General features: G+C 35.7%; 34 protein-coding genes, 1 tRNA gene and 1 pseudogene. 24 read left to right on the top strand and 12 right to left on the bottom strand.

Annotation, left to right across the window (positions count from 1 at the left end):
- Window positions 1–414: 414 nt before the first annotated feature.
- Window positions 415–3,009, bottom strand: coding sequence for a putative PEP-binding protein (locus ACP6PM_RS15095; RefSeq protein WP_426585944.1), 2,595 nt, complete (start codon window positions 3,007–3,009; stop codon window positions 415–417).
- Window positions 3,010–3,540: 531 nt separating this feature from the next.
- Between ACP6PM_RS15095 and ACP6PM_RS15090 the strand changes: the two genes are divergently transcribed.
- On the top strand, window positions 3,541–4,281 hold the full coding sequence (locus ACP6PM_RS15090; protein WP_426585942.1) for a ComF family protein: 741 nt from the start codon (window positions 3,541–3,543) through the stop codon (window positions 4,279–4,281).
- 99 nt (window positions 4,282–4,380) lie between these two features.
- Window positions 4,381–4,632, top strand: a complete 252-nt coding sequence (locus tag ACP6PM_RS15085) for a UPF0175 family protein (protein ID WP_426585940.1) — start codon at window positions 4,381–4,383, stop codon at window positions 4,630–4,632.
- A 329-nt stretch (window positions 4,633–4,961) separates the two neighbouring features.
- Here the strand turns inward: ACP6PM_RS15085 and ACP6PM_RS15080 are convergent, their stop codons facing one another.
- From ACP6PM_RS15080 to ACP6PM_RS15060, 5 genes are all read right to left on the bottom strand, one after another.
- Window positions 4,962–5,327: an REP-associated tyrosine transposase gene (locus ACP6PM_RS15080; RefSeq protein ID WP_426585938.1), complete on the bottom strand. Its 366-nt coding sequence runs from the start codon at window positions 5,325–5,327 to the stop codon at window positions 4,962–4,964.
- Window positions 5,328–5,525: 198 nt separating this feature from the next.
- A complete protein-coding gene (bchH, locus tag ACP6PM_RS15075) occupies window positions 5,526–9,566 on the bottom strand; it encodes a magnesium chelatase subunit H (protein WP_426585936.1) in 4,041 nt (1,346 codons plus the stop codon).
- A 50-nt stretch (window positions 9,567–9,616) separates the two neighbouring features.
- Window positions 9,617–9,973: a HepT-like ribonuclease domain-containing protein gene (locus ACP6PM_RS15070; protein WP_426585934.1), complete on the bottom strand. Its 357-nt coding sequence runs from the start codon at window positions 9,971–9,973 to the stop codon at window positions 9,617–9,619.
- Complete coding sequence (locus ACP6PM_RS15065) at window positions 9,960–10,298, bottom strand: nucleotidyltransferase family protein (protein ID WP_426585932.1); 339 nt, start codon at window positions 10,296–10,298, stop codon at window positions 9,960–9,962. Before ACP6PM_RS15065 ends, ACP6PM_RS15070 begins: the two co-directional genes overlap by 14 nt.
- A gap of 383 nt (window positions 10,299–10,681) precedes the next feature.
- Window positions 10,682–15,067: an NACHT C-terminal alpha/beta 1 domain-containing protein gene (locus ACP6PM_RS15060; RefSeq protein WP_426585930.1), complete on the bottom strand. Its 4,386-nt coding sequence runs from the start codon at window positions 15,065–15,067 to the stop codon at window positions 10,682–10,684.
- 165 nt (window positions 15,068–15,232) lie between these two features.
- Between ACP6PM_RS15060 and ACP6PM_RS15055 the strand changes: the two genes are divergently transcribed.
- On the top strand, window positions 15,233–15,784 hold the full coding sequence (locus ACP6PM_RS15055; protein WP_426585929.1) for a hypothetical protein: 552 nt from the start codon (window positions 15,233–15,235) through the stop codon (window positions 15,782–15,784).
- A gap of 194 nt (window positions 15,785–15,978) precedes the next feature.
- Here the strand turns inward: ACP6PM_RS15055 and ACP6PM_RS15050 are convergent, their stop codons facing one another.
- Together ACP6PM_RS15050 and ACP6PM_RS15045 are read right to left on the bottom strand one after the other, a co-directional pair.
- Window positions 15,979–16,953 carry an FkbM family methyltransferase gene (locus ACP6PM_RS15050; protein WP_426585927.1) on the bottom strand — a complete coding sequence of 325 codons (975 nt, stop codon included), beginning with the start codon at window positions 16,951–16,953 and terminating at the stop codon, window positions 15,979–15,981.
- Window positions 16,954–17,732: 779 nt separating this feature from the next.
- A pseudogene (locus tag ACP6PM_RS15045) lies at window positions 17,733–17,954 on the bottom strand (DUF5615 family PIN-like protein); the annotation flags it as partial.
- Between the two features lie 663 nt (window positions 17,955–18,617).
- Between ACP6PM_RS15045 and ACP6PM_RS15040 the strand changes: the two are divergent.
- The 9 genes from ACP6PM_RS15040 (at window position 18,618) to ACP6PM_RS15000 (ending at window position 25,366) form a co-directional block, all read left to right on the top strand.
- Entirely contained in the window at window positions 18,618–20,075 is a 1,458-nt protein-coding gene (locus ACP6PM_RS15040) for an FAD-dependent oxidoreductase (RefSeq protein WP_426585925.1), read from the top strand.
- Window positions 20,076–20,273: 198 nt separating this feature from the next.
- Window positions 20,274–20,849 carry a Uma2 family endonuclease gene (locus tag ACP6PM_RS15035; protein WP_426585923.1) on the top strand — a complete coding sequence of 192 codons (576 nt, stop codon included), beginning with the start codon at window positions 20,274–20,276 and terminating at the stop codon, window positions 20,847–20,849.
- Window positions 20,850–20,875: 26 nt separating this feature from the next.
- On the top strand, window positions 20,876–21,451 hold the full coding sequence (locus ACP6PM_RS15030) for a Uma2 family endonuclease (protein ID WP_426585923.1): 576 nt from the start codon (window positions 20,876–20,878) through the stop codon (window positions 21,449–21,451).
- Window positions 21,452–21,477: 26 nt separating this feature from the next.
- Complete coding sequence (locus ACP6PM_RS15025) at window positions 21,478–22,050, top strand: Uma2 family endonuclease (RefSeq protein ID WP_426585921.1); 573 nt, start codon at window positions 21,478–21,480, stop codon at window positions 22,048–22,050.
- Window positions 22,051–22,248: 198 nt separating this feature from the next.
- A complete protein-coding gene (locus ACP6PM_RS15020; protein WP_426585919.1) occupies window positions 22,249–22,434 on the top strand; it encodes a hypothetical protein in 186 nt (61 codons plus the stop codon).
- 10 nt (window positions 22,435–22,444) lie between these two features.
- Entirely contained in the window at window positions 22,445–22,768 is a 324-nt protein-coding gene (locus ACP6PM_RS15015) for a type II toxin-antitoxin system PemK/MazF family toxin (protein ID WP_426586017.1), read from the top strand.
- 53 nt (window positions 22,769–22,821) lie between these two features.
- Complete coding sequence (locus ACP6PM_RS15010) at window positions 22,822–23,148, top strand: DUF433 domain-containing protein (protein WP_426585917.1); 327 nt, start codon at window positions 22,822–22,824, stop codon at window positions 23,146–23,148.
- Entirely contained in the window at window positions 23,132–23,467 is a 336-nt protein-coding gene (locus tag ACP6PM_RS15005) for a DUF5615 family PIN-like protein (protein ID WP_426585915.1), read from the top strand. Before ACP6PM_RS15010 ends, ACP6PM_RS15005 begins: the two co-directional genes overlap by 17 nt.
- A 168-nt stretch (window positions 23,468–23,635) precedes the next feature.
- Entirely contained in the window at window positions 23,636–25,366 is a 1,731-nt protein-coding gene (locus ACP6PM_RS15000) for a tetratricopeptide repeat protein (protein WP_426585913.1), read from the top strand.
- Between the two features lie 119 nt (window positions 25,367–25,485).
- On the opposite strand, the gene ACP6PM_RS14995 is transcribed toward ACP6PM_RS15000, so the two are convergent.
- A complete protein-coding gene (locus ACP6PM_RS14995; protein WP_426585911.1) occupies window positions 25,486–26,463 on the bottom strand; it encodes an aldo/keto reductase in 978 nt (325 codons plus the stop codon).
- 159 nt (window positions 26,464–26,622) lie between these two features.
- Complete coding sequence (locus ACP6PM_RS14990; RefSeq protein WP_426585909.1) at window positions 26,623–27,189, bottom strand: Uma2 family endonuclease; 567 nt, start codon at window positions 27,187–27,189, stop codon at window positions 26,623–26,625.
- A 363-nt stretch (window positions 27,190–27,552) separates the two neighbouring features.
- Here ACP6PM_RS14990 and dacB point away from each other — a divergent pair, with 363 nt between their 5' ends.
- The 9 genes from dacB to sufU all read left to right on the top strand — a co-directional run bounded on the left by dacB (window position 27,553) and on the right by sufU (window position 37,544).
- The gene (dacB, locus tag ACP6PM_RS14985; protein ID WP_426585907.1) at window positions 27,553–29,016 is read left to right on the top strand and encodes a D-alanyl-D-alanine carboxypeptidase/D-alanyl-D-alanine endopeptidase; all 1,464 of its coding nucleotides are present in this window, start codon (window positions 27,553–27,555) and stop codon (window positions 29,014–29,016) included.
- Between the two features lie 510 nt (window positions 29,017–29,526).
- Window positions 29,527–30,018 carry a (2Fe-2S)-binding protein gene (locus ACP6PM_RS14980; RefSeq protein WP_426585905.1) on the top strand — a complete coding sequence of 164 codons (492 nt, stop codon included), beginning with the start codon at window positions 29,527–29,529 and terminating at the stop codon, window positions 30,016–30,018.
- A complete protein-coding gene (locus tag ACP6PM_RS14975) occupies window positions 30,005–30,562 on the top strand; it encodes an FAD binding domain-containing protein (RefSeq protein ID WP_426585903.1) in 558 nt (185 codons plus the stop codon). Before ACP6PM_RS14980 ends, ACP6PM_RS14975 begins: the two co-directional genes overlap by 14 nt.
- Window positions 30,563–30,991 carry an FAD binding domain-containing protein gene (locus ACP6PM_RS14970; protein ID WP_426585901.1) on the top strand — a complete coding sequence of 143 codons (429 nt, stop codon included), beginning with the start codon at window positions 30,563–30,565 and terminating at the stop codon, window positions 30,989–30,991. It begins immediately after the preceding gene.
- 495 nt (window positions 30,992–31,486) lie between these two features.
- The gene (locus ACP6PM_RS14965) at window positions 31,487–33,694 is read left to right on the top strand and encodes a xanthine dehydrogenase family protein molybdopterin-binding subunit (RefSeq protein WP_426585899.1); all 2,208 of its coding nucleotides are present in this window, start codon (window positions 31,487–31,489) and stop codon (window positions 33,692–33,694) included.
- Between the two features lie 532 nt (window positions 33,695–34,226).
- Window positions 34,227–34,802, top strand: a complete 576-nt coding sequence (locus ACP6PM_RS14960; protein ID WP_426585897.1) for a hypothetical protein — start codon at window positions 34,227–34,229, stop codon at window positions 34,800–34,802.
- Between the two features lie 87 nt (window positions 34,803–34,889).
- Window positions 34,890–35,978 (top strand): XdhC family protein, encoded by a 1,089-nt coding sequence (locus ACP6PM_RS14955; protein ID WP_426585895.1) that lies wholly within the window; start codon window positions 34,890–34,892, stop codon window positions 35,976–35,978.
- A gap of 327 nt (window positions 35,979–36,305) precedes the next feature.
- Window positions 36,306–36,899, top strand: a complete 594-nt coding sequence (locus ACP6PM_RS14950) for a nucleotidyltransferase family protein (protein ID WP_426585893.1) — start codon at window positions 36,306–36,308, stop codon at window positions 36,897–36,899.
- Window positions 36,900–37,112: 213 nt separating this feature from the next.
- Window positions 37,113–37,544: a Fe-S cluster assembly sulfur transfer protein SufU gene (sufU, locus tag ACP6PM_RS14945; RefSeq protein WP_426585891.1), complete on the top strand. Its 432-nt coding sequence runs from the start codon at window positions 37,113–37,115 to the stop codon at window positions 37,542–37,544.
- Between the two features lie 158 nt (window positions 37,545–37,702).
- Here sufU and ACP6PM_RS14940 read toward each other — a convergent pair.
- Window positions 37,703–37,773: transfer RNA gene (locus ACP6PM_RS14940), tRNA-Cys, on the bottom strand.
- Between the two features lie 169 nt (window positions 37,774–37,942).
- Between ACP6PM_RS14940 and cpdA the strand changes: the two genes are divergently transcribed.
- From cpdA to ACP6PM_RS14925, 3 genes are all read left to right on the top strand, one after another.
- Window positions 37,943–38,743 carry a 3',5'-cyclic-AMP phosphodiesterase gene (gene cpdA, locus ACP6PM_RS14935; protein ID WP_426585889.1) on the top strand — a complete coding sequence of 267 codons (801 nt, stop codon included), beginning with the start codon at window positions 37,943–37,945 and terminating at the stop codon, window positions 38,741–38,743.
- Between the two features lie 307 nt (window positions 38,744–39,050).
- A complete protein-coding gene (locus tag ACP6PM_RS14930; protein ID WP_426585887.1) occupies window positions 39,051–39,191 on the top strand; it encodes a hypothetical protein in 141 nt (46 codons plus the stop codon).
- 69 nt (window positions 39,192–39,260) lie between these two features.
- Window positions 39,261–39,680, top strand: a complete 420-nt coding sequence (locus ACP6PM_RS14925; protein WP_426585885.1) for a type I restriction endonuclease — start codon at window positions 39,261–39,263, stop codon at window positions 39,678–39,680.
- 358 nt (window positions 39,681–40,038) lie between these two features.
- Here the strand turns inward: ACP6PM_RS14925 and ACP6PM_RS14920 are convergent, their stop codons facing one another.
- Window positions 40,039–41,286 (bottom strand): hypothetical protein, encoded by a 1,248-nt coding sequence (locus tag ACP6PM_RS14920; RefSeq protein ID WP_426585883.1) that lies wholly within the window; start codon window positions 41,284–41,286, stop codon window positions 40,039–40,041.
- Window positions 41,287–41,423 lie beyond the last annotated feature (137 nt).

The following is a 41,423-nucleotide window of genomic DNA, read 5'->3' as shown; positions in this document are numbered from 1 at the left end:
CTGCAAGGGAAGGGGGAGAAGCTCCCCTCTCCTCGCAGGAGAGGGGTTGGGGGAGTGGATTAAAAAACCTAACCCCCCAACCCCCTTCCCTGCAAGGGAAGGGGGAGAAGCTCCCCTCTCCTCGCAGGAGAGGGGTTGGGGGAGAGGTCTTCGCTAGTTGCTCGCTCCTAACCCCCCAACCCCCTTCCCTACAAGGGAAGGGAGAGAATACTTAGCCCCTCTCCTCGCAGGAGAGGGGTTGGGGGAGAGGTCTTCGCTAGTTGCTCGCTCCTAACCCCCCAACCCCCTTCCCTACAAGGGAAGGGAGAGAATACTTAGCCCCTCTCCTCGCAGGAGAGGGGTTGGGGGAGAGGTCTTCGCTAGTTGCTCGCTCCTAACCCACAATTTTAGTCTTGACACGGCACTACTAATACTTTATTCCTGCTCTCCCACTCCCCTACGAGCTATTTCTAATATCAAACGTTGTTCGGCACGAGCGATCGCTTGATAAGTCTGTTCAACAGTATTGACATTAACAGAAATGGAAGTAATACCCCACCGAATTAAATCATCTATTATTTCTGGGTATAAAGCAGGAGCATCACCACAAATAGAACAAGGAATACCAGCAGTTTTAGCCTGATAAATTAATTGCTCAATTGCTCTCATTACTGCTGGATGACGAGCATCAAAAATATTTTTCATTTCTTCTTTTTCTCGGTCTATACCTAACAATAATTGAGTTAAATCATTAGTGCCAATAGCAATACCTTGTACGCCTGCTTTTACATATTCAGGTAATAAGAATAAAACTGATGGTACTTCTGCCATAATCCAAATTTGAAAATGATTTGGTTTATCCTTCCAGTTAGTTTCAATTCGACTCCGACAAAATTGAAATTCTTCTACAGAACGTACAAATGGCAAGATTAAATGAACGTTACTGTAACCTAATTTATGTACTTTAGATAAGATATTTATTTCTAAATCTAGTAACCTCGGTTCTAGCATATAACTAAATGTGCCATGCTGTCCTAATATAGGATTATAATAATTAGCTTGATAGGAAAAATTTAATTCTTGACTTGAATTTTGAGGATTAATATTTTGACTATATCGATCGCCTCCATCGCTAGAATAATTTAGCGGTAATTGTTTTAGTTCTTCAGTTAAAGTTTTTTCTTGATAACTAGAATTAAATAATCCCAGATCGAGAGAACGGTAAAAAACTGGTTTAGGAGCAAAAGCAGCAGCAAATTGACTAAGATGCTGCACCATTAAATCTATTAATTCTGATTGACGACCTTGTTGTATCCACCATAAAGGATGATGATTTTCTAACAATTCAATTGCCATTAATTCCGAGCGTAATAATCCTACTCCATCTATAGGTAAATCTTGAGCTTTTTTAATTGAATTAATTTGACTGATATTCACAAATAATTTACTGCCAATGGGAAAGAAGTTTGGAGAATGAAGAGGATTTTCTACAGCTTCTATATCCAGTTCTTGAGAATTATTATTTTGTTCTTTAACTAGATGTACTTCTCCATTATTGCCATTAACTAATAAATAGTTACCTGTTTTAATTATCTGAGTAGAATTGGTAGCTCCAACAATAGCAGGAATCCCAAGTTCTCTAGCTAAAATTGCAGCATGACTTGTGATGCCACCTTGTTCAGAAATAATTCCAGCAGCATTTTTTAGTAATGGCAAATAAATCGGAATAACTGCCGATACAACTAAAATTGCTCCTTCAGGAAATTCTTCTAATTGTGGAGCTAAACTCTGAATAACTATGGCTTTAGCTATTACTTTACCTGCTGATACTGGTATTCCGGTAATAATAGGATAATCAATATTTTCAATAGATTCAAACAAGAAACCGGGTTTATTGCCCTGATTATTGTTTTTTAAATCAGGAAATTTCGTCGATAAACCAGGTTTATGCGCAAGCTCTATAGATTGTTTTTCTTTTGTTGTCGAACTAGGTAACTTTTCTAAATTTTGATAGTCTTTTTGCAGTTTCTTAAAATCGGTAATTAATAGTTGAGGTTCAGTATTACCATCACTTTTAAACAAACTCCATTTAAAACAAAAATCAGTCGGGAAATCCTTTGTTATTTTCTGAGTTAACTCAAGTAATAATTGTAGGTGGTTGTATTCTAAAGCAAATTCTTTTTGTAATTCTTCTGGCAAGAAAAAAGCTTGCAGTGCTGGTAAGGTATCAGGAATAGGCATTTGAGTATGATAAACTTCTTGCCATGTATTGGTATAGCTTACTTTTGTAATAACTGGATCGAGATTATAAGCTATGATTTTATTCCCTAATTTTTTGTCTTGTATAGTGCAATTTTCAGGATAAATTAGATAAGAGTCGGGGATAATTTGCCCCAGGTCAATAGATATTCCTAAACCATGAGTTGCTTGAATTTCCCAAGTATCTGCAAAAACTTGAATATTTCCCGAAGCGATCGCCGATTGTAAAGGTTGTACTAAAACTACTGGTTGAAGTTGTTGAATATCAATGTGGTTACTATGCCAATATAATAAACTTTTAGCCTTGAATATTTCCGCCCATACTTGTTTAATTCCTTGGATAAATTCTGCCGATCTAGATTCACAAATTGTTGGTTCTAATATTCCTAAAGTTTCCAGGTTAGGAGCAGCTAAATAAGGCTGAAAAATTAATACTTCAGCATTAAGATTATTAATTGCAGATTCCAATGATGAGACTAACTCAAATGGTAGATCCGTATCGACGATATAGTAGTTAATCGAGCGAGAAATATGTTGTAATTGTTGATAGTCATTAATATTAAAATGTAAAGAAGAATGAGGGAAATTAGCTAATAAAGGGTCTGACCAATCAATATGTTGTAAAAATTGCCAAAAGCTATTTGCTGGAATGACAAAACCGGGTTTAATTGGATAACCTTTCTCCATGAGGTTAGCTAAATAAAAAGCTTTTTCTTCCACTGTCTCCCGGTCTGATGATTGAAGTTGATTTAGCCAGTAAAACTTATACACAAAACTATTACTTTGCTTACGTCATTTCAGTTATCAGTTAACAATACCTCTGGCTGAAGCTAGAGGCTTGAAATACTGAAGTTTAGTTTTTTCATACCCTTTTAAGGGGATGCTTGAGACCTTATTTTTTGGCTTAACTCTGATTTTATCAGTAAATAGTCTCCTCATGCTATACTAATTTCATAAAATATTGCTAAAGTCATGGAATACAACAAAAAAAATAGGTCAAGAACAGTATATAAAAAAGCTGATGTTTTCAAATTCATGTGTTTTATAAAGTCTTAGGTTAAAGGCAGGAATCACAGATTTGTAAATAACTACTTTTTTAAATTTAGTTTTCAATAAAAAGCTTATTTTTATCTGATAAAAATAAGGTGATTTTGAAAAAAAATTATATTTTCATAGCCTCCTAATTCAGATTGGAGGAACTGACAACTGTTAACTGATAAGTTCATAAGCATGCATTAATTACACATCTTATTTACTCCCTTTTCCCTGTTCCCTATACCCTCTCTCAAAACTGAAATAACAATGATTAAATTTATCTGGAGAAAAATACTTAAACCATTTCTAAATATATTTCTTAAAGCTAACTGTCCTCTTTGTCAGCGATCGGCAGACAGAGAGTTTTGTCAATATTGCGAAAAACAAGTTTGGCGCTGTCAGTTTCCTGGTGGAGGAGAAATATTTCCTGGAGAAGTACCCGTATTTATTTGGGGTCAATATAAAGATAGTCTCAAACGAGCGATCGCTGCTATGAAATATGAAGATAACCCACAAATAGCAAGACCTTTGGGATATTGGTTGGCAGATGGGTGGTTAGCTTCCCCAGTGGCAAACCTTGACAAAGTGATAGTTGTACCCATTCCCATGCACAAAAAAAAGCAGAGGGAACGAGGTTTTAATCAGGCGGAACTATTGGCCAATAGTTTTTGTGAGGCGACAGGTTTGCAGATACGGCGAAATGCTTTGGCAAGGGTGAAGCAAACCCAGGCATTATTTGGTTTGTCTCGTGGGGAGAGGTTGGAAACAGTGAAGGATGCTTTTGTGGTTGGGAAAGATTTGCGTAACCGTCGTCCTCGCGTTTCCGTTTTGTTGGTGGATGATATTTATACAACTGGTGCAACAGTGAATTCTGCCATAGAGGTTTTGCAGAAAAGAGGTATTAGAGTAGTGGGAGTCTTAGCGATCGCGACCACGAAAAAACCTAGTACTAAGAAACCAAAGTTAAAAAGTCAGAAAGTGGTGAAAAAATCTCAGTCTCAAAAGTAGGAATGAGATTAAAAAATGGGGTTGACTTATAACAGTTTATGTCGCTCAATATTATTCTATAAAAATGTTTGTAGTTACAATTTATTAACACAAAAAACTATGCCTAACATCACAATCAACCTACCTGATGAAATATTTTCTTCCCGTCGCCTACCACCCAAAGAATTTGTTGAAGATTTACGACTAGCAGCCCCTATTTACTGGTATCAAAAAGGGGAAATTTCTCAAGAAAAAGCAGCCCAAATTGCCGGGATTAATCGCCGAGATTTTCTGCAAGCACTAGCCGGCGAACAAGTAGATGTTTTTAATGTTGATTTTAATGATTTACAAGAAGAATTAAATCGTGGCTAATTTTCCTGTTATTAATACTTCCCCTTTTCGTAGATGTAGGTTGGGTTTCGTTGCCTCAACCCAACATTATCTTGGTTTGTTGGGTTGCGCTGTCGCTTAACCCAACCTACGTTTTATTCTTTGCTAATGTTACTATCAAAAATCAGTCTTTCTGAAGCACCCCACAGTTGCTCATAAATTCCCGCTTTTACATAACGATGGAAACTAGAATATTCCCAATCTTTCGGAGCAGTTACTAATCCATGATTTACTGGATTATAATGAATATATTCGAGATGATTAGCAAAATCTGAATCGTCTCGAATTTGATGCTCCCAAAACCTGCGTTGCTAAACCGTTTTTTCCTTTTTATCTTGTCGAGATGTTGAAATTTTTTCTTGATATTGAGAATAGCATTTACGACTGAAATAACTTTTAATTAATCGCCAACGAGTTGAAAAATTTGCATCATTTTCAGGTAATGTCCAAATAGAATGGAGATGGTCTGGCAAGATAACAATAGCATCTATTTTAAATGGATGTTTTTCCATAACATATTGAAAAGCTTTTCTTAGTAAATCTACATTTTCAGGTTTGCACAAAATTTTCTGGCGGTTGTATGTTACTACTGTGAAAAAATAAGTTGCTCCTGGTGTTTTTGCCCGACGATATTCCATAATATTTTGTAGGTTGGGTTGAGGAACGAAACCCAACATAATATGTTTTTGTTGGGTTACGCTTTTGATTTTGTTACCTATATTGTAGGTTGAGTTGAGGAACGAAACCCAACAAAATCTTCATTTGTAAAGTTTAGCGATCGCTCCCAAAAGACGTAGGTTGGGTTGAGGCAACGAAACCCAACACTATCTTAGTTTGTCAACACGATCTTGGTTTGTATTGGGTTGCGCTGTCACTTAACCCAACCTACTCACACCTTCAATATCCTCATCTGCTAACTCATACAACTGCCGCAACTTCTGCAATTTCTCGTCATCTGCTTGCCAAAAACCGCGTCCGTTCGCTTCCAACATCCGCCCAATAATATTCCGAAACGCTTCTGGGTTTGCTTCCCGCAATTTCTGCGCCATCTCTGCATCCAAAGCATAAGTTTCGGCAGCACCGTCATAAACCCAATTATCAGCAAAATTAGCTGTACCGCCCCAACCTATCAACGCGGTCATCCGTTGGGAAATCTCGTAAGCTCCCCCACTACCTTGATTTGCCATTGCTTCTGCCCACTTTGGATTCAATAATTTTGTGCGATATTCCATGCGCAACAAATCTTCTAATTTTCGGGGGGTGGTATCCTTGGAAAAACTTTCGACAAAACTCGCACTTACTTTTTTACCCCGTTTTTTCTCTGCTGCTAACTTCAACCCACCAGTATTAGCATAATATTCCTGAATATCTGTCAAACCATATTCCACAGAGTCAATTTCTTGCACGATGCGATCGCAACCTTTCAACAATTCTTGCAAAACTTCTGGTCGTGCTTGACCTTTATCCTGACGACCATAACTAAAGACATTTCGCCCTTCCCAAGTATCGCCCAACTCATCCCCAGACTCCCAGTTTCCATCCACAACCCGGTCATTCACCAACGAACCAAAATCACCAGCGGGATTAGAAAATAACCGCGCTGAAATATTTTCTACACCTTGCGCTTGCAATGCTAAAGCGTGTTTGCGGATAAAATTCTGTTCCACAGGTTCGTTTGCTGTTGCTGCTCGTTGGAATAGATCGTCTAATAATTCAATAATATTGACAAAACTATCCCGGAAAATTCCCGATAAATTTCCTAAAATATCGATGCGGGGATGACCGACTTCAGCTAAAGTCTTTAATTCATAACGAACGATACGACCGGTACCTTCTTTTACTGGTTCAGCACCTACTAATTCTAATAAAATTCCGATTGATTCACCGCGAGTTTTAATAGCATCTAAACCCCATAACATTACTGCCACAGTTTCAGGATAATTATTATTTTCTTCCAGATGTTGAGCAATAATTTTCCGAGCAATTTCTCGCCCTCTTTCATAAGCAGCGGGAGAAGGCATTCGATAGGGATCTAAAGCATGAATATTTCGTCCGGTCGGCAAAACTCCAGCACCATCTCGTAATAAATCTCCTCCTGGAGCAGCCGGAATATATTCTCCATTTAATCCACGCAAAAGATTAGTCAATTCATCAGTATTTTGCATCAACAAATCCCGAATATTTACCAGATCATTCTTAATATCATTATCCGTATATCCGTGCCCAAAATCCGAGTCTAGCTTATCAGTATTTTGTCTCAACAAATCCCGCATATTTCCCACATCTTTATTAACTCTATCATCCGTATATCCGTGCCCAAAATCCGTGTCGAGATATCCGTGCCAATCCGAGTCTAGCCCTCCGATTTTTTCTCCAAAATAAGCTTCTAAATAAGATTTTAATTCCTCCTGATTCGGCACTTCTCCCAAAGTATGCAAACCAGAAGAAAATAATCTTTGTTCCACAACCTGCAAATATTCGTAAATTTCGACAAAATAGGGATTAACCACATCTGCACTAAACATCCGCGCATTTTCCGCAGTAAATTCAATTCCTAATTTTTTGCCATACTCAAACGGACAATCTGAATTTAAACCAGTATCAAAAATTTTCTTAAAAATCGGTTCCCTCAACCCCGAATTTTTCTGGGAGTCTTCCCGATATTCAGAAATTAACTCTCGCAAACTCACCAATTCTTTATATAAACCTGCCCGACTATATGGAGGAATATTATGAGAAATTAAAACTCCATAACCACGACGTTTTGCCAACATAGATTCTGAAGGATTATTAGCAGCATATATATATAGATGTGGCATATTTCCTAACAGAATATCTGACCAAGAATAGCCAGTATTTCCCAAGGGCGAACCCGGCAACCATTCTACAGTTCCGTGCATTCCAAAGTGAACAATTGCATCTGCTTGAAATTCATTTTGGAGCCATTTATAAAAAGCAGCATATTGGGGATGGGGGGTTAAATCTCTTTCAAACATTAAGCGCATAGGGTCGCCAGAAATTCCGAGAGGTGGTTGTACACCGAGCCAAATATTTCCTAATTTAATTCCGCCAATATGGAAATTTTCACCATCGGTTTTTATGCCTGTGCGGGTGAGATTTCCCCATTGTTTTTCCATGCGAGTTGTTGATAGATAACCTAACCATTTTTCGAGACTTTTAATATTGACTTGAGAAGGATGGGAGGATGAAGAATGGGAGAAAGACGAAGGACGCGAGCAAGATGCTCGCACTGGTTCTGAACTATGGGGGGAGGAAGAGGAAGAAGAAATTTCATCTGCTTCTTTAATTTGACGGATAAGTTCTTCCCCATCTTCAGGAATTTCCCCAACATTGTAACCTTCCTCTTTCAGAGCGTGGAGAAATTTGAGGAGCGATCGCGGCACGTTTAATAAAGCTGCTGTACCTGTAGCACCATAACCGGGAGGAAAACCATAGAGAATAACGGCTATTTTTCTTTCTGCGGGCGTTTTCTGACGTAGTTTAATCCAATTTTTGACTCTACCCGTGAGACGCTTCACTCGTTCGGGAATTAAATAAATATCTTCTCCCACTAAACCACCCAGGGGAACAGGGTCGATCGCTCCATCTAATTCTGGCAGTGCATATAAAACTACGCTTTGCAAACCTCCCACACCTTGGCGCGTCCAAGAATGGATGTCTTGAATGAGTAGGGGTGCTGCAACAAAATAAGGTACATTTTTCGCAGTGAGGATGCGTTGGGAAACTTCCACTTGTCGCCCTGCTTCCATGGAACCCGCAGGACCTCCCACCAAGGGGAACCCAATAGTTGAAACGACGGCATCAACTTCCACTGCTTCAGGAGATAAGGAAAGTATTGGTTTAACAGAATCTAACTTTTGACTTTCACGGGACTTACGCACGGACACTACTGAGGGCGAATGCCATTCACCCCTACGTCTGCGGTTTTCAAGGTTAATTTGCGTAAGTCCTGTTTCAACAGAATCTAACTTTTGACTTTTATCTAACTTTTGACTTTTGACTTTTGACTTTTGAATTTTATCTAACTTTTGACTTTCAGAAACACTTGTCATCCAGTCTCTGACGGCGACATGACCTTCGACTCCGTTGATAAATACGGGTAGAGGTGTTAAACCTGCTTCTTCAAATTTGCGGATAAGTTGGGGAATGTATGGTTGTTTGGTAATGACGTGTTTGCGATAAAGCAAAATTCCAACAACCGGAGTCTGGGAAGTTTGCTTTTCTTGGCGATACCATTCTAGATATTTTTTGGGAGACTCAAAATAACCCTGATAGTCTGGATGCAGCAAACCCATATTGGGAGTTTCCAGTGGTGGAGGAATTTCTCCGACTTTTAAGTCTAAATATTTTTCTGCCAAAACCCAACACATAGCAGCCACATTTTCTGTACCACCAGCATTCCAATAACCATAAATTATCAACCAGTTGCGGAGGTCTTGCACTTTTTTCACTGGTACAAACTTGAGTAATTTCGGACCTGTTTTCAGGAAACTGATATAACCTGCAAGTTTATCTTCTTCTCTCCCACTGGAAAATTTGCTGAGAATAAATTTGACTGGTTTTGGCATTCCTTTCGGTTGGTCGCCAATAATAAATTTCCCCAATTTTGTTAATGCCATCAATTCTAATGCTGACTCAAAAACAAGACGGATGGGAATATTTTTTACTCTTTCGCGCAACCATAAAACTTGGTCGTAGTCGAAAAGCAGACTCCCGAAAAAGACATCAGCATTTTCTAAGGCAGTGGCAACAGTTTCCGATTGTTGGGAAAGGGCGCGATCGCTAAATACTTGGATATCTAAATCTGGACATTGGGATGTTGCAAGTTGAGCTGCTTGACGGTATAAACCAGTGTTAAAAGATTCAAAACCTGCAATTAAGACAATACGTTTCATGGCCTAATTTTTAATAAAATTTACTATACTATTAGGGTAACGAAAAAAGACTAATTATCATCCATATCATCAGTCGAATTTAGTAAAAGCGACTCAAGCAGTGCTAAAACTTCTGGAACATCACTTTGAATGACATCCCAAAGGGTATTAAGGTTAAGGAGATCGTATTGATGGGCAAGAATATCTCGCATTCCAGCAATATCTTTCCAAGGAATTTCCGGGTATTGTTCTCTAAATTCTGGTGATAGTCGCTTGGTAGCTTCTCCCATTACAATAATTTGATAGAGAATAGCAGATTGTTTTTCTTCATTGGTTTCTAACTCTGATTTATCAATCCCTTTAGTAAATTGCAAAACTCGCCTTGCTGCGTTAATGATATCCAAAAGTGATGCTTTATCCCTGCTCATAAATTACCTCCGCTGTCTTGAGAATTTCCTGGCGACGAATCCAATTTTCACTATTTTCAATAGATTCTTTTACGGCAAGATCAACTTCACGCCCGATACTTGCTTCTAATTCATGTTTGATTTTGGCGATAGTTAATAATCCCTGGCGAGCGTTGGGTGCAAAGCGAATGAGAATATCAATATCACTATCGTTGTGAAAGCGATCGCTTAAAACCGACCCAAATAAAGCCATTTCTGTAATATTCCAACGTTGACAAAATTGAGCAATTTCCTCTGTCGATATGCCCAAACGTTTTTGTAATTGAGGATTTAATTTTAGTAGCATTTTTTTCTCAAAATAACTAATAGATAGATAAAATTTATGCTATTATTGAATTATACACTAAATATAGTACTCATAAATCTTAATTAATTAAAAATATGTCTACCATTTATAGATTAAAAGCCAGCCAACTAAACCATAAATTCCTAGAAGCACTCAAAGCAAAATTTGGAGATAAAGAAATTGAAATTATTGTTTCTTAAGTTGACGAAACAGGTTACTTATTTAAAAGTGAAGCTAACAAAAATAGGTTGTTAAATGCTGTAAAAAATGTCGAGGATTAAACTAATTTAATTGAATTTTCATTAGAGGAAAAGTAACTGATGATGAAATTATTATTATTGCCTGTAAATACCATTATGACTAATGAAAAAATAACTTAATTTCTAAGCTTCTAAAATTTCTCGTCTCAACCATTTAATAATAGTATCTATTAAATTGGGATGGTGGGGTGAAATACATTCTATATTGTCACATTTTTGGTCTGAGATGAGACAAATGGAACCGCAAAGGGTGCTTAAGGTAGTGAGAAATGTTTCGCTGAATGAGCGATCGCTTTTGGATGTGTAAAATATGAGTGTTATTTGTTTGTTTAGTTTTTTTAGATTGAGTCGCCAGTAAGTTTTGAGGGATGACATTGTAGTGGGGGTTTCTGTTATTTCTGGGCAACCTTTTTCTATCATTTCAATATAGATATCTGGGGCGGGGTTATCTGGGTTAGTAAAGTTTGCTCCGTCGATGCAGATAGGAATAATGGTTTGGTTGAGGTTGAGGTTGGGGTTATTGGCAATATTTTGGCGGATAGTGGTGGGAAGTTGGGTAAAGTTGAGGTGTTGAATAGTTGACTTTGGTTCGTTCCAAATATTATAAAATTCAGGGTAAGGAAGTTTTTTAGTATAGTGCCAAATTATTTGATAACAATACTTATAAAGGTACTCATAAATTGGGTTTTGTAGATAATCTTTTAGACTTTTCACTACTTCTATAATCAGTTCTTTCTGAGATACTGCTTTGAGTCCAATAACAGCAGAGTTACTATAGTTTTTATCCTTTATCAAAATTTCTATTAGCTTTTTAATTGCTAATGGATTATCTTTACCAATTTCTCCCAATTTTATAATGTAAGTTGTCTTTTGAATCATAAAGATATCTAGTATTCGACCAGTTTTCTCAAACATTAATTCACCAAAACGAGTGATAAAAATTTTCGCCTCAATTTCAATTAATTTTATTAAATCAAAAACTGCATTAGGATAATGAGAGATAATGCTATCCAGAATAGTATAATTATTATTATAAAACCTAGCTTTTTCTTTATAGAAACTATAAAATCTAGCTTTTTCTTTCAAGCTTAGATTCGATAATAGTTGAATTATTTTAGTTTTTACTTGCTCAATACAGCAATTTGAAATTAATAAAATTTCTGCAACCTTTAAGCATTTTTCGTATTCTTGTTGTGATTCAAGTAAATTGACTAGAAAATTAATTACATCTTGGTTTCTATCCTGACACAGTTCTATTAAAGTTCTTTTAACTTCAACTTCAATTTCGATATCCATTCCATATAAAGCCTTAGTTAGTGTTGTCATAGCTATGTGATTATTTGAATCAAACTCAATTGCAACTATAGCTACTTCATAAGCCATTGGATTATCGTTTTGATAATATTTGTAGCAAATATTATTAAGTGTTTGTATAGCTAAAGGTTTATCTTGCTCAGAAACTTGCCATAGTGATTTTGCTGTTGCTATTAAGAGAGATTTATCCTTTGTTGTTTCTATAATTTTTTTTAAAGTTGTAACTATGATTGAATTAGAAGGGTCAACTTTTCCTAAACTTTCAGCAGCTTGTCTTAAAACATACTGATCTAAACTTGTTTGTAAAACTTCCTCTAAAAATTTATTGGCTAGCGGACTACCAAAACCAATATTACTTAAACTTTCAACAGCTAACCTACGAGTTTTTTCATCTTCTGTAATTTCGTAAATTTCGATTAATGCTCCAATAGCTTTCTCATAACCAACATTAATTTTGCCAAGACAGCGACAAAGTTCTCGGTGTACTTCTTTTTGATTGCTAGACTTTAAAATATCAATGATAATATCAACAACCCTGGTGTCTTTATCTGCTATTTCTAACAGTCTAAAAGCAGTTATAGAAATCCTCCCACAAAACCATCCACGGTTAGGACTAAGCATAATCTCTTTAAAAGCTTGAATAGCATTTATATTACCTGGGTTAACTTTCCATAAACTTTGCGCAGCTAATGAACAAGTGTCTCTCAAAATATTATCATCTATTTTTTTTATTAAAAAAACAATTTCTGTTAATGTATTAACAGTATTTTGATTGCCAGAGCCAATTTTACCCAGGCTTTCTATAATTTTTTTAATAAAATAATGATGTATATTATCATGTAAGTTTATGAATGGTATATACTGCTCCCCTTGAGATTTTTTATGTTTAATTTTATTCAAAATATTCATATCAAATTTTATAGCTTGCAAAGCAATTATATTCAAAGTATTAATAGCATTATTATTGCTATTGCAGATTTTTCCAATTGCTTCAATTAGTTCTGATATACGAACAAAAAAACAGAAATTTAAATGTAACTTTCTCTGGATATTGACAACTATTTCAATTAGTTTTTCAACAATAAAATCATTGCCAATACTTTTTTCTCCCAGACAACTAATCACCAGACTATAATCAATATTATCATCCTTATAATCATAAATATTCTCATCTAAAATTCTCAATAAATGTTTAGCAAATATTCCTTGTCTAATTGAATTAATAACATTTTGTTCAATATTTTCTCTATTCCTCAATTCGTAGCTAACATTATTTTTTAAGTATATAGTAAAAAACCATTTGACTAACGTAAAAATAATTTCATCTAATTCATTTTGATTTTGAGATTCTCTAAGTACACATTCTCCAATCACATATAAAGCAAGACAACGAGCTTGATTTTGATAATCAAAATGTGGTTCTACACCATCATTAAAGTTGACTAAAAGCTTAATAAATTCTAACTTATCAATATCTGATACTTCTGTTTTATTTGTTCCTAGCCATATTAAAATAACTTCTTTCCACTGTGACTCAAAAATTCGGTATTTTTTTCCAGGAAAAGGTTTATTTACATGAGCGCGAGGTATAAAAAAGTCCCAATCATCAATTGTTAGTGCTGCAAAATATTCTTGAAAAGATGAATCAAAAAACCCATAAACACATTCACCTGTTTTAAATTCTCGGTCTACTAAAACTAATAAATCTAAATCTAAAGCCAACTTTAACAAATTATCATCTTGAACTTCTTTGTGAACTAAACTCTCAGATAACCAAAACCTTTCTGAACTATCTAAACCAGCTAAAGCTACCCTACCTAAAAATTGATGAAGTTGATTTTTTAAATTAGGCTGAAAATTCCAATCAATATCTATTTTTTCGGGCTTCCATTCAATATCTATTTTTTCGGGCTTCCATTCATAAAAATACCGGATAAACTGTTTATAAAGTCCTGCCTTTGTTTCTGGTAACTCTGAATTTTCATCAAAATAGAAAATCTGACACAACAACGATAACCGCAGAGGATTTCTCACTAAATCATAAATCCTTTCATGGCGTGACTCTTTTAACTTTTCCTCCAACTTTTTACCCAGTTTTTCATTCTCAGCTTTAACAAACCACTGATGAATAAAATTATCAACTTGTTCAAGTTTAAACTCCAAAATTTTGTAAGCTTGAAAACCACTAAGAGGATTATTAAAATTAACATCCCAAACATTCGTACGACAAGTTAAAACTACTTGTGCTGCACTTAACAAACCAGTAAGTTGTTGTTGAATATTTCTCAGAGTTTTACCTGCGGAAGTTTCCCCTATTTCATCCACACCATCAAGCAATAACCACACTTCATTTTTTTGTAGTAGTTTTATTAACGGTTTCTTTAAAGTTTCCAAATCAATATCTAAATCTATAAGCAATAGTGCATTTGACAACCACTTTTCCAGAATGTATTCTTCCAATGTTTTTCCCTGCAACTCTCCCAATGGAATACATATATATAGATCGTTTGTATTTTTCAGGTAAGTAGCAATTTTATCTAACCAAGTCGTCTTACCAGAACCTGCTTCCCCGACAATAGCAGTACATTTATTTTTCTTTCTTTGAATGACATCCAACAAAAATTCATCATATTCGTAAGTCCGGGTAATAACTTCTTTTTCCCTGAACTTTTCCATCCCATTATTCTCACTGTGACGTTGTTGTAATTTCCGTTCAACTAACCCCAGTTCCACAAATACCTCGACTTCACATCCTATTTGAGTTGCTTTACGTCTGAGTTGTTGGGTTGTTTGCTGCTTTTCCAGCATTTTTGCACATACTTCACGCCAATCAATTTTTATTTCAGTGGGAGTGGGAGGTAAGTTTTCTGGTTTTTTTCTGTAGTCTTTGAGGAGTTGAGAAACAGAATTTTCAGAAGTTTTACGCCAGTTAATTTTATTCCCAGAGTTAACTAATTTTTCTATTGCTGGATAGACTTCTTTAGATAAAGTTTGTCGAACAGTATCAGAAATATTTTTACTCTGGTAGTTCAATTTTTTAGCTATTTCATTAGGGGAGTTAGCACACAAAACTCCTCGTAGAAATATTTTGGCATTTGGTGATAAATCTTTCCCTAGTGCATTAGCTAAGTCAAGATAAAGTCTCTCTATTTCCCAATTTTGATAAGCTTCTGAAAATTCTTCTTCAAATGTCATTTGCTGAAACTATTTTAATAAATCTACCAATCTAATTTTATCCATATTTATCATAGCACTCAGAAAATACTCACAGTTTTACTCACACTTACTCACGCACTGTAAGTAGATTTTATCTAATTTTCTAGATAAGCTGTAAATAGTTAATAAAAAGGAGAAAAAATTATGACTGCTTATCAACTCAGCCTTTTCCCTAACGCTGAATACATCTCTAGTAAATCTAATAATCTAGATGACTTATCTTCTGCTTATCGTAATTTTAAAAGTGGCGAAATTATCAACGAATTAGAAATGAATGTCATGGATATTTTGGAAATAGTTTTGGGAAATAATTTCCATTATTGCCCCCAAGTTACTCTGAATAGTATTTGTTGTCAGACTGGCTGGATACCAAAAAATATTTGGGAAATTTGGATTAATTCAAAAGTAGATATTGCCGTAATAGAACGAGGTTTAAAAACAAATCGCCAAGCAAAATTAGTCATAGAATGTCAGTCAATTTGGCATAAATCCCCTGAATTAAAAGAAAGCCAACGCCTCAAATCTCAAATTTTATCTGCTGTAAATATTCCGTTAATTTATGTGGAGCAAGTTCGAGAGGATGAGCGTTTTTATCGGTTTTATATACCCAATCAAACAGCCGAAATATTTTATAACTTAATTACCCAAGATGATAGACAGAAACTAAAAGCTTTCCTAGAACAATATATTGTTTAAAAATCACCGAATAAAGAGCGGTTTTAGAGTCATAATATTGCTATTTTTGACTCTCACTTTGAAGATGAAAAATTATTCACCCATTCCAGGAAGGCGATCGCCATCTATTCTATTTCCAGGAATTTATCATAAGGATGTAGGGGTTCGGTTGCCAAACCCCCTACAAAATAGAGCAAAATTATTCAGGAACCAAATTACACTCTAACAGCATATATCGCCCCAATATTGCTACTACGAGGCAAACGAGAAAAAATGGCAAAACCAGCTTGACGCAAATAATCAGCTAACTTATCAGGTCCTTTATAATGCCATTCCATCATAATTATTTTGATTTGATTTAGTTGCCCTTTTGCCGCTAAAGAATCAAATATTTCATACTCAGAACCTTCACAGTCAATCTTAGCAATAATATCCATATCTGGGTGCTGAGAAATTATTGAACTTAGCTCTTCACTGATAGGTTTTAGACTAATTTCTTCTGTCGGTAAAGATTGATTTTCCAGAATTTTTTTTCGACCTTCTGTAACTCCTTCAACTCCAATACTTCCCCTTAATTCATTATCAAATTCAACTGTTACTGTCTTTTCTTCAGCAGCAATTCCATAACTAAATGGTTTAATTTTATGGGCAATTTCTGGGTTTAAATCAAAGTTATGCAATGCTTGATCGTAAGTAACTTTAAAAGGTTCGTAACTCCATACTGATTTGACATTTTCCTGCCTGGCAAAATACAGGCTGGCCAATCCTGTATTCATACCAATATCTAGCATAACTACAGGTTTTTCGTAGATAAAATTATAAATTCCCAACCAATAAATTTCCCAAATAATAGAAAGTTCTTCCTCAGTTTGAATATTGACTTTGATTCCCTCAACTTCTAAAATCAATTCATCATTTGCGCCTATAGAAAACTTACCATTTAATTTTTTCTTGAGAAATTTTGCTCTATTTAATGCTTTTCTCGTCAGCAGAAAATCATATTTTTCCTTTTCAACATATATTCCCAAGGGTTTGAGAAATAATTTATCCGAACCACGTTCAACCTCTACATCATTAAAACTCATATTGAACTCAGGAATTTTCTCTACCCAATACCAATTAGGTATCTTCTGGAAATTTCTCACATTTCTCAGAAAATTCTTAGTCTTTAACAATGGTTGTGTTAACACTATTATTATTCCTCTCAAGTAAACAAACAGTCTATTTGAAGCAAAGAGAACATTAATGTTACTACTATTACTTCCTACTTACTTAATATAACACCCAAATGAACAATTCCGATCCTATTCATTATAACATAGTGGTTGTGTTCATTTCTCAAAAATACTTATAATTTTTGTAAAAGACATTGAATTGTTAAAAGGCATCAATTTTTTTGGATAGTAGGGACAGGGTATTAGTAATATATTTAGCTACATTAGATAAGTGACTAGAGGTAAAAATAGAAACTGAAATATTACTTAAACATACTTTTTGTTAAAATTTATCATGGTAGGTTCTACTGAACCATGTTACTATGAAATAAGTAATAGTTATTAGGATAGGAAAACTTGAAACAATAGAAGTTTGTGATTGCTCCTATAACATTTATCCACCTGATATATTGAGTTTAGGTTTTAGGTGGGCAAATATATAGTGAGTGAAATTCATCTAACATTAACTAGCATTTGCTTAACAAGTTTGTAATTCTTGTCATTCTCCCTCTTGCTGATAATTTTCTAACATTTTTTTGACTTGCGTTACTAAAAATTTCGTCTTTTTTATAATGGTAATTTAATTAAATAACGGGCATCTGTTTCATCTTTTTATTGGAGGAAATTCAAGAATTATAAGGCTATTTGTAGTCGTTATGGGGAAAGATTGACTAACTTTTATTTGTGGGTTTAAAGGATTGTAATATATGTTGATTTTAATGACATTTTTTACTTCCTTACCTTCTGTTTTAATTCTATATTAAAACTGAATTACTGGCATCTTGACTCAAAGCTACAATATCATCATACCGAGAACGTAAAAGTATCTCAATTTCAGATGTTGTGCAATTTCCTACTCTTATCCAGATTAACTTAGGTGGAAAACCAAGCAAAATTACCAAATCAGAAAAATCAGCATCTTTAGTAACAATAATATATTCATTATCACGAGCATATTGCCATACATCTCGATCACTAGCTTGGTCTAATTATAAAAGATAAAGATGACTTGATTGTGGATAAATATCAGCTAAACGTGACAGTAAATCAGGCGATAAATTATGGTCTAATCAAAGTTTCGTTGTAAGCATTCAGCCGTCAGCTAACAGCTAGCCTCCTGCGGAGGAGCTGCGCTAACAGAAGAGCTGCCTCTTGCAGAGGAGCTGCCTCTTGCAGAGGAGCTGCCTCTTGCAGAGGAGCTTCGCTAACGCTAACAGCTAGAAGGAGGAATTACTCTCCAAGAAGAATAAAAAGTCCGGCACGAAAAAGGTCATCAGCTAAACTTAGTAAGTTATTATTTTCATGCATCTTTTGGCGCAGCATGACCCAGGAAAAGCGCTCGAGCTGACTGCTAATAGCTGAATGCTTACGTTTCGTTTGGGTACTATTAAAGTTTTTTGTTCCCGTTCAGCAGCATAGCTCATACAAGCAAAAATATCCTGTTTTGTTAATATCGCATTTGCTCCTAACCCATGAAGATAGAGATGACTATAAATACTCTTAAATAATTTTTGTGGCTTAAATCCTTTGTTTTTTTCTTACTTTTGACTTTTGATGTTCTTAGTTATATGATAATTGATTACTCGGATTATATATAACTCATAGCTAATAATTAACGGCTGAATACTTACCTAAAAACTATGTCTACAGAAACAAAAAAAATCAACCAAAACGCAGTTATTATCGGTGGAGGTCCGGCTGGTTTTACCACGGCATTAATGTTAGCTAAACGTGGTTGGCATAAAATTACAGTATTAGAAAAGCGACCGGCTGCAGATTTTTATGAACCTGATAAATCATTCCATTATTTAATTGATGGGCGGGGTCAAAAATTTACCGAACTATTGGGTTTAAATGAAAAATTAGCAAAAGTTAGCGTGCCAAATACAGAATTTTACCTGACAGAAATTAAGGCTGATGGTAATCGTAAAACTTCAAAATTACCCATAGTAGACCCTAATAGAAAAACCGCTTACTGGCTTCAACGTCGAGTTTTTCTAAAGTTACTTTTTCAAGAGATTGAGGAAAATTGGCAAAATCAGATTACGACTTTATTTAATACAAAATGTCTGGAGATTAACAACAAGGATGGAAAATTAACAATTATTGCCCAAGGAATAAATGATTTAACTAATTATGAATTTCAGCCAGATTTGTTAGTTGGTTGTGATGGAATTAATTCTCTAGTTAGGCAAACTTTAGATAAGTGGGATAATTCTGGAACAGATAAATTTAAAATGCAGTTTTTTCCCTCTGCAAGTTCTGGTTTAAAATACAAAGTTTTGACTTTACGGCCTAACTTTCCCTTAGACCATAATAATTCTGAACAGGCAGTTTGTACAATGGCTTATGCTATTCGTGGAGCATTTTCAGATTCTCAACATTCCCTATCTCTAGGAATATTACCTTTTGCTGACCCCAACGAACCAAGAACAGCAAATATTATTAGACGACCAGAACATGAAATTTGGAAATTACCAGATAGTGAAAAATTGTCTGATTTTTTTGAGAAAGCTTTTCCACAATTGCCGATAAATGAAATAGTTTTACCAGAAGAAAAAGAGCGTTTTGCTAAAAGTGAAGGTGGATATTTTCCTATCCCTCAATATTGTTCTGGCTTACATTACTTATTAGCAAATACAGATAATTCTGCTGGAATAGTTTTATTAGGAGATTCGATACATTGTTTTCCTCCTGATATTGGGCAAGGTGTAAATTCAGCTTTGGAAGATGTGTTTATATTTAATCAAGCACTTGCTCAAACTAATGATATTATCTCTGATGCTTTGCCATTATTTGAGTCTTTACGTTCTCCAGATATGAAGCCTTTAATACGTTTGAGTCAAACTGCTTTTCCTTGGCAATATAATCAAGATATTCTTGGTAAAAGACTGTGGAGTATTAACTTTTTTATCCGCTTATTATTGAGTCGAATATTACCTTTTATTTTTGCTCCTCCTGCTTTTATTATGATTCAAAACCATAAACTTAGTTATCGTGAAATATGGTCTATGGCTCAAAGAACAACTATCTATATATATGCCTTGGGAATGGTTTTAATTTGCGGAAGTTTGACTTTATTTTTGGATAATTTTTAGTAGTGCTAAAATTAAAGCGATCGCCTTCGGGAAATGGAAAGATAGTTAGAAAGGAACTTGAAAAAAGTGATGCTTGATCGCCAGAGTTACTATAACAAAAAAAATAATCCGTATCGCTATATGTTAAAATCTAAATAGGACTTTAGCTAACTGCTGAATGCTTACTTGGTAATTAGCTTAAAGTCAAAAGGAGGAAAAATGACCAATTATACGATTGAGCTTAATTCAGTAATTGAAATGACAGACGAACAATTTTTTCAACTATGTCAAAAAAACCGGGATTTAAGATTTGAACGAAATACTAAAGGAGATTTAATTATTATGTCGCCGACCGGGGGAGAAACTAGCAGGAGTAATTTTGAAATTTATATTGATTTGGGAAGTTGGAATCGACGAACTAAATTAGGAGTAGCTTTTGACTCATCTGGTGGTTTTAAGTTGCCTAATGGTGCTACTCGTTCTCCCGATGCTTCCTGGATAACAATGGAAAAATGGAATAATTTAACTCCTGAAGAAAGAACTAAGTTTTTACCTCTTTGTCCTGATTTTTTAATTGAATTAATGTCGCCTTCGGACAGTTTATCTGAGACTAGAGAAAAAATGCAAGAATATCTGGAAAATGGGATGCGTTTGGGTTGGTTAATTAATCGACAAAATCGGCAAGTAGAAGTTTATCGTGTTGGTAAGGAGGTAGAAATATTAGATGCACCTCAAACATTATTTGGTGAAGATGTTTTGCCTGGATTTGTGTTAGATATGGAACTAATTTGGTAATTAACTTAAAGTCAAAAGGAGGAAAAATGACCAATTATACGATTGAGCTTAATTCAGTAATTGAAATGACAGACGAACAATTTTTTCAACTATGTCAAAAAAACCGGGATTTAAGATTTGAACGAAATACTAAAGGAGATTTAATTATTATGTCGCCGACCGGGGGAGAAACTAGCAGGAGTAATTTTGAAATTTATATTGATTTGGGAAGTTGGAATCGACGAACTAAATTAGGAGTAGCTTTTGACTCATCTGGTGGTTTTAAGTTGCCTAATGGTGCTACTCGTTCTCCCGATGCTTCCTGGATAACAATGGAAAAATGGAATAATTTAACTCCTGAAGAAAGAACTAAGTTTTTACCTCTTTGTCCTGATTTTTTAATTGAATTAATGTCGCCTTCGGACAGTTTATCTGAGACTAGAGAAAAAATGCAAGAATATCTGGAAAATGGGATGCGTTTGGGTTGGTTAATTAATCGACAAAATCGGCAAGTAGAAGTTTATCGTGTTGGTAAGGAGGTAGAAATATTAGATGCACCTCAAACATTATTTGGTGAAGATGTTTTGCCTGGATTTGTGTTAGATATGGAACTAATTTGGTAATTAACTTAAAGTCAAAAGGAGGAAAAATGACCAATTATACGATTGAGCTTAATTCAGTAATTGAAATGACAGACGAACAATTTTTTCAACTATGTCAAAAAAACCGGGATTTAAGATTTGAACGAAATACTAAAGGAGATTTAATTATTATGTCGCCGACCGGGGGAGAAACTAGCAGGAGTAATTTTGAAATTTATATTGATTTGGGAAGTTGGAATCGACGAACTAAATTAGGAGTAGCTTTTGACTCATCTGGTGGTTTTAAGTTGCCTAATGGTGCTACTCGTTCTCCCGATGCTTCCTGGATAACAATGGAAAAATGGAATAATTTAACTCCTGAAGAAAGAACTAAGTTTTTACCTCTTTGTCCTGATTTTTTAATTGAATTAATGTCGCCTTCGGACAGTTTATCTGAGACTAGAGAAAAAATGCAAGAATATCTGGAAAATGGGATGCGTTTGGGTTGGTTAATTAATCGAAAAAGTCGGCAAGTAGAAATTTATCGTGTTGGTAAAAAGGCAGAAATATTAGATGCACCTCAAACATTATTTGGTGAAGATATTTTGCCTGGATTTGTGTTAGATATGGAACTAATTTAGTAGCCATATTAGAATGTCAAATCTAGGGAGCGTTTTCGGCTGTCGCCGACATGAAACTTATAGCGAGCGCGATATGTTTGCGGAGCATTCCGTCAGGAAAAGGCGAAGCCTAGCAGCAGCTATATCGCTAATAATATGTGAAAATCTAAATAAGTCTATTTCTATTTAATAATTTAAGCATAATAATTGTACTTAAAAATGACTTCAAATCCGACTATAGAAGAAATAAAAACTCTGATATTTCAGTTACCTATTCGAGAACAAATAACCCTCATAGAAGAACTTGAGGAAAGACTAGAAACTATCACCATGATGCAACTAGCAGAAACAGGTTTTTCAGAGTGGAACGAACCAGAAGAAGATATTTATGATGTCGAATCCTAAACCTCAATAAATTTGGTTAGTTCGCTTCCCTTTTAGCGATTTAACTTCTACAAAAGTTAGACTTGCACTAATTTTAGCAGTTCATAGAGAAGAAGTTATTATTTTAGGTATATTCTCGAAAATTACTAACAGTAACTTACCAAAAAATTGGGTATTAATGTCAGAAGAAAATTCTAATTTTTTACAAACAGGTTTAAAAAAGACTTCATTGATTAGGGCAGATAAAATTGCTACAGTTAGCAATTCAGTTTTTCACAAAAAAATAGGAGACTTACCATCAGAAATTTTTGTCTTGGTACAAGAAGCTGTAAAAAAATCTCTGAATATTCCTTAAATAAACTTTTGTCTGTTAAAATATATCTATATATTTGTATTTCAAAATTAGTTATGTCTAAAACATTTACAATTACAGAACACATTGAAATTACTCCAGGAATTTGTGGTGGAAAACCTCGGATTGCTGGGCATCGAATTAGAGTAGAAGATATTGTTATTTGCCATGAAAAAATGGGGCTTTCTCCAGATGAAATTGTGTCTCAATATCCTAGTATTACTTTGGCTGATGTTTATGCTGCTTTGACTTATTATCACGATCATTTAGAAGAGATTAGACAACAAATTTTGGAGGATGAAGAATTTGCTAGAGTAAAGCAAGCTGAAACTCCTTCTTTAGTGGCAAAAAAATTAAGAGAAAGTCATGGTGCAAAAGATTAAATTTCATCTGGATGAAAATGCTCCCAATGCAATAGCTGATGGTTTAAGACGAAGAAATATTGATGTAACTACTACTTCTGAGACGAATTTAATTTCTCTTTCAGATGAAGAACAATTGAGATTTGCTGCTAATCAAAATCGGGTTATTTTTACTCAGGATAGAGATTTTTTGCGACTGCATTATGCTGGTTTTTCACATAGTGGAATTGCTTATTGTATTAAGGGAAGTCGTTCAATTGGTGAAATTTTACGCGGGTTAATTCTAATTTGGGAAGTATTGGAACCTGAAGATATGATTGGAAAAGTCGAGTTTTTGTAATCTAACATTATGGTTATTTTTGAGTTAGTAGATTGGCAATTTGGGAATGGTGTCTATAGGGAACAACACTAAACTTGCCCCAAAAAATAATCCGTGCATCCGTGGCAAAATCCTTGTCTGTTGGACTTTTAACTTTTCACTTCAAAATCTTACTTTTGACTTAAAAATATGGATGAACAACGAATTCAAGCTTATCTGAATCTGATTAACACCTTACTACTTAATCGTGAGAGTGTGCAAGAACTAAACAAAATTCTGAATAATCATCAGGAATTAATAGATTCTGGGTTCTGGCAAACAATGTTCCAAGAAGCAGAGAAGTTGGCATCAGCGGGTAATCAAGATCGTGCTAAATTTTTACTGAATATAGCAAGTCAGCTAGCATACCAAGACTATACAAAATTCTTGATGAAGGTATTGCGGGCAACGGTAGAAAGCAAGGGTGACTCGAAAGTAGTTTATCCACTCCTAGAACAAAACTTAGATAAACTTGACAATATCTTTGCCGATCTATTGCGAAACTGGGCAACTACTAAATTTTCTGAAGTGGAAGCAGATAGAGTAGAAAACATTGCTATAGATATTCTTAAGTTCAGTCACCTCATTGCCCAATTTCCTGTGGGCAACAAAGCAAATAACATGGAAATTAGCATTTCAGGTTATGAAGTAGTGCTAAAAGTCTTTACCTATGAGAGTCATCGGAAAAATTGGGCAGGCATTCAAAATAATCTCGGCGCTGTCTACAGAGATAGAATAAGGGGAGACAAAGCCAAGAATATTGAATTTGCCATTGCTTTACTCCAACAAGCTTTGCTAGTTTACACCCAAACTGACTTCCCTATCCAATGGGCAATGACTCAAAATAATCTCGGCCTTGCCTACTGGGACCGAATAACAGGAGATAAAGCCCAAAATCTGGAATCTGCCATTGCTGCATTCCAAAATGCTTTATTGGTGCGCAACAAAACTGACTTCCCTATCCAATGGGCAACCACTCAAAATAATCTCGGCCTTGCCTACTGGGACCGAATAACAGGAGATAAAGCCCAAAATCTGGAATCTGCCATTGCTGCATTCCAACAAGCTTTGTTGGTGTACACCCAAACTGATTTCCCTATCGACTGGGCAATGACTCAAAATAATCTCGGGGTTGCCTACGATAACAGAATAAGGGGAGACAAAGCCCAAAATCTGGAATCTGCCATTGCTGCATTCCAACAAGCTTTACTGGTGCGCACCCTAGAAGCAAACCCTATCGACTATTTCCAAACTACTGGCAACTTAGGCGACCTATATTTTGACAACCAAAACTGGGAACTCGCCGCCGACAGTTATGAAAAAGCTATAAAAGCAGTAGAAGCTAGTCGCAGTTGGGCAACCACTGACGATCGCCGCGAGGAAATTATAGCACAAGCAATACAGGTTTATCAAAATCAGGTGCAAGCATACATCAATCTAGAGCAATGGGATAAAGCAGTAGAAACAGCGGAACGCAGCAAAGCTCGTACCCTAGTAGAACTCCTTTTCAAGCGCGAACTCTATCCTAAAGGTAACTTTCCTCAAGAAACGATCGCCGAGCTAGATCGACTGCGACGAAACATACCATCACTGGAAAGACAATTACAGATAGTTATAGAGCAGCGTTCAGCAATTTCAGGCAAATCAGGAGTCCAGGCTCGACGACCATTAGAAACTTCACAAAAACGCCTACAGCAAGAGTTAGAAAAATCACAGCAGGAATTAGATGAGGTACTAAATCAAATTAAAGATATAGATCCCAGTTTCACCTTAAATTTCCATTCTCTTCTTCAATCACATCAAGAGCAGAGAGGGCTTCTTCTTGGTTATTTTGAGAAAATTGCTCTCGGTATAGAGCAATATCTTCAGGAGTTAATATAATAGGACCGCTCATTCTACAAATTTAGGTAATTAATTTTGTATATTACATTAAATTAGTCCAACTATCAGTGCAAAAAGCGAGAAGCAGGAAATCTCTATCCCAAAGCGAGGGAACTGTTTCAAGTCCAAGCACGGAAGAAAGTATTCTCCTGCCAAACATTTGCTGTTTTTTGCTCGATCGCTCCCATATCTTGCTGAGTTAGTGGCTGAAACTCTTGAGCAACCCTAACATTCGACTGCAACATCTCCACCGACTCGGTAGCCACAATACAACAATGCACTCCCGCTAACGACAACACATATCCCATTGCCTCTTGCATATTCAAAACTCCCGGTTTCAGTAACCTACCGTAAGCAGGTATTTTCATCCCAATAACACCCACATTTTTTTGTTGCGCTACTGGCAATACGGTAGGAGCAAAAGGTCGAGGATGATGTTGATCAGCAGCATTAATAGTAACTAGAGTGGTATCAAACGGATAACGACGCAACCCTTCGGCAATAACATCGGGTTCGTGATGACCTGTAATTCCAGCAAACTTAACTATCCCTTGTTCCTTCGCCTCCTCCATCGCTTTAATAGCACCTTGGGAACCGAAAATTTCGTCTAAAGTTTCCATGAATGAAACATGATGGAACTGCCACGAGTCAAGATAATCAGTATTTAACCGTTTTAGCGATCGCTCCAATTCTCGCCATGCTCCATCGCGATCGCGTCTACCTGTTTTACTTGCCAAAAATATATCCTTTCTATAAGCAGGCAAAACTTTCCCGAAATGTTCCTCACTTGCACCGTAACTAGCAGCAGTATCAAAATATCTAATTCCTAAAGACAGAGCAGCCTCAATTATTGCCATAGCCTCTTTTTCTTGCCCACTGTTACCTACAGGTGTTCTTCCTGCTCCTCCTAAACCTAAAAGTGGCACTTTGACACCTGTTTTGCCTAATATTCGTTCTGGTATTGTGGATGTAGTGGGTATCTCTACAGATGCTACTTTTGTCTGAGTCTGTTTATTCATGGCAGCACCACCGATGATGCCACCTGTAACAGCAATACTGGTCATTATCAAGTTACGTCGAGTTGTTTTTTGATTCATAGTTGTCTATAGTTTTTTTGAAATTATAACAACTCTAAAAAATTTATGTTTTTTGCTATATTACTTATTTTGGTTAAGCAAATATCAATTACATATTGAAAGAATAGATAGGTCAAAATTTGCCTACCCTACTCATATAAAAATTCAGCAACGCTAAATCTAAAAATCCCACTCTATAAATAAGTCGGAAATTGCTAATGTAAAACCTGGTAAAATATCTTCTCCATCTAAATTATCAGTAATTTGTAATAATTTATCCGGCTCTGGTTTATGATAAACTAAGATTGATTTTTCATCAGGATTAATTACCCAAACTAACCGACAGCCATTTTCAAAATATTCAACAATTTTTTGATGCAGTTCCTCAAATGTATTATTAGGAGAAATTACCTCCACTGCCAAATCAGGAGCCCCCTGAAAATAACCTTTAGGTAATCGCTTTAATCCCAATAAACGGTCTTTAGAAACAAAAGAAATATCTGGAGAACGTTTATTTCCTGATTTTAAACTAAAGGCTGTACTAGAGTCGCAAGTTACACCTAATTTTTTAGGACGAGAATATAACTCTATTAAACCACATAGATAAGCAGTAATATTGCCATGTTCCATTCCTGAATTTCCCATTTCAACAACTTCTCCATTAATTAATTCATAATGACCACTATCTTCTGATAATCCTCTGAATTCTTCATCTGTGAAAATTTTTTTATCAGTTGCTATACTCATAAATTTATCCTGCTATAAACTTACCAAAACCCCAAGCTAAATCCTTTTTAGATCCCCCCTAGCCCCCCTTCAAAAGGGGGGGATACAAGGTCAAGTACCCCTTATTAAGGGGGATTTAGGGGGATAAATGACTTCTCAAATTATTCAGTCCTCTCCCTAAAAGGAAGAGGTAATTATCAATTATCAATTATTTAATAAACCTCTACCCACTTCTCAATAATCAAAGTTAACTTTAAGTAGGTTGGCATAAATAATTAGTAAAATTAAAACTACTTTGAAATCCACAAAATAACTGCAACGACCAGCTACTTAAACCAAGTCCAATTCTATTTTCTCTCATAATCTATTTTTAGTCAATAGCCAATGTTTAAACTTTACCTCAAACAAATTACAATTACTTTCATTGTATTATTTTTCAATCCATTAATAGCACTTAGTCAAGAAACCACTAAAGAAATTTGTCCGGCGGAACTAACTAATGCTATTGATGCTGTAATTAATCGCCCAATTTTTAATCGGTCTCGGTGGGGAATTTTAGTCGAAACTTTATCTAGCAAAACTACAATTTATAGCCGAGATGCTGAATATTATTTTATTCCTGCTTCTACAGCTAAACTATTAACAACTGCAGCAGCATTACAACAACTTAGACCTCAATTTAGAATTAGAACTTCTATTTATGGTGATGGAAAAGGCAATATCTATGTTGTGGGAAGAGGCGACCCTAGTTTTACAGAAACTCAACTGAAAAGTTTAGCTGAACAACTAAAACAACAAGGCATAGAAAATATCGATCGACTAATTGCTGATGATAGTTACTTTCAGGGAATGATAGTTAATCCTAATTGGGAATGGGAAGATGTTCAAGCTGGTTATGGCGCACCAATTAATAGTTTAATATTTAATCAAAATGCTATAGATTTAGTTTTGTCTCCCCAAGGTTTAGGTCAGCCTTTAAAAGTTACTTTTGTTAATCCGGCAGAAAGCAAAGAATGGCAAATTGAAAATAATTCGCTGACTGTAGCAAAGAATGAAAAAGAATTTGTGGAAGTAGGGCGAGATTTTATTCAACCAATAATTCGTATATCTGGGCAACTCCGAATTGGCTCGGCATCAGAACCTGTTTATGTGGCAGTTGTGGAACCTGTGGATAATTTTTTAAATAAATTTCGTCAAGTTTTAGAGTCAGAAGGAATTAGGGTTTCTCGAATAGTAAAAAATTCACAAACAACCTCTAATTTAAACTTGACTGAATTAGCTTTTGTTGAGTCTCCCACTGTGGGAGAATTAATAGAAGAAGTAAATAGAAAAAGTAATAATGTTTATGCAGAAACTTTATTACGTCAACTGGGAGTTAGGAGTAGATTAGTTCCTAAGAAAAAATCCGATAATCAGACTTTGGCAAAAAGTTTGGAGGAGGTAAAAGTAATTTTAACTAGATTAGGAGTTACTCCCAATAGTTTTAGATTAAATGATGGTTCAGGGTTGTCTCGTCATAATTTAGTTAGTCCGGAGGCTTTGGTACAAACTCTCAGAATTATGGCTAATTCTCCCTGGGCAAATATTTATAGAAATTCTTTGCCTGTGGCTGGAGTCAGTGGTACATTAAGTCGGCGTTTTAGAAATAGTTTTGCAGAAGGAAATGTGCAAGCCAAAACAGGAACAATTAGTGGAGTTTCTGGTTTGGCAGGATATATTCAGCCTAGGAATTTTCAGCCTTTAGTTTTTAGTATTATTGTTAATCAATCTGATTTAGAAACCAAAGATTTGAGAACTGCTATTGATGAAATAGTTTTGTTCTTAACTCAATTAAGGTCTTGTGGTTAGAAACTGTTTTTCTGTCAAAAATTAAACAGTATAAAGTAGTCATAATCTTTTTTTATTACTAATACCGTTTCACGGAAGTAACAAGTAAAAAATAATATTTTATAGGATAGAAACTTTGACTATAGAGTAATTTCAGGAAATTATTTCACATTTAAAGTTTGAAACTATTTGTGATATTTTTAAAGTGAAATTGTCCTGATTATTTCCAGTCACGAAATTATGCTGACAAACCAGGTTTATGCATAATATTATCTCTGGTTGAAGAGTTATAATTAAAGTTTGTAGTAGGGCTTCAGCCCTATCTATCTTCGGGCTAAAGCCCTACTACAAACAAAAACTTTTTTATCAATTCCTTATTTCTTAAAAAATACGATTTTTTTATTTTACCAGTATAAAAATTGCTATAATTGATATCCAAACGCAGTTTATATATCATATAAATTTACCAAAATTCCCAGCTATGATATTATAAATTAATAGTCTAATTATCTAATTTTCGAGATTATTCAAATGTTAGAAAAAGAAAAAATAGCATTAACATTAAAAATCAATGGAGTGCAACATCAATTAAATATAGAACCTCGCGTGACACTGTTAGATGCACTGCGAGAATATTTAGGTTTAACAGGCACAAAAAAAGGATGCGATCGCGGCGAATGTGGAGCTTGCACCGTATTAGTAGATGGGAAGCGGATAAATTCTTGCATGACCTTGGCAGTGATGCAAATGGGCAAATCAATTATTACTATTGAAGGTTTGGCAGAAAATGAACAACTTCACCCAATGCAAAAAGCTTTCATTGAGCATGATGCTTTTCAATGTGGTTATTGTACTTCTGGTCAAATAGTTTCTGCTGTTGGTTTACTAGCAGAAACACAACCAAAGTCAGATACAGAAATTCGGGAAGGTATGAGTGGCAACCTCTGTCGTTGTGGTGCTTATCATCATATTGTTGCAGCAGTTCGTGAAGTAGCAGAGGAAACAGAAAATGCAGCCATTTAGTTATACGAGAGTTCAAGAAGGAAATACAGCTATAACCACAGTTGCTCAAGATGCAGCCATATCTTTTATTGCTGGCGGTACTGACTTAATAGGTTTAATTAAAGATGGGGTACAAACACCTAAGCAAGTTGTAGATATCAACTCTCTACCCCTGGCAGAAGTAGAAGTCGATGCTGACAACAAAATTCGTATAGGTGCTTTGGCAAAATTGAGCGATGTCGCCCGTTATCCAACCGTAAAAAATTCCTATCCTGTCATTTCACAGGCAATATTAGAAAGTGCTTCTCCCCAACTGCGGAATATGGCAACAGTGGGCGGAAATTTATTGCAACGGGTACGCTGTAATTATTTTCGCGACCCGGTTTTTCCTTGCAACCGTCGGAACGCAGGTACGAGTTGCCCTGCTATTGATGGTTACAATAGAATGCACGCTATTTTGGGTACGAGTGAAAGTTGCATTGCCACTCATCCTTCAGATTTGGCGGTAGCTTTGGTCGCCTTGGATGCGGTGCTTTGTCTTCATGGTACAACTGTACAACGTTGAGTGCCGCTCAATGACTTTTATCTATTGCCTGAAGATACGCCCCATCAAGAAAATGTTTTAGAGCATGGGGAGTTAATAGTCGCAGTGGAAGTACCTCATGTTTCCTGGTTTAGTAACTCCCATTATTTAAAAGTTCGCGATCGCGCCAATTATGAATTTGCCCTGGTCTCTGTCGCTATTGCTCTGGAAGTTGAGAAAGACATAATTAAATCTGCCCGACTAGCATTAGGGGGAGTAGGTACAAAACCTTGGCGTTGCCAGGAAGCAGAAATGGTTTTGCAAGGAAAAGCGATAGATGAGGCGACTTTTACTACTGCAGCAGAAGCAGCTTTAGTAGGAGCAAAACCTTTAGAATATAATCAATTCAAAATTGAATTAGCTAAACGTGCTATTATTCGGGCAATTTCAACTGCAGTTTTCCCAAATTAAGAAACCCGGTTTTTCACCCTGATGATTTTTAAATCACGCCTTTCTCGAAAAACCCGGTTTCTGTCTCAGTTCCTTTTTCCCCAAGAAACCGGGTTTTTCACCCTGGTGATTTTTAAATCAGGAGCTTTTGTCGAGAAACCCGGTTTCTGCCTCACGTCTAATATCAAATTTTGAACAGTCGTCATTGCGACGATAGGAAGCAATCTCCTAGAACCCTGAGATTGCTTCCTTCCACTCCGTTCCAGTCGCAATGACTTGGGTATAGTAATTATCCGGATTTTGATATAAACTAAAAACCAACCAAGAAACCAGGTTTTTCTCCCTGGTGATTTTCAAATCAGGAGCTTTTATGGAGAAACCCGCTTTCTGTCTCACTCCTACACTAAAAAACAACCAAGAAACCGGGTTTATTTCCCTGGTAATTTAAAAATCATTACCCTGCTCTAAAAACCCGGTTTCTACCTCACCTTAAACTCAAATTTTTCAACAGCAAACATGAACAAAGTTATCGGAAAACCAATTAACCGCGTAGATGGAAAACTTAAAGTTACGGGTGGCGCACGTTACACTGCCGATATCCCAATTGAAAATTTGACATACGGTGTATTAATAGAAAGTACCATTGCCAAAGGTAAAATTACAAAACTGGAAACTACCGCAGCAGAAACTGCACCTGGAGTCTTAGCAGTTATTACCCACCGTAACGTTCCCAAATTTAATCAAATTAAATTTTTCCCTGGTGGGCAAAGTCTTCCTGTTCTCCACGATGAAAATATTTATTATCAGGGGCAGCACATTGGAATAGTAGTTGCAGAAACTTTAGAGCAAGCTCAATATGCAGCTACCTTGGTTAAAGTCGAATATAAAATTGAACAACCAACTATAGATATAGATGAAGCACTTAAACAAGGATATAAACCAGAAAAGATTTTTGGTGGAATGTTACCCGCTCACATATTCAGGGGCGACATTGACTCTGGACGTTCCCAAGCAGAAGTATTAGTCGAACAAACCTACAGCACCCCGATGGAAAATCATAACCCCATCGAACCTTCAGCAACTCTAGCAGTTTGGGAAGATGACCGCCTCACCCTCTACGATACAACTCAAGGAGTTTCCTCTACACAACAGGCGATCGCCAAAGTATTCGACATTCCTCCAGAAAACGTCCGGGTTATTTCTGAATTTCTCGGTGGTGGGTTCGGTTGTAAAGCACTTGTTTGGTCTCACACCATCCTTACTACTCTGGCAGCGCGTTATGTTCAGCATCCCGTTAAACTCACACTTACCCGCGCCCAGATGTATACTTCTGTTGGATATCGCGCTCCCACTCGCCAACATCTGACCCTTGGCGCAACTACAGCAGGCAAACTTACACTCATCAAACACATCGGCGAAACCATCACCTCACCATTTGACGAATTTGCCGAACCCGTCACGATGGCAACAAAGATGATGTATGCTTGCCCCAACCTGGACACCAATTACAAAATTGGTATTATCAATGCTTGTACTCCCACTTTTATGCGGGCACCAGGGGAAGCACCGGGAATGTTTGCCCTAGAGTCAGCAATGGATGAACTGAGTTATGCTTTGGAATTAGACCCCATAGAAGTCCGCCTCCGCAACCATGCAGATATAGACCCTGCTACCGGACATCCTTGGTCGAGTAAATCTCTGAAAGAATGTTATCAGCAAGGAGCAGAAATATTTGGTTGGAAACATCGGAACCCCAAACCTGCTTCTATGAGTAACGGCGATCATCTCATCGGTTGGGGAATGGCAAGCGCGACTTTTCCGGCAGGTAGTAGACCTGCCACTGCTAAGGTGACAATATATAATAGTGGGAAAATTTTAGTCGAAAGTGGAAGCCACGACTTAGGTACTGGCACTTACACTGTAATGACACAAGTGGCAGCAGAGGTTTTAGGGGTATCTCTGGAACAGGTGGAATTTAAACTCGGTGACACAAATTTACCTAAAGCTCCAAGAACAGGAAATTCGACGACAGCGAGTAGTGTGGGTTCGGCAGTACAAGCAGCAGCAATGAACGCTCGGAATAAAATATTAGAGATGGCAATTTCTGACTCAGACTCTCCACTTTATCAGGCAAAACTAGAGGAGATAATTTTTGATTCAGGGAAATTATTGTGGCAAAATAATTCTACAGTGGGAGAAAGTTATCAGGAAATTCTCACTCGTCATGGTTGGGAAAATATTGAAGCGGTTGGTGACAACGCATCGAAACAGAAGAAACAAGAATATGCCAAACATTCTTTTGGGGCAGTTTTTGTAGAAGTGCGAGTAGACCGACTATTGGGAGAAGTTCGAGTAGCGCGATGTGTTGGAGTCTACGGTGCTGGGCGTATTCTTAATGCTAAAACTGCCCGCAGTCAAATGATCGGGGGTATTACTTGGGGTATTGGTATGGCATTGATGGAACATACAGTAATGTCTCCCCACTACGGTCGCATTCTCAATCATAATCTTTCTGATTATTTGATACCCGTGCAGTTAGATGTGCCAGATATTCAGGTGCAGTTCGTAGAGGAGGAAGATCCCTATGTTAATGCTTTGGGTACTAAGGGTATTGGGGAACTTTCTGTAGTGGGTGTAGCAGCAGCGATCGCTAATGCTGTTTATCATGCCACAGGTAAACGTATCAGAGATTTACCTATTACTCCAGATAAATTATTAAAATAGAGAATAGGGAACAGCAAAATTGGTAGTAGACTGTTTCATCTTAAATGTTGCAATAGATGTAGGTTGGGTTGAGGGACGAAACCCAACAACAATCTTTCTCCCCTACTCCCCCACTCCCCTACTCCCCTACTCCCCTACTCCCTAATGCACTGTTTTAGCTGAAACAGTCCAGTAGTAGACTGACACAGCTAAAATAGTGCATTAGCTTTTTTCGTCTCGCACCCCATCACCCCATCTCCCCATCACCCCATCCCCCCATTTTCTAATGCACCATTTTAGCTGTCGGTCCAGTAGGGTTATTCCATAGAACGTCCCTACAAGAATATTTTATTTTCCGAAAATTAATACCAATTAAAAAAAAATTATACAAATAAAACTATGTTCGGTTGAATAGTTACAATTAAAGTTCGTAGTATTGCTCTAGCCTTAAGATAGATATTTACTAAAAGTCAATCAATTACGATAAAAAAATTATCAACTTCTGTTAATTTTGAGTTTTGACTTACTTCCTTAATTATCTTTGCTTCTATATATGTTACCAATTATTCCACCTCCGAAAGGGTTTAGAATATTCTACTCTCCTAACAGTGAACTTCTATTAGTTTACCGTCCAAATGGCATGAGATACTTACTTACATTCGCAATTATTTGCCTTTTAGCTTGGATACTATTCTGTATTTTTATTGCTACATTACTGATAACTTCATTTATCCTGATTCAAGATTATTTAATCAGTATTTTAACTTTTATATTTTTCTTTATTCCTTTAGTGATGTATTTTTTTGCTGCTAAAATTTTTAATCAAGTCTATATAATCCTATATTTTTTTCTGGCACAAGCAAGCTTTGATTTGAGATTTGACTGCCTAGTTTTCAATGAAAAATTAGGTACTTTTAAAGAAAAAAAACAAGAAATTAGGCGCTCAAAAATTCAATATATACAACAAATTAAAACTAGCGGTTTTAAAGGAAATAGATTCTCATCATGGGGTTTATTAATCAAAACTACCCATCAAGATTATCATCTTCTTGCCTATCAGTCTTATGACAAAATTCAATGGTTAGGTAATATTATTGCTGCATGGGCTAAAGTTAGCTATCTAAAATGAAGTCAGATGTAGCGCAGGTATCTTCCTGACTCTGTAGGGACGTTGCATGCAACGTCCCTACCTACTCCCTACTCCCTACTCCCTAATATGAAAGAATTACAAGACATTATTAGAACCTACAACAAACTCAAAAATTCTGGAGAAACCATCGCTGTTGCCACCGTTGTCAAAGTAGTAGGTTCCACATATCGCCGACCAGGAGCGCGAATGTTAATGACTTCCAAAGGTGAAATGGTCGGTTCCCTCAGTGGTGGTTGTCTCGAAGGTGACGTTTTAGAGCAAGCGCAAGAGGTAATGAATTCTAAAAAATCTCGCTTGGTCTCCTACGACACTACCTCCGAAGCAGATATTTTGTGGGGTTTAGGGATGGGTTGTCAGGGAATAGTTGATATTTTTATCGAACCTTTATTTGGTGAAAGTGGAACAATTTTAATGTCATTTCTTGCCGACTGTCTTCGGGATAGACAACCGGGAGTATTAGTCACAATATTTAAAAGTCAAGCTATAGAACACCATCACTTAATGTTATCCCCAGATGGTAATTTTACTACTAAAATAACTGATTCTTCTCTCGTTCAACTACTACTAAATCATGGAAAAAATGCTCAACTATCGGGTAAATCATTTCACATATCTACTAATAATATAGAAGCCTTTATAGAAGTCATTCATCCACCCCTATCTCTAGTAATATTTGGTGCTGGTCACGATGCCATACCCATAGTATATTTTGCCAAACAATTAGGATGGTCAGTCACAGTATTAGACCGTCGCCCTGCTTATGCCACTTCCACCAAATTTCCCGAAGCTGATTCTATAATTATTTCCGAATATGAAAAACTCCCAAAATCAGTAATTTTAGATGAAAAAACTGTGGCAGTTGTAATGACTCATAACTATCTTTATGATTTGACAATTCTCCAAAATATTTTACCTTTACCGTTGCGTTATTTAGGAATACTCGGACCCCGCAGAAGAACCGAAAAATTATTAGGAGAAATTCCCATAGATCAGCAATACAAAAAACGTTTATATGCTCCAGTCGGTCTAGATATTGGTGCCGATAATCCCCAAGAAATTGCTTTAGCAATTATCGCCGAAATTCAAGCAGTTATAACTAACCGTTCCGCAGGTTTTTTACGTCACCGTCAACTACCAATTCACAGTGAAAATTAGCGTGTCTAGACTAAAATGGTGGTTCATTAATGGATAATGGATAATGGATAATGGATAATTACCTCTTCCTAAAAGGGAGAGGATTGACTAAAAGGAAAAAATTTATTTTTTTCCCTTGAAAGGGCAGGCTTTAAACCTGAATTATCTAATTATTTAATTGTTTAATTGTTTAATTGTTTCGGTAAGTTTGAGCAACCCGGAAGACCTCTCCCCCGACCCCTCTCTTAGAAGGAGAGGGGAGAATATTTCTCCCCCTTCCCTTGTAGGGAAGGGGGTCGGGGGGTTAGCTTTTTTAACCCACATTTTCAAGCTAGATGTCCTCAAATAATGAATAAATCTATCGGAATTATAATTTTAGCCGCTGGCGCTTCAACTCGTTTAGGTCAGCCCAAACAATTGTTAATTTATCAAGAGCATAGTTTCATTTTTAATACTGTGGAAATTGCTGTTAATTCTGATTGTGCGCCAATAGTTGTAGTTTTGGGTGCTTATGCCGATTTAATATTTCCTGAAATTAGCAATTTTCCTGTAAAAATTGTCAAAAATTGTGATTGGCAAGAGGGAATGAACAGTTCAATAAAACTTGGTATTAATAACCTCAAAGCAACTCAAGAAAATCTAGAAGCTGTACTATTAATGCTATGTGACCAACCTTTTGTTTCTACTCAACTTATCAAAAAAATTATTGATGTTTATTATTTAACAGGTAAGGCAATAGTTGCTTGTGAATATGCTGCTACTTTCGGAGTTCCAGCTTTATTTAGTGCTAAATTTTTTCCAGAAATGCTCAACTTAAAAACAGCCAAAGGTGCTAAACAAATCATCAAAAATTATTCTTACCAAGTTGCAACTGTTGATTTTCCCAAAGGAGAAATAGATATTGATACCTTTGCTGATTATCAACAATTAACAAACTTGTGATATGGAATTACTTTGTGCTACTTTATTATTGTTATAACGTTTCTCAAGCTCGCGAAGTTTGGTATTAATTATTATTATGTGTACAGACGTTGCATGCAACGTCCCTACCTCCCCCCACTTCCCTACTCAAGAAAATGTAGCAAACATTTATAATATTGGTATTATTCCCTGTTCCCTGTTCCCTGTTCCCTGTTCCCTGTTCCCTTAATAATTATGAATACCCAAAATCATCTTCGTAACCTTCAATATAAAACTATTCTCGAACGTGCTAAAAACCCACAAAACCAAGGCAAAACTAACCCCATACATCAACAACAACTAGGAAATAATCCTATCTGTGGCGATCGTATCGAATTAACAATAAAATTTAACCAAACAAATCAGATTATAGAAGATATAAAATTTCAAGGAAAAGGTTGTGCATTAACCATCGCTTCAGCAGATTTAATGGCAGAAACATTGTCAGGAAAAACTGTAGAAGAAGCCTTAGAAATAATCGAAAAATTCCGCCAAATGCTCAAAGGAGAAATTAGTCTTTCAGATAACTTACCAAAACTAAATATCTTTCAAGGAGTCTCTCAGTTTCCCATCAGAATTAAATGTGTTTTATTAAGCTGGCACGCTCTCAAAGCAGCATTAAAATAGCCAAACAAATTAACAACAAAAAAAGACCTTAATCAAAGGTCATTCCAGTTATCAGTTCTGATTAAATACTTGAGTTTATTTTTTATCCTCTTAAAAGGAGAGGTTATTGACCTGAATTTTTTGGTCAAGCAAAATTAATAAGTTATAATTAAAATCAAAGGCGGCACCCAGATTCGAACTGGGGATAAGGATTTTGCAGACCCCTGCCTTACCACTTGGCTATGCCGCCATTTTTACTCATATACATTACTATACACTATCCAAGGAAATATAGCAAGCCTCAAAGAATGAATGCGATCTAAATCACTTATGGTCTTGTTTTTGATTGCACTATGGACAAATATTTAAAGCTATCTTTAAGATTCTCATCCTTATATATCAAAACTTTCTGATTGACCATGATTTCGAAATTTCCTGTCATTGTCGCCCAAATTACCGACACCCATCTATTTGCAGACCCCACTCAGGGAGAAATGTATGGAGTTCCCACCGAAACCTCTTTTCTTAAAGTTTTAGAGAAACTGGGACAATTACAACCCCAGCCAGATGTGCTGCTACTCACTGGGGACATTTCCCAAGATGAAACCCCCGAATCATACCAACGTCTAGCATCCTTACTTACTCCCCTGAACATTCCTACTTATTGGATAGCAGGAAACCATGACCGTTTACCTATTATGGAACAGGAGCTAAATTGTGGCCCTATTTGTTCCAAAAAATCTTTTGAAATAGGTGGGTGGTACTTTTTATTGCTAAATACCAATGTGCCTGGATGTGTGTACGGTCAAGTTTCCTCAGAAAATCTCGAATGGTTAGAATCTCAACTAAAAATAATAGGAAACAAACCAGTTTTAATTGCCTTACATCATCCTCCTGTAAAAATAAACTCAGAATGGATGGATAGAATTATTTTACATGAACCGGAATCATTATTAAATATAATTAATCGTTATCCACAGGTAAAAATTGTTTTGTCTGGTCATGTTCATCAAGAATTTGAAACAGAAATAAATGGTGTTCGTTATTTAACAACTCCCTCTACTTGTATTCAATTTGAACCAGAAAATTCCGAATTTGTTCTAGATAAAAAGCCACCCGGATTAAGATTGCTGACTCTATATCCTGATGGAAATTACACTACAAAAATTGAAAGAGCTGACTATATTTATGAATTTGATATGGCTGCTAGTGGATATTAAAAAAATGGTTGATATAGTGTATCTTTAACGAAGTCATAATTCAGGATTCAGAAGTTATTTTTGTCAGGGGAATTTTGAGCAACCCTCCAAGAACATTTCGCCAATCAAGGCGGGGTTAATGACTCAATAATTTTGAGAAAATAAAAGATTAAGCCTTTGTTAATAGTGAGTTTTTATTTTAGATATCCCGTATCGAAATGCAACATGAAAAGGTGTAAATAAGTTCCACAGTCATAATACAATTTTTTTCCTATTAGCCGTAAAAAATCGATTGAGATAAGATAAAAAAATAATCAAAAAAAACATTATGCTTCAAACAATACCAGCTAGCCAAATAGACCTATATTCTTTAGAAGAAAATTTTGGTTTAAAACGCACAGACGAACCAACTTTTTTCCCAGAGTGGCAAGAAAATTTACCAGAATTGACAGATTTAGAAAAACAATAATTAGCACAGGTAAAAGTAGATTATTTACGTCTTTCTAAACGTCCGATATTAGAACCTCTAGTGAAAATAGTGGTATTATCACCTTTATTGAAGGCAGCAGGTTTTTATCGCGAACCATTTTTTCTATTTGCTGAAAAACAGATAAAAATTACTTCCGAAGATGAAGGAACTATCGTTACAGGTAAAATTGATATATTGGTTTATACTCCTCAATTTTGGGTCTTAGTAATTGAAGCAAAACGGGTTGAATATTCATTAAATGTTGGAATTCCTCAAATATTAGCTTATATGTTAAATTCTTCAGAACTCGAACAACCTGCTTTTGGATTTGTGACAAATGGTAGTGAGTTTAGATTGGTAAAACTACTTAAAATAGATATTACCCAATATGGATTATCTCGTTTATTTTCTATAGATAATAAGGAGGATTTATATACTGTTGTAAGTATTTTTAAGCGCCTCGATCAATTGGTGATTCAGCAAAATTAATAATGCTTATATTAAGTTTGTTGAGAAATTATTGGAGAATTCTTAGAAGTAGTTATTAGCAACTTCCTAATATTTAACCTCACTAAACTGGAAGAAAGCAAGAATATATTTACAGTTTAAGCGGTTTGATTTTAATAAATAGGCATTAAAATCCAGTATTTATTAAGCAGGTAGGCAAAATTCAACCTATATTCTTTACATTGCTAAAATATCAGCTCTCTTATACCATTTTGAAAAAAGAATGTTACGAATAATAAGGCCGATAAAAATATTTTACAGGAGATGTCTTTTTAATTATTAATTATTGAAGATCGGTATTTACCTTCTTAGTTCTTAATTATTCCTTCTTTTCTAAATTTTAATTTACTAAGAAAAAATATTCTGGATATTTTTTAGCTACTAAAGCAGATAAATACAAAATAACCGCCAAACCTAAAGTTGCCCAAGCCCATAATTTTTCATGCCAAGGCAATTCAAAATATTTTTCAATCAGATACAAGAAAAAGAATGTACCGCCAATTCTTTGTAATAATAAAACTTGCCAAACTGAACCAATATAAAGTGCAGTAACACCCGATCCTATCGTCAAAAATTGTAACCAGAGATAACGATTTATATTAAACTTCCCATAATCATACCATTTGCTAGAAACAATTAAAGTTCCCACAAAATAAACAAAAGTACCAACAAATAAAACTCCTGTAGAAAAAATTCCGATATAGGGAAGTTCAAAATTTGCTATTTCAGCACTAACATATAAAGTTAATAAAATTAAAGAAGCAGACATCGCCCTGGAAATTACATCCCTTTCGGTAAAACCAATCATGTAACAAAGAGGTGTAATAACTACAGAAAAACCTAGGCAGGTCTCCAAAGCAATAATAGCAATAAAACCCAGGAGAGAACTTTGATAAATAATAGCAGCAATCGCCCAAATGATAAACAGAATGAAACTATCAAGATAATAAGGATAACTGTTTTTCTCATCAACAAGCTTTTGGAAAAATTTTCTATGCAGATAGTGACTGAAACTAATAGCGCCAATTAACCCCAAGCAACCAGGAAAAGCAATAAATTCTCCTATTCCTGTAACAAAATTTCCCCCAACAATAGCACCAAAACAAACTAAGTAAATAATAATTTCATAACCCCAATCTGGAATTAGCATTAGAATAGGAATTAAATATAGAGAAGCTAATGAAGCTACTGCCAAAACAAGTAAAATTGCTGCTGAAGTCAAGATGATATTTGTAAAAGTCACAAAACCAGCGATTTTTTGAATTATGTTTGTTTGGCTTCCCGGTGTAACTATTTCGTAGTTATTAGTTAATTGTATAATCTGTTCTAAGCTTAACTTTTCCCCAACTATAAGTTGAGATTTTTTCAAGTAACTTTTTGTTTCTGTTATTGCCTGGGTTTCTGAAAGTAGACCCCTGTTTTCTAGTTCCTCAATAGTAGTAATACTGTATCGAATCGAAATTAATTCTTGAACTTTTTCTGGTGGAAGGTTATCAAGGTTATTAATATTATTTTGGGCAAAACTCACACTAGGAGTGGAAAACAAAAATATAACCACTAAAAATAAACTAATAAGCTGATTTATCATAGTCTTTGTGATTTTTTTATTCTTTTTTTTAAAAAAAAAAGCCCTCCAGATGGAGAGCTTTTTATTAATTAAAAAATTAGTTAAAAATTAACCCTTGATAGCAGGAGCTTCTACTGCTGCTAAATCTAGAGGGAAGT

The organism is Dapis brunnea BLCC-M229 (genome assembly GCF_050015995.1).
In the GTDB taxonomy this organism is placed as follows: domain Bacteria; phylum Cyanobacteriota; class Cyanobacteriia; order Cyanobacteriales; family Microcoleaceae; genus Trichodesmium.
This window is presented reverse-complemented; position numbering and strand designations above follow the sequence as displayed.

Coding starts and splice junctions, on each gene's coding strand:
- ACP6PM_RS14975 (WP_426585903.1), top strand. CDS start 30,005: ATGCAGCCATTTAGTTATACGAGAGTTCAAGAAGGAAATACAGCTATA.
- ACP6PM_RS14990 (WP_426585909.1), bottom strand. CDS start 27,189: ATGAGTATAGCAACTGATAAAAAAATTTTCACAGATGAAGAATTCAGA.
- ACP6PM_RS15010 (WP_426585917.1), top strand. CDS start 22,822: ATGTCTAAAACATTTACAATTACAGAACACATTGAAATTACTCCAGGA.
- ACP6PM_RS15005 (WP_426585915.1), top strand. CDS start 23,132: ATGGTGCAAAAGATTAAATTTCATCTGGATGAAAATGCTCCCAATGCA.
- ACP6PM_RS14930 (WP_426585887.1), top strand. CDS start 39,051: ATGCTTCAAACAATACCAGCTAGCCAAATAGACCTATATTCTTTAGAA.
- cpdA (WP_426585889.1), top strand. CDS start 37,943: ATGATTTCGAAATTTCCTGTCATTGTCGCCCAAATTACCGACACCCAT.
- ACP6PM_RS15060 (WP_426585930.1), bottom strand. CDS start 15,067: ATGACATTTGAAGAAGAATTTTCAGAAGCTTATCAAAATTGGGAAATA.
- ACP6PM_RS15020 (WP_426585919.1), top strand. CDS start 22,249: ATGACTTCAAATCCGACTATAGAAGAAATAAAAACTCTGATATTTCAG.
- sufU (WP_426585891.1), top strand. CDS start 37,113: ATGAATACCCAAAATCATCTTCGTAACCTTCAATATAAAACTATTCTC.
- ACP6PM_RS15055 (WP_426585929.1), top strand. CDS start 15,233: ATGACTGCTTATCAACTCAGCCTTTTCCCTAACGCTGAATACATCTCT.
- ACP6PM_RS14980 (WP_426585905.1), top strand. CDS start 29,527: ATGTTAGAAAAAGAAAAAATAGCATTAACATTAAAAATCAATGGAGTG.
- ACP6PM_RS15025 (WP_426585921.1), top strand. CDS start 21,478: ATGACCAATTATACGATTGAGCTTAATTCAGTAATTGAAATGACAGAC.
- ACP6PM_RS15040 (WP_426585925.1), top strand. CDS start 18,618: ATGTCTACAGAAACAAAAAAAATCAACCAAAACGCAGTTATTATCGGT.
- ACP6PM_RS14950 (WP_426585893.1), top strand. CDS start 36,306: ATGAATAAATCTATCGGAATTATAATTTTAGCCGCTGGCGCTTCAACT.
- ACP6PM_RS15030 (WP_426585923.1), top strand. CDS start 20,876: ATGACCAATTATACGATTGAGCTTAATTCAGTAATTGAAATGACAGAC.
- ACP6PM_RS15090 (WP_426585942.1), top strand. CDS start 3,541: ATGATTAAATTTATCTGGAGAAAAATACTTAAACCATTTCTAAATATA.
- ACP6PM_RS14965 (WP_426585899.1), top strand. CDS start 31,487: ATGAACAAAGTTATCGGAAAACCAATTAACCGCGTAGATGGAAAACTT.
- ACP6PM_RS14995 (WP_426585911.1), bottom strand. CDS start 26,463: ATGAATCAAAAAACAACTCGACGTAACTTGATAATGACCAGTATTGCT.
- ACP6PM_RS15065 (WP_426585932.1), bottom strand. CDS start 10,298: ATGCTACTAAAATTAAATCCTCAATTACAAAAACGTTTGGGCATATCG.
- dacB (WP_426585907.1), top strand. CDS start 27,553: ATGTTTAAACTTTACCTCAAACAAATTACAATTACTTTCATTGTATTA.
- ACP6PM_RS15070 (WP_426585934.1), bottom strand. CDS start 9,973: ATGAGCAGGGATAAAGCATCACTTTTGGATATCATTAACGCAGCAAGG.
- ACP6PM_RS15080 (WP_426585938.1), bottom strand. CDS start 5,327: ATGTTGGGTTTCGTTCCTCAACCCAACCTACAAAATATTATGGAATAT.
- ACP6PM_RS14955 (WP_426585895.1), top strand. CDS start 34,890: ATGAAAGAATTACAAGACATTATTAGAACCTACAACAAACTCAAAAAT.
- ACP6PM_RS15035 (WP_426585923.1), top strand. CDS start 20,274: ATGACCAATTATACGATTGAGCTTAATTCAGTAATTGAAATGACAGAC.
- ACP6PM_RS15085 (WP_426585940.1), top strand. CDS start 4,381: ATGCCTAACATCACAATCAACCTACCTGATGAAATATTTTCTTCCCGT.
- ACP6PM_RS14960 (WP_426585897.1), top strand. CDS start 34,227: ATGTTACCAATTATTCCACCTCCGAAAGGGTTTAGAATATTCTACTCT.
- bchH (WP_426585936.1), bottom strand. CDS start 9,566: ATGAAACGTATTGTCTTAATTGCAGGTTTTGAATCTTTTAACACTGGT.
- ACP6PM_RS14920 (WP_426585883.1), bottom strand. CDS start 41,286: ATGATAAATCAGCTTATTAGTTTATTTTTAGTGGTTATATTTTTGTTT.
- ACP6PM_RS15000 (WP_426585913.1), top strand. CDS start 23,636: ATGGATGAACAACGAATTCAAGCTTATCTGAATCTGATTAACACCTTA.